The 57,671-nt window shown below is 32.5% G+C and carries 58 protein-coding genes and 1 tRNA gene (2 of these 59 cut by a window edge); 41 read left to right on the top strand and 18 right to left on the bottom strand.

Going from position 1 to position 57,671, the window contains the following annotated elements; translation table 11 throughout:
• Positions 1-187, top strand: partial view of an RNA methyltransferase gene (locus tag HSX10_RS14720; protein ID WP_173589001.1) — the final stretch only. It extends 272 nt beyond the left edge of the window; only the last 187 of its 459 coding nucleotides appear in the window; the start codon falls outside the window, past its left edge; its stop codon occupies positions 185-187.
• A gap of 87 nt (positions 188-274) precedes the next feature.
• Here the strand turns inward: HSX10_RS14720 and rho are convergent, their stop codons facing one another.
• The gene (gene rho / locus HSX10_RS14715) at positions 275-1,996 is read right to left on the bottom strand and encodes a transcription termination factor Rho (RefSeq protein WP_173589000.1); all 1,722 of its coding nucleotides are present in this window, start codon (positions 1,994-1,996) and stop codon (positions 275-277) included.
• A 217-nt stretch (positions 1,997-2,213) separates the two neighbouring features.
• On the opposite strand from rho, the gene HSX10_RS14710 reads away from it, so the two are divergent.
• Positions 2,214-2,624: a DUF4293 domain-containing protein gene (locus HSX10_RS14710; RefSeq protein ID WP_173588999.1), complete on the top strand. Its 411-nt coding sequence runs from the start codon at positions 2,214-2,216 to the stop codon at positions 2,622-2,624.
• A 201-nt stretch (positions 2,625-2,825) separates the two neighbouring features.
• Positions 2,826-2,981 carry a hypothetical protein gene (locus HSX10_RS14705; protein WP_173588998.1) on the top strand — a complete coding sequence of 52 codons (156 nt, stop codon included), beginning with the start codon at positions 2,826-2,828 and terminating at the stop codon, positions 2,979-2,981.
• 43 nt (positions 2,982-3,024) lie between these two features.
• Here the strand turns inward: HSX10_RS14705 and HSX10_RS14700 are convergent, their stop codons facing one another.
• A complete protein-coding gene (locus HSX10_RS14700; RefSeq protein WP_173588997.1) occupies positions 3,025-3,516 on the bottom strand; it encodes a metallophosphoesterase family protein in 492 nt (163 codons plus the stop codon).
• Between the two features lie 174 nt (positions 3,517-3,690).
• Between HSX10_RS14700 and truA the strand changes: the two genes are divergently transcribed.
• Together truA and HSX10_RS14690 are read left to right on the top strand one after the other, a co-directional pair.
• Entirely contained in the window at positions 3,691-4,440 is a 750-nt protein-coding gene (gene truA / locus HSX10_RS14695; RefSeq protein ID WP_173588996.1) for a tRNA pseudouridine(38-40) synthase TruA, read from the top strand.
• A gap of 56 nt (positions 4,441-4,496) precedes the next feature.
• The gene (locus HSX10_RS14690) at positions 4,497-6,266 is read left to right on the top strand and encodes an ABC transporter ATP-binding protein (RefSeq protein ID WP_173588995.1); all 1,770 of its coding nucleotides are present in this window, start codon (positions 4,497-4,499) and stop codon (positions 6,264-6,266) included.
• Here HSX10_RS14690 and HSX10_RS14685 read toward each other — a convergent pair.
• The 5 genes from HSX10_RS14685 to folP form a co-directional block, all read right to left on the bottom strand.
• Entirely contained in the window at positions 6,263-7,090 is an 828-nt protein-coding gene (locus HSX10_RS14685; RefSeq protein ID WP_173588994.1) for a DUF3667 domain-containing protein, read from the bottom strand. The two genes, HSX10_RS14690 and HSX10_RS14685, sit on opposite strands and share 4 nt — an antisense overlap.
• The gene (locus HSX10_RS14680; protein WP_173588993.1) at positions 7,087-7,869 is read right to left on the bottom strand and encodes a DUF3667 domain-containing protein; all 783 of its coding nucleotides are present in this window, start codon (positions 7,867-7,869) and stop codon (positions 7,087-7,089) included. The genes HSX10_RS14685 and HSX10_RS14680 overlap by 4 nt, the downstream gene beginning before the upstream one ends.
• Positions 7,870-7,872: 3 nt before the next feature.
• The gene (cdaA, locus tag HSX10_RS14675) at positions 7,873-8,655 is read right to left on the bottom strand and encodes a diadenylate cyclase CdaA (protein ID WP_173588992.1); all 783 of its coding nucleotides are present in this window, start codon (positions 8,653-8,655) and stop codon (positions 7,873-7,875) included.
• 105 nt (positions 8,656-8,760) lie between these two features.
• Positions 8,761-9,450, bottom strand: coding sequence for a hypothetical protein (locus HSX10_RS14670; RefSeq protein WP_173588991.1), 690 nt, complete (start codon positions 9,448-9,450; stop codon positions 8,761-8,763).
• 3 nt (positions 9,451-9,453) lie between these two features.
• Complete coding sequence (folP, locus tag HSX10_RS14665) at positions 9,454-10,281, bottom strand: dihydropteroate synthase (protein ID WP_173588990.1); 828 nt, start codon at positions 10,279-10,281, stop codon at positions 9,454-9,456.
• A gap of 95 nt (positions 10,282-10,376) precedes the next feature.
• On the opposite strand from folP, the gene HSX10_RS14660 reads away from it, so the two are divergent.
• The 4 genes from HSX10_RS14660 to tpiA all read left to right on the top strand — a co-directional run bounded on the left by HSX10_RS14660 (position 10,377) and on the right by tpiA (position 14,309).
• Positions 10,377-10,919: a DUF1599 domain-containing protein gene (locus HSX10_RS14660; protein WP_173588989.1), complete on the top strand. Its 543-nt coding sequence runs from the start codon at positions 10,377-10,379 to the stop codon at positions 10,917-10,919.
• Between the two features lie 54 nt (positions 10,920-10,973).
• A complete protein-coding gene (locus HSX10_RS14655; protein ID WP_173588988.1) occupies positions 10,974-12,068 on the top strand; it encodes a BT_3928 family protein in 1,095 nt (364 codons plus the stop codon).
• Between the two features lie 331 nt (positions 12,069-12,399).
• Entirely contained in the window at positions 12,400-13,476 is a 1,077-nt protein-coding gene (locus tag HSX10_RS14650) for an ABC transporter permease (protein WP_173588987.1), read from the top strand.
• Positions 13,477-13,559: 83 nt separating this feature from the next.
• Complete coding sequence (gene tpiA, locus HSX10_RS14645; RefSeq protein ID WP_173588986.1) at positions 13,560-14,309, top strand: triose-phosphate isomerase; 750 nt, start codon at positions 13,560-13,562, stop codon at positions 14,307-14,309.
• A gap of 122 nt (positions 14,310-14,431) precedes the next feature.
• On the opposite strand, the gene HSX10_RS14640 is transcribed toward tpiA, so the two are convergent.
• On the bottom strand, positions 14,432-15,634 hold the full coding sequence (locus tag HSX10_RS14640; protein ID WP_173588985.1) for a porin: 1,203 nt from the start codon (positions 15,632-15,634) through the stop codon (positions 14,432-14,434).
• Positions 15,635-15,705: 71 nt separating this feature from the next.
• On the opposite strand from HSX10_RS14640, the gene prmA reads away from it, so the two are divergent.
• Positions 15,706-16,539: a 50S ribosomal protein L11 methyltransferase gene (gene prmA / locus HSX10_RS14635; protein ID WP_173588984.1), complete on the top strand. Its 834-nt coding sequence runs from the start codon at positions 15,706-15,708 to the stop codon at positions 16,537-16,539.
• A gap of 76 nt (positions 16,540-16,615) precedes the next feature.
• Positions 16,616-16,888 carry an ATP-dependent Clp protease adaptor ClpS gene (locus HSX10_RS14630; protein ID WP_173588983.1) on the top strand — a complete coding sequence of 91 codons (273 nt, stop codon included), beginning with the start codon at positions 16,616-16,618 and terminating at the stop codon, positions 16,886-16,888.
• Positions 16,889-16,940: 52 nt separating this feature from the next.
• On the opposite strand, the gene HSX10_RS14625 is transcribed toward HSX10_RS14630, so the two are convergent.
• The 6 genes from HSX10_RS14625 to HSX10_RS14600 all read right to left on the bottom strand — a co-directional run bounded on the left by HSX10_RS14625 (position 16,941) and on the right by HSX10_RS14600 (position 21,210).
• A complete protein-coding gene (locus HSX10_RS14625; RefSeq protein WP_367651278.1) occupies positions 16,941-17,192 on the bottom strand; it encodes a heavy-metal-associated domain-containing protein in 252 nt (83 codons plus the stop codon).
• 64 nt (positions 17,193-17,256) lie between these two features.
• The gene (locus tag HSX10_RS14620) at positions 17,257-18,663 is read right to left on the bottom strand and encodes an MBL fold metallo-hydrolase (protein ID WP_173588982.1); all 1,407 of its coding nucleotides are present in this window, start codon (positions 18,661-18,663) and stop codon (positions 17,257-17,259) included.
• A 71-nt stretch (positions 18,664-18,734) separates the two neighbouring features.
• Positions 18,735-19,538, bottom strand: a complete 804-nt coding sequence (locus tag HSX10_RS14615) for a sulfite exporter TauE/SafE family protein (RefSeq protein WP_173588981.1) — start codon at positions 19,536-19,538, stop codon at positions 18,735-18,737.
• A complete protein-coding gene (locus HSX10_RS14610) occupies positions 19,539-19,955 on the bottom strand; it encodes a DUF6691 family protein (RefSeq protein ID WP_173588980.1) in 417 nt (138 codons plus the stop codon).
• Positions 19,956-19,957: 2 nt separating this feature from the next.
• Positions 19,958-20,515 (bottom strand): YeeE/YedE family protein, encoded by a 558-nt coding sequence (locus HSX10_RS14605; RefSeq protein ID WP_173588979.1) that lies wholly within the window; start codon positions 20,513-20,515, stop codon positions 19,958-19,960.
• A gap of 59 nt (positions 20,516-20,574) precedes the next feature.
• A complete protein-coding gene (locus tag HSX10_RS14600; protein WP_173588978.1) occupies positions 20,575-21,210 on the bottom strand; it encodes a Crp/Fnr family transcriptional regulator in 636 nt (211 codons plus the stop codon).
• 69 nt (positions 21,211-21,279) lie between these two features.
• On the opposite strand from HSX10_RS14600, the gene HSX10_RS14595 reads away from it, so the two are divergent.
• The 6 genes from HSX10_RS14595 to HSX10_RS14570 all read left to right on the top strand — a co-directional run bounded on the left by HSX10_RS14595 (position 21,280) and on the right by HSX10_RS14570 (position 25,867).
• Positions 21,280-21,353: transfer RNA gene (locus HSX10_RS14595), tRNA-Arg, on the top strand.
• Positions 21,354-21,537: 184 nt separating this feature from the next.
• The gene (locus HSX10_RS14590; RefSeq protein ID WP_367651277.1) at positions 21,538-22,839 is read left to right on the top strand and encodes a site-specific integrase; all 1,302 of its coding nucleotides are present in this window, start codon (positions 21,538-21,540) and stop codon (positions 22,837-22,839) included.
• A gap of 103 nt (positions 22,840-22,942) precedes the next feature.
• Complete coding sequence (locus HSX10_RS14585; protein WP_173588977.1) at positions 22,943-23,797, top strand: RteC domain-containing protein; 855 nt, start codon at positions 22,943-22,945, stop codon at positions 23,795-23,797.
• 299 nt (positions 23,798-24,096) lie between these two features.
• Positions 24,097-24,369 (top strand): helix-turn-helix domain-containing protein, encoded by a 273-nt coding sequence (locus HSX10_RS14580; RefSeq protein WP_173588976.1) that lies wholly within the window; start codon positions 24,097-24,099, stop codon positions 24,367-24,369.
• Between the two features lie 8 nt (positions 24,370-24,377).
• The gene (locus tag HSX10_RS14575; RefSeq protein WP_173588975.1) at positions 24,378-25,145 is read left to right on the top strand and encodes a hypothetical protein; all 768 of its coding nucleotides are present in this window, start codon (positions 24,378-24,380) and stop codon (positions 25,143-25,145) included.
• Positions 25,146-25,183: 38 nt separating this feature from the next.
• Positions 25,184-25,867 carry a P-loop NTPase family protein gene (locus HSX10_RS14570; RefSeq protein ID WP_173588974.1) on the top strand — a complete coding sequence of 228 codons (684 nt, stop codon included), beginning with the start codon at positions 25,184-25,186 and terminating at the stop codon, positions 25,865-25,867.
• A 139-nt stretch (positions 25,868-26,006) separates the two neighbouring features.
• On the opposite strand, the gene HSX10_RS14565 is transcribed toward HSX10_RS14570, so the two are convergent.
• A complete protein-coding gene (locus HSX10_RS14565; protein ID WP_173588973.1) occupies positions 26,007-26,702 on the bottom strand; it encodes a hypothetical protein in 696 nt (231 codons plus the stop codon).
• 992 nt (positions 26,703-27,694) lie between these two features.
• On the opposite strand from HSX10_RS14565, the gene HSX10_RS14560 reads away from it, so the two are divergent.
• The 19 genes from HSX10_RS14560 (at position 27,695) to HSX10_RS14470 (ending at position 53,111) form a co-directional block, all read left to right on the top strand.
• Positions 27,695-28,087 carry a hypothetical protein gene (locus HSX10_RS14560; RefSeq protein ID WP_173588972.1) on the top strand — a complete coding sequence of 131 codons (393 nt, stop codon included), beginning with the start codon at positions 27,695-27,697 and terminating at the stop codon, positions 28,085-28,087.
• Positions 28,088-28,091: 4 nt separating this feature from the next.
• The gene (locus tag HSX10_RS14555) at positions 28,092-29,354 is read left to right on the top strand and encodes a 6TM ABC transporter family protein (RefSeq protein WP_173588971.1); all 1,263 of its coding nucleotides are present in this window, start codon (positions 28,092-28,094) and stop codon (positions 29,352-29,354) included.
• Positions 29,355-29,375: 21 nt separating this feature from the next.
• Positions 29,376-30,290 (top strand): hypothetical protein, encoded by a 915-nt coding sequence (locus HSX10_RS14550; protein WP_173588970.1) that lies wholly within the window; start codon positions 29,376-29,378, stop codon positions 30,288-30,290.
• Between the two features lie 40 nt (positions 30,291-30,330).
• Positions 30,331-30,834 carry a thermonuclease family protein gene (locus HSX10_RS14545; protein WP_254453251.1) on the top strand — a complete coding sequence of 168 codons (504 nt, stop codon included), beginning with the start codon at positions 30,331-30,333 and terminating at the stop codon, positions 30,832-30,834.
• Entirely contained in the window at positions 30,834-31,196 is a 363-nt protein-coding gene (locus HSX10_RS14540) for a hypothetical protein (protein ID WP_173588969.1), read from the top strand. The genes HSX10_RS14545 and HSX10_RS14540 overlap by 1 nt, the downstream gene beginning before the upstream one ends.
• A 104-nt stretch (positions 31,197-31,300) precedes the next feature.
• Positions 31,301-31,678, top strand: coding sequence for a PH domain-containing protein (locus tag HSX10_RS14535; protein ID WP_173588968.1), 378 nt, complete (start codon positions 31,301-31,303; stop codon positions 31,676-31,678).
• 38 nt (positions 31,679-31,716) lie between these two features.
• Positions 31,717-32,010 (top strand): DUF6804 family protein, encoded by a 294-nt coding sequence (locus tag HSX10_RS14530; RefSeq protein ID WP_173588967.1) that lies wholly within the window; start codon positions 31,717-31,719, stop codon positions 32,008-32,010.
• A 269-nt stretch (positions 32,011-32,279) separates the two neighbouring features.
• Positions 32,280-35,552 carry a type I restriction-modification system endonuclease gene (gene hsdR / locus HSX10_RS14525; protein WP_173588966.1) on the top strand — a complete coding sequence of 1,091 codons (3,273 nt, stop codon included), beginning with the start codon at positions 32,280-32,282 and terminating at the stop codon, positions 35,550-35,552.
• The gene (locus HSX10_RS14520) at positions 35,552-36,982 is read left to right on the top strand and encodes a DUF262 domain-containing protein (RefSeq protein WP_173588965.1); all 1,431 of its coding nucleotides are present in this window, start codon (positions 35,552-35,554) and stop codon (positions 36,980-36,982) included. Before hsdR ends, HSX10_RS14520 begins: the two co-directional genes overlap by 1 nt.
• A complete protein-coding gene (locus HSX10_RS14515) occupies positions 36,960-39,014 on the top strand; it encodes a DUF262 domain-containing protein (protein WP_173588964.1) in 2,055 nt (684 codons plus the stop codon). Before HSX10_RS14520 ends, HSX10_RS14515 begins: the two co-directional genes overlap by 23 nt.
• 11 nt (positions 39,015-39,025) lie before the next feature.
• Positions 39,026-40,429, top strand: a complete 1,404-nt coding sequence (locus HSX10_RS14510; RefSeq protein ID WP_173588963.1) for a class I SAM-dependent DNA methyltransferase — start codon at positions 39,026-39,028, stop codon at positions 40,427-40,429.
• The gene (locus HSX10_RS14505) at positions 40,430-41,833 is read left to right on the top strand and encodes a restriction endonuclease subunit S (protein ID WP_173588962.1); all 1,404 of its coding nucleotides are present in this window, start codon (positions 40,430-40,432) and stop codon (positions 41,831-41,833) included.
• A gap of 3 nt (positions 41,834-41,836) precedes the next feature.
• Complete coding sequence (locus HSX10_RS14500; RefSeq protein WP_173588961.1) at positions 41,837-42,772, top strand: hypothetical protein; 936 nt, start codon at positions 41,837-41,839, stop codon at positions 42,770-42,772.
• A complete protein-coding gene (locus tag HSX10_RS14495) occupies positions 42,769-44,469 on the top strand; it encodes an RNA-directed DNA polymerase (protein ID WP_173588960.1) in 1,701 nt (566 codons plus the stop codon). Before HSX10_RS14500 ends, HSX10_RS14495 begins: the two co-directional genes overlap by 4 nt.
• Before the next feature lie 150 nt (positions 44,470-44,619).
• Positions 44,620-45,438 (top strand): hypothetical protein, encoded by an 819-nt coding sequence (locus HSX10_RS14490; protein WP_173588959.1) that lies wholly within the window; start codon positions 44,620-44,622, stop codon positions 45,436-45,438.
• 228 nt (positions 45,439-45,666) lie between these two features.
• Positions 45,667-48,117, top strand: coding sequence for an McrB family protein (locus HSX10_RS18670; protein ID WP_217363284.1), 2,451 nt, complete (start codon positions 45,667-45,669; stop codon positions 48,115-48,117).
• A complete protein-coding gene (locus HSX10_RS14480) occupies positions 48,118-49,368 on the top strand; it encodes an McrC family protein (RefSeq protein ID WP_173588958.1) in 1,251 nt (416 codons plus the stop codon).
• Between the two features lie 954 nt (positions 49,369-50,322).
• Entirely contained in the window at positions 50,323-51,285 is a 963-nt protein-coding gene (locus HSX10_RS14475; protein ID WP_173588957.1) for an endonuclease/exonuclease/phosphatase family protein, read from the top strand.
• A 281-nt stretch (positions 51,286-51,566) separates the two neighbouring features.
• Positions 51,567-53,111, top strand: coding sequence for a Fic family protein (locus HSX10_RS14470; RefSeq protein ID WP_173588956.1), 1,545 nt, complete (start codon positions 51,567-51,569; stop codon positions 53,109-53,111).
• A 558-nt stretch (positions 53,112-53,669) separates the two neighbouring features.
• On the opposite strand, the gene HSX10_RS14465 is transcribed toward HSX10_RS14470, so the two are convergent.
• The 3 genes from HSX10_RS14465 to HSX10_RS14455 are packed head-to-tail and all read right to left on the bottom strand — an operon-like array spanning position 53,670 to position 55,127.
• Positions 53,670-53,972 (bottom strand): hypothetical protein, encoded by a 303-nt coding sequence (locus tag HSX10_RS14465; protein WP_254453250.1) that lies wholly within the window; start codon positions 53,970-53,972, stop codon positions 53,670-53,672.
• Positions 53,973-53,975: 3 nt separating this feature from the next.
• Entirely contained in the window at positions 53,976-54,371 is a 396-nt protein-coding gene (locus HSX10_RS14460) for a DUF5675 family protein (RefSeq protein WP_173588955.1), read from the bottom strand.
• Positions 54,372-55,127, bottom strand: coding sequence for a hypothetical protein (locus HSX10_RS14455; RefSeq protein ID WP_173588954.1), 756 nt, complete (start codon positions 55,125-55,127; stop codon positions 54,372-54,374).
• 158 nt (positions 55,128-55,285) lie between these two features.
• On the opposite strand from HSX10_RS14455, the gene HSX10_RS14450 reads away from it, so the two are divergent.
• The 5 genes from HSX10_RS14450 to HSX10_RS14430 form a co-directional block, all read left to right on the top strand.
• Entirely contained in the window at positions 55,286-55,489 is a 204-nt protein-coding gene (locus tag HSX10_RS14450) for a hypothetical protein (protein WP_173588953.1), read from the top strand.
• Positions 55,490-55,592: 103 nt separating this feature from the next.
• Positions 55,593-55,835: a helix-turn-helix transcriptional regulator gene (locus HSX10_RS14445; protein WP_173588952.1), complete on the top strand. Its 243-nt coding sequence runs from the start codon at positions 55,593-55,595 to the stop codon at positions 55,833-55,835.
• Positions 55,807-56,121 carry a HipA N-terminal domain-containing protein gene (locus HSX10_RS14440; protein WP_173588951.1) on the top strand — a complete coding sequence of 105 codons (315 nt, stop codon included), beginning with the start codon at positions 55,807-55,809 and terminating at the stop codon, positions 56,119-56,121. The genes HSX10_RS14445 and HSX10_RS14440 overlap by 29 nt, the downstream gene beginning before the upstream one ends.
• On the top strand, positions 56,118-57,065 hold the full coding sequence (locus tag HSX10_RS14435; protein ID WP_173588950.1) for a HipA domain-containing protein: 948 nt from the start codon (positions 56,118-56,120) through the stop codon (positions 57,063-57,065). Before HSX10_RS14440 ends, HSX10_RS14435 begins: the two co-directional genes overlap by 4 nt.
• Positions 57,066-57,573: 508 nt before the next feature.
• On the top strand, positions 57,574-57,671 hold the 5' portion of the coding sequence (locus HSX10_RS14430; RefSeq protein WP_173588949.1) for an exonuclease SbcCD subunit D C-terminal domain-containing protein. 1,105 nt of this gene lie beyond the right edge of the window; only the first 98 of its 1,203 coding nucleotides appear in the window; its start codon is at positions 57,574-57,576; the stop codon falls past the right edge of the window.

The raw sequence follows: 57,671 nt of genomic DNA, 5'->3' as shown, positions 1-57,671 counted from the left end.
TTTAGAAACCTTTAATCATCCACGCAGATGTGTTTATTTGCTTGGAGCAGAAGATCACGGATTATCTAATCGAGCGATTGAAAAAAGTCATTTTCTAATAAAATTTAAATCACAATTAAGCCTTAATGTTTCTGTAGCAGGAAGTATTGTTATGTATGATAGAGGTATTAGTAAGCCAAGAGTATAAATTGATTAAAGAGATTGAAAAACATAAAAAAAGCCTTGAATTTATAAATTCAAGGCTTTTTACATTATACATACTGTGTTACGAACTTTAACCGTTCATAGAAATTAAAAACTCTTCATTATTTTTAGTTCTTTTGAAACGCTCATTGATGAATTCCATAGCTTCCACAGGATTCATATCGGCTAGATATTTACGCATTACCCACATTCTCTGAATTGTAAGATCATCTAATAAAATATCATCACGTCTTGTGCTTGATGAAGTTAAATCAATAGCAGGGAAAATACGACGGTTAGAAATCTTACGATCTAACTGAAGTTCCATGTTACCAGTTCCTTTGAATTCTTCAAAGATAACTTCATCCATTTTAGAACCTGTTTCTGTTAATGCCGTAGCAATAATTGTTAACGAACCACCATTTTCAATATTACGTGCAGCACCAAAGAAACGTTTTGGTTTATGTAAAGCATTAGCATCAACACCACCAGAAAGAATCTTTCCAGATGCTGGTTGAACCGTGTTATAAGCTCTTGCCAAACGTGTAATAGAATCTAAAAGAATAACCACATCATGGCCACATTCTACCAAACGTTTTGCTTTTTCTAATACAATATTAGCAATTTTAACGTGTTCGTGAGCTTCTTTATCAAAAGTAGAAGCAATCACTTCTCCACGTACATTACGTTGCATATCTGTAACTTCTTCAGGACGTTCATCAATTAATAAAATCATTTGATAAACTTCAGGATGGTTAGCTGCAATAGCATTAGCAACATCCTTAAGAAGCATTGTTTTTCCTGTTTTTGGTTGTGATACAATCATACCACGTTGTCCTTTTCCGATAGGAGAGAACAAGTCCATAATACGAGTAGAAATCGTTGCTTGCTTATCTGCAAGGTTAAATTTCTCTTCTGGGAATAATGGTGTTAAATGTTCAAAAGCAACTCTGTCTCTTACAACATTTGGATTTTGACCATTAATTTTACTCACTTTAATTAATGGGAAATATTTTTCACCTTCTTTTGGAGGTCTTACATGTCCAAGAACAGTATCACCAGTTTTTAATCCAAATAATCTAATTTGAGATTGTGATACATAAATATCATCAGGAGAAGATAAGTAATTATAATCTGAAGATCTTAAAAAACCATATCCATCTTGCATGATGTCTAAAACACCTTCACTTTCAATAATAGCATCAAATTCAAAATCTGGCTCACGGTAGCGATTTCTGCTATCCTTGTTACCATTGTTTTTTGAGCTATTACCATGAGTGTTACCATCTTTAGCACGTGGTTGCCTGTTGTCGTTGCTTTGTGGACGTCTTTTGTCGTCTTTGCGCGGATTAGGTTTCTTTTGTTCTTGTGGTCTTGGTGTAGGTTTATTTTTTGTAGAATTGTCTGTGGTAGACTTATCCTCTTGTGCCTTATTGTTAGCTTGAGGTTTACGCTCTATAGTCTTGCGAGCTCTTGGCTTACGTTCTTGAGGTGTTGATTTTACCTCGTCTGTTTTTTCCTTTAAATCTAAAGATTTTTGATCTGTATCATCTTTAGTCTCTTGTGCTAATTTTGGTTTTTGCGTAACTCTAGCACGTTTCTGAGGAGGTTTGCTTTGTGGCTCTTCTTGTTTTGCAGGCTCTTCAGTTGCTACCTTAGCTTTTACAGCATCAGGATTTGCTGCTTGGTAATCTAAAATTTGATAAACCAGGTCTAATTTTTTTTGTGTACGGTATTTAGGTACATTTAGTTTTTTCGCTATCTCCTGTAATTCAGGAAGTTTTTTAGCTTTTAACTGTGAAATTTCGAACATTCGTATGTTGTATAATGTATTATAATTTAGATATTATTAATTCAATATTTTCTAGATGAAATAAAAAGAAAAAAAGTGAGATTAATTTGGAAGATTAGAAAGATGCAATTCAGTATGTTACTTCTTCCTATTGCAATAATACAATTTTATTTTAAAATAATTTCTATCTTTTTAAAAAATAAACTCCTAATTTTGCATAAGATTTAGAGTAAAAGATATGATTCAACGCATTCAAACCTTATATTTATTTTTAGCAGCCATCATTTCATCAGGCCTAATATTTGTTTTTTACCTGTGGACAAACAATGAAGGCGCTAAAGTTTATGCTTTAGATAATTATTGGTGTCTAGGTTTGTTTTTGGGTTCAGCTTTATTATCTTTGATTTCGATTTTTAGATTTAAAGACAGAAAGTCTCAATTTGTATTGGGACGACTTAATATAATATTAAACTTTATTTTACTAGGAATCTTAGTTTACGAATCTTCAAAGGTACCTGGAGAAATTAGTTTTTCTGAGAAGGGTATTGGGATTCTTCTTCCTGTTTTTTCTATTGTGTGTTTAGTCTTGGCTAACAAGGCTATTAAAAAGGATGAAGATCTTGTAAAATCAGTAGATCGTTTACGATAGACCTATAATCTTAGTAGTATTAGTGTGAAAAACCCAGACTCTGCCGTCTGGGTTTTTTTTGTTATCATTTTTTAATCTAAATGACTAGAAATAAAAAGAGTTAATGATTGATAATTTATTAAAAAAATAAGTTTAGAATCTTTTTTATCTAGAAACACCTATATTGAATATAGTTTTTATATTTAAAAATATAATGATAGTATGAAAAAACAAGTTTTAATGCATGGGATAGCTGCTGTGTTATTAAGTTTATTACTTTATAAATTTGCTTCTTTTACAATAGGAAATTCTGTATTTATTGGTTTTGGTACAGCTTTTTTAGGTATATTATATGTAATGAATAAATCAAAAAAGTAATTGTATTATTTCAATTTATAATCAATATTTATTTTAATGATGGCTAAGACTCAAATTCAATAACTTCTAAATCTTTTATAATCTTACCATCAATTTTAAATCTTAGCATTGTTCTTACTTTATGAAAACCATGTTTGCCTGCAGCACCTGGATTCATATGTAGTAGGTTTAATTTTTTATCAGGCATTACTTTTAAGATATGAGAATGTCCTACAATAAAAATATCAGGCGGGTTTTTAGTTAATTCTTCTCTAACGGTTAAATTGTATTTGGGCGGATAACCTCCAATATGGGTAATCCATATATCCATGCCTTCACACATAAACCGATTGTGAAGCGGAAATTCAGTTCTAGCTTTAGCATCATCAATATTTCCATACACAGCTTTCAATGGTTTTAAAGCTTTAATTTGATCCGTAACTTTTAAGTCACCAATATCACCTGCGTGCCAAACTTCATCTGATTGTTTTACATGTTTTAGAATAACATCGTCTATATAACTATGTGTATCGGATAGGAGGAGTATTTTTTTCAAGAAAACTTTTTATTTTTCTTCCCGAGAAATCAGGAATATTGTTATTGTATATATGTATTATAATTTTTTACGAAATTAACTATAGTGCTTTTTAACTCTAAATATTCCGTTAACGAGATTCTTGCGTTCGCAGGAATAAAGTATCTTTGTACTTTAACAAAAGTAAGATTTCTATTGCGATTTTTCATTGAACTTTCATATAATGGTAGCGCTTATCATGGTTGGCAAAATCAACCGAATGCAATTTCTGTACAAGAAGTATTAGAAAAGGCATTATCTATAATTTTGAAAACTAAAATAGCAATAATGGGTGCCGGTAGAACTGATGCAGGTGTGCACGCGTCGCAAATGTTTGCTCACTTTGATTTTGATGGAAATTTTGAATCTAAAGATTTAGTCTATAAACTAAATTCTTTCTTGCCTAAAGACATAGCAGTTAGTTCTATTTTTGAAGTAAAGCCAGAGATGCACGCTAGGTTTTATGCAACAAGCAGAACATATCATTATAAAGTTTCGACATCTAAAAATGTATTTGATTACGATTTTAGTTACCAAGTTCATTTGCCTTTAGATTTAGAACTGATGAATGAAGCTTGTAAAATCTTATTCGAGTATAAAGATTTTCAATGTTTTTCTAAAAGTAAAACAGATGTAAAGACGTATAATTGTGATATAAAAGAAGCTTTTTGGACTAAAAATAACGACCAATTAGTTTTTACAATAACAGCCGATCGTTTTTTAAGAAATATGGTTAGAGCTATTGTTGGTACAATGGTTAATATAGGTTTAGGAAAATTGAAATTAGACGATTTACATACAATTATAAAATCGAAAAACAGGAGTGAGGCTGGGTTTTCAGTTCCTGCACATGGCTTATACTTAGTTAAAATAGTTTACCCAGAAACAATAAAAATTGATAGTTAATTAGAATATGTTTCCGTTTTATCGGAAAATAAGTACTGAAATTAGTTCAGCATAAAATGGCAGAAAAAGGAAAAAAAATATTTGATATATCATTATTCACAAGGTTATTAAAGTACATAAAACCATATCGTACAGTATTCATTATATCTTTATTTTGTGTTGTAGGTTTGGCTTTATTTGGAGCTTTTAGACCTTATGTTTTAAAAGAAGCTATTGATGTAAAAATTGCCAATAAAGAATACGATGGATTTGTTTTCTACATGGTAATTATGCTTGTTTTATTGGTTTTAGAAGTTTTATCTCAATTACTTTTTATCTATTATGCAAGTTGGTTAGGGCAATCTGTTGTTAAAGATATCCGTGTAAAGTTATTTAAGCACATGCTTAAATTTAAAATGACCTATTTCGATAAATCCTCTGTTGGTGTATTAATCACAAGAGCAGTAACAGATATGGAGCGTATTGCTGATATTTTTGGTGAAGGTCTTTTTATGATTTTTAGTGATATCTTAAAGATGATTGTGGTTGCTGGTTTTATGGCGTTTATAAACTTAAAGTTGAGTTTAATTGTTTTTATAACAATGCCAATTGTACTTTTTGCTACTAAGATTTTTCAGAAGTATATGAAAATTGCTTTTGAGGATGTACGAACCGAAGTTTCTAACCTAAATTCATTTGTACAAGAGCGTGTAACGGGTATGAAAATATTACAGTTATTCACACGCGAAGATACCGAGTATAAAAGATTTAAAGCTATAAATAATCGTCATAAAAATGGATGGTTAAAAACGGTTTGGTATAATTCTGTTTTCTTTCCTATTGCAGAATTTTTAGCCTCTTTAACAATGGCGATGGTAATATTAGTTGGTGGATTTGATGCTATTTCTGATAATCCGGAGACGACTTTAGGACACTTAATTTCGTTTACCATGTTTATTCCTATGTTGTTTAGACCTTTAAATCAAATTGCGAATAAATTTAATACTCTTCAAATGGGGATGGTTGCAGCAGATCGTGTATTTAAAGTTTTAGATACAACGTCTAATATTGATGACTCTGGCACTATTGAAGCTACAGGTTTTAAAGGGAATATTTCGTTTAAAGATGTTCGATTTTCATATATAAAAGATGAAGAAGTGCTTAAAGGGATTTCTTTTAATGTTAACGCAGGTGAAACAGTTGCTATTGTTGGAGCAACAGGTGCGGGGAAGTCTACTATTATTAATTTACTGAATCGTTTTTATGATATCAATTCAGGGACCATAAAAGTTGATGAGACAGATATTAAAGACATGACTTTAACATCGCTTAGAAGCCAGATTGCTGTTGTGTTACAAGATGTGTTTTTGTTTGCAGATACAATTCTAAATAACATCACTTTAAATAATGAAAACATTACAGAAGAAGATGTTGTAAATGCCGCAAAAGCAATTGGTATTCACGATTTTATTGCAAGTCTTCCCAATGGATATCATTACAATGTAAAGGAAAGAGGTGTAATGTTATCTTCTGGTCAGCGTCAATTAATTTCCTTTTTAAGAGCTTATGTAACTAATCCAAGTATATTAATTTTAGATGAAGCGACCTCTTCTGTAGATTCTTATTCAGAACAATTAATACAAGATGCTACCGATAAAATAACTAAAGGAAGAACTTCTATTGTTATTGCTCATAGATTAGCTACAATACAGCAAGCGGATAAAATTATTGTTATGGATGCTGGTGAAATTGTAGAAATTGGTACACACCAATCACTTCTTGCAAAAGAACAAGGTTATTATAAAAACCTTTATGAAGTTCAGTTTTTAAAAGCAGAGATAGCTTAGTTTGCTGATTTTGCTTTTGCTGCCTCTTCTCCTATTTTTTTACCAGCTTCAAAGGCTGGTCCAAAAACTTCATTCAAATCACCTGTTAGATACATTATAACTAAACACAGTATTGTAATAATTATAAAAGTTACACCTAGTACAACAAAAAACAACAATGTTCTGACAACAATATCAGAAGCACTAAGTTTTAGTAATCGTTTAAGAACATAAGCGGAGTAGATGATCATTAAAGGGATCATGAGCATTCCAACAATGCTTGAGCTTATACCCAATAATCCTAAAGTAATGACCACTATTGCACTCGCAATTGATATTTGTGCCTGTATGTACATAAAAATGACAAGCAACTCTGTATAATTGTATTTTTTAATATTAAAAAATGTAACACGAGCCATTAAAGCATATAAAGGCACATAAAGCATCATAATTATCGATTGATACTCTTCAATAAATGCCATATTATTTTTCTGAAATTTTTCTTGTCCAGCAAGAGTTATTTGAGAAAAATCAAGGGTTTCTGGAAAGAATTTTTTAACTATTATAAGGTAAAATCCAGAGATGGTTATTGCTAATGCAAAATAGCTGATGACGTTTACATGTTTTTTTCTCGTGCCATTGATGTAACTATCAATAACATCTTCGGGATGTTTAAAAAGTTGAATAAAAGTTTGTAATAACTTGTTGTCATAATTGAAAAACGTTTCACTAATGTGCTCAAAAAGATTTCTGAAAGTCAAACGATTTCTAATCACTTTACCACCACAACTTTTGCAATAATCGTCTTGTTCTTGTAATACAGCTTGGCAATTTTTACAATTCATTTATATAATGTTACTACTGTTATTATTAGAGCAATTAATCCGATAATTAAAAACGATCCAATATATATAGCCATAACTAATGAAAATCGTCCTAATGTATTCCAGAAATTTGTTTTAAAAACACATTTTAGAACATAAAATAAATAAACAAAAGTAAGTATATATACAATTGAGGATATAACTAAGTAATCTAATCCAAAGACTAAAAATAGTATGGTTAGTAAAGCTGTAATAATTATGACTTGAGCAGAGTAGTATAGATTAATTACTAAATGTTCCGTAAAATTATAAGATCTCTCTCCGATAATATAATATGCAAACCAAGTTCCAAGTGCAGAAAAAGGTACCGTTAAAATGTAAAATAACCCCTGGTAATTATTTATGGCATTAAAATCATAACCTTCAAGTGGATTATTTGTTGTAGTTGGAGCATCATTAAAACCGTTTATAAATTGTGAACCCATATCAGTAGATTCTTTAAAAAAGGTACTCATTAAAAAGACTTGAATTCCTGTTAAAGTTAGTGATAAGGCAAAATACTGAAGAACATCTATATATTTTTTTCGTGTGCCATTAACATAACCTACAATAACGACCTCTGGTTTTTTAAAAAGGTCTAAAAAGGTAATTAATAATTTATTATCAATAGAAAAGTAATGTTCATTGACTTGTTGAGCAAGAACTTTTGGCTTTAATCGATTTTGAATAATTTTAGCCCCACATTCGTCGCAAAATTTTTGCGTAAGTCTAAGAGTATTATTACAATTTTTGCAATTCATTAATTACGCTAAATCATGTTTAATCTTTTCCCTTAGCTCATCCGTATTTTTAAACATTTCAAAACCTCCATTTTTTATATAAGAAATTTGTCCTGTTTCTTCACTTACACAAAGCGCTAAAGCATCTGTTTTCTCTGTGATACCAATGGCAGCTCTGTGTCTTAATCCAAAACGTTCTGGAATATTTTTCTCGTTATTTACAGGAAGAATTACACGTGTTGCTTTTACTACATTTTTATCGATAACAATAGCCCCATCATGCAGTGGACTATTTTTAAAAAAGATACTTTCAATAATAGGTTGAGATACTAAAATATTCATTTCATCTCCTGTATTTGTCAAGAAATCTAAATTGTTATTTCGTTCTAAAACAATTAAAGCACCTGTGTATGAAGCCCCCATTTTTGTACAGGCATTAATAATAGCATCAATATCAGTTGTTGTTTTATCATCGTTTTTAAGGAATTTAAAGTGTTTAAATAGATTTCTTTTTCCTCCTAAGTTTGTTGATCCAACCATTAGTAAGAATTTTCTAATTTCAGGTTGAAACACTACAATCAAAGCAATAATACCTACTTTCATAAAACCATCAAATATGCTGTAAAGCATGTGCATATTAAGGTAGTCGGTTAATCGCCAAGCAAAGTAAATAATAAGGATACCAATAAAAATATTGATAGCAACGGTTCCTTTTACCAGTTTGTAAATGTAGTAAAGGAGTATAGCAACAAGGAAGACATCTATGAAGTCAATAAATCTAAAATCCCAAAGTTGTAAGTTTTCCAAAAGTTTAGTCTTTTTGCTAATTTAACAATTTCTGTTAAGTAGAAGCGTGAATTGTTTATCAATAATTAAAGTAATTATACTTTTTTAGTTTTAAATAGTTGAATTTTAGAAAATAAATTCTTTTTTAGAGATGCTTGTTTTTTCAGCTTTTAGATTTAATAATGTTGATTTTATAGATATATAATCTTGAAAAGTTAAACCCTTACTTAAATTAAGAATCAATGTAGCATCTGTAATTTCTTTAGATTCACATAGCATATAAATAGCATTTACTAATTGATTAAGATTCGTTTTCTTAATATCAGAAGTTGTTGAGTCAATTGAAAGATTGATATCGTTTAAAGAATTAACTTCTGCTATTATTTTGTTACCAAATTCATTTAAAGGTTGTTCTACTTTATAGGTGTTATAAGATTCGTTAATAAAATAAACATCCGTAAATTCAATAAAACCTAAGTTACTAATATCCGTAGTATTACAGGTGAAATAATTTTTAGCAGCTTCATTCTTGTGCATTTTAGCATTTCGCTTTTTATTTTGCATCAATGTGATTTTCGGAATCGCTTGTTCTAAAGTCAATCGTTTATCAACGTTTACCAACCAATTTGTGGTGCTAATTAAATTTTTACGATTTAGTAAGGTTGAATCTGGTTGAGTTTCATCATAAAAAAGATAAGCTGGTGAAACATCTAAAACTTCAGTGATTTCTGTGTTTTCAATTTCAGGAAGAAATAAAGTACGTTCATTGTTACAGCTAAAACAGCATAAAACAATAAGTAAATAAATATAGCGCATAGGTTAATTAGATTTCAATTGATTATAAAGTGTAACACATTCCATAGCTTCTTTAACATCATGAACGCGTAATATTTTAGATCCTTTTTGTAAAGCAATCATGTGTAATGCTGTTGTGCCATTTAAAGCATTTTCAGAAGTTGTATTTAATGTTTTGTATATCATTGATTTTCGAGATATACCTGATAAAATTGGTGATTTAATAAGTTGAAGTACTTCGAGTTTATTGAGTAATTCAAAATTTTGTTCAATGGTTTTTGCAAACCCAAAACCAGGATCAATTATAATATCATTTATTTTTTCTTCATATGCAGCAGAAATACGTTCTGAAAAATAAGAAATAACTTCTTTTACTAAATCCTTATAATTTGTGTGCTGTTGCATGGTTTTGGGATTCCCTTTCATGTGCATCATAATATAAGGAACACCAAGTTTACCAACTGTAGATAGCATATTATTATCAAGCAGTCCTGCAGAAATATCATTAACAAGTGCGGCACCAGCGTCAATACTTTGGTGAGCAACACCACTTCTAAAAGTATCAATAGAAATCAATGTTTTTGGGAAATACTTTAAGATTAACTGAATTACAGGTATCACACGTTTCAATTCTTCGGCTTCAGTAATATCTTCAGCATTTGGTCTAGAACTGTAACCACCAAGGTCTATAAAAGTAGCACCATGTTTTAGTATGGTTTCAACTTGAATTAAAATTTTAGATTCATCGTTATATTTTCCACCATCAAAAAAAGAATCAGGAGTTATATTAAGGATTCCCATCACTTTTGGTGTAGATATATCTATTAATTTTCCTTTGCAGTTTATATTCATGTTTTATCTAAAAAAAGTGTTAAGAAAACTTTAAACCTCAAACCTTGAACTTCTAGTTTATTTGTCCGAAATTTACGGAAATTATTATGTAATAAATGCAAGATACTTCAAAACAATACGATGCCGTTATCGCTAAATGTAGAGCACTTTTTGTAAATAAAATGAGTGATTATGGTAGTGCGTGGCGCATTTTACGATTACCATCTTTAACCGATCAGATTTTTATAAAAGCACAACGCATTAGAGGTTTACAACAAAATGATGTTAGAAAAGTAGATGAGGGAGAGGTTAGTGAGTTTATTGGCATTATAAATTATTGTTTAATGGCCTTAATTCAGTTAGAAAAAGGCGTTGTAGAACAGCCCGATTTAAATACTAAAGAAGCCTCAGAACTTTACGATGAAAAGATTGCAATTACTAAGCAATTAATGTTAGATAAGAATCACGATTATGGTGAAGCTTGGAGAGATATGCGCGTGAGTTCTTTAACCGATTTAATTTTACAGAAATTATTACGCGTTAAGCAAATAGAAGATAATGCAGGTAAAACAATTGTTAGCGAAGGTATCGATGCTAATTATCAAGACATGATTAATTATTCAATTTTTGCCTTGATTCATTTAAACGAAGCCAATTAATTTATCATTTTAGCGGAAATAAGAATCCATAAAAAAAAATAATTCAATAAGAATATGAAATATATAGTTCACCTTAGTAGAATATTTACAGGAATATTATTTATCATCTCTGGATTTATAAAACTTAATGATCCGCTTGGGTTTTCTTATAAATTAGAAGAGTATTTTGGATCAGATGTATTAAATATGGAATTTTTAATTCCTTATGCACTTGGTATTTCTGTTTTAGTTGTTGTATTCGAAGTTGTTTTAGGAGTCTTTTTACTGATAGGTTATAAACCAAAACTTACAGTTTCGAGTTTGTTGTTAATGATTGTCTTTTTTACATTTCTAACCTTCTATTCTGCATATTTCGATAAAGTAAAAGATTGCGGTTGCTTCGGTGATGCTTTAAAATTGACGCCATGGGAAAGCTTTTCTAAAGATCTTATTTTACTGGTCTTAATTTTAATTTTGTTTGCAGGTGTTAAATACATCAAACCTGTTTTTTCAAATTTGCCTACAACTGTAATTGCACTATTAAGTTTTATTGTTTCACTTTGGTTTGGTTACCATGTATTAATGCATTTACCATCTATAGACTTTAGAGCTTATGCTATTGGTAAAAACTTACCCGATGAAATGTCAACTCCAGAAGGAGCACAAAAACCTATTTTAGAATATACATGGGTATTTAATGTGAATGGTGAGGAGCAAGAATTTGTAACAAATGGAAGTTACCCGAGTGTAGAAGGTGAGTTTTTAAGGGTAGATACAGAAACAATAGATGAAGGTTATGTTCCTGCAATTCAAGATTTTTCTATAGAATCTGAAGATGAAAATTTAACCGATTATTTCTTAGAAAAGGAAAAACTAATTATGGTTACCATGTATAATGTTAACAAGAGTGAAGCTGAAGGAATGACGAAGTTGAAATCTTTTACAGATAAAGCAATTAAAAAAGGATATACTGTAATCGGTTTGTCATCTTCTGGAGCAGCTGATAAAGCACAAGTGAAATCAGATTATGGATTGAATTTTGAAATTTATCTATGTGACGAAAAAGTAGCTAAAACTATTGTACGTGCAAATCCAGGAATTATAATATTAAATAAAGGAACTGTAACAAATAAGGCACATTGGAATGATTTTGATGATGTGGAATTATAATATTTAGTTCTAATTTTTAAAATTGAAAAAATGGAAAATAAAAGGATATTATTAATAACAATACTGATTTACTTAATATTCATTTTCCTTTTTTGGATGCTAACTAGTGGTTATGCGAAAAAAAAATATGGCATAAAAATGTGGAAACATTGGCCAACGCGATTATCATATTGGCAAGCTTTAGTATTATATAGTACAGGCTTTACAGCTATAGCAATGTTTATTTTAAAATGGCTGAATATTTTGAGTTTTTAGTTGGTGACAAATCAACTTTAAAATGAATATGTACTTTTAATAATTTGATTTTCAACTTTAAAATAAAACCTGTTTTTTGATAAAATATTTAGTCCATAAAATCGGTTACGCTTTCATTACTTTGGTGGGCGTTATAACTGTGATTTTCTTTTTATTTACAATTCTTCCAGGTGATCCTGCGAAGATGATGTTGGGGCAAAACCAAAATGAAGAACAGGTACAAGCTGTAAAACAGAAATATGGATTTGATAAACCCTTAGGAACTCAGTTTTTATACTACCTTAATGATTTATCTCCGATATCTTTTCATTCTAATACATCAAAAGATTACACTTATTTAGCACCAAATAAATATAGTGCAGTAAAATTGTTTCAAATAGAAAATACTACAACTGTTTTAAAAGCCCCATATTTACGAGAATCTTTTACCAAACAAGGTAAAAAAGTGACTCAGATTATTGGAGAAACTATTCCTAATACTTTTGTTTTGGCAACGTCTGCCATTGTTATAGCGATTTGTTTAGGCATAATATTCGGAATTATTTCTGCATTGTATAAAGATACCTGGATAGATAAAACTATACAAATCCTTAGTACATTTGGTATGAGTGTACCATCCTTTTTTAGTGCCATTCTATTTGCTTGGTTATTTGGTTTTGTATTACACAAATACACCCATTTAGAAATGACAGGCAGTTTGTACGAGCTTGATGATTTTGGCGAAAAAATGACCATTAAATGGAAAAATTTAATTCTTCCAGCCATAGTTTTAGGTATAAGACCTTTAGCAGTTGTTATTCAATTAATGCGTAATTCTTTATTAGAAGTTTTAAATCAAGATTATATAAGAACAGCCAGAGCAAAAGGTTTAAATGAATTTCAGGTCATTAAAAATCATGCCGTAAAGAATGCTTTAAACCCTGTAGTTACAGCAATATCGGGTTGGTTTGCATCAATGTTAGCCGGAGCTGTTTTTGTAGAATATATTTTTGGGTGGAATGGATTAGGAAAAGAAATTGTAAATGCCCTTAATACGTTAGATTTACCTGTAATAATGGGAGCTGTTTTAGTTATTGCTATTATATTTATTACGATAAATATTTTTGTCGATATTATTTATGCTTGGTTAGATCCAAGAGTGAAATTATCTTGAGGATAACTGACAAATGTCAATTTATCTTCATTTTTAAAGTATTATTTTTGTTAGAGAATTTATAAAATCAATATACATATATTATGAGAAAGCATATCGTAGCAGGAAACTGGAAAATGAATAACGATTTACCACAGTCGGAAGTTTTAATAACGGACCTATTAAAGCAAACAAAAACGTCAGATGCTGAGGTTATGATTGCGCCAACTTTTACAAATTTAAAGCAAGCTTTTGATACTTTAAGTGAAGATTCAATTGAAGTTGTTGCTCAAAACATGCATTTTGCAGAAAATGGAGCTTATACAGGTGAAATTAGCGCAAGTATGCTAAAAAGTATTGGTATCAAAACTGTTATTTTAGGACATAGTGAGCGTCGTGCTTATTTTAATGAAACTGACGAATCTTTAGCTAAAAAAGTAGATGCTGCTTTAGCTAATGGTATGCGTTCAATTTTCTGTTTTGGTGAAGAATTACAAGATCGAAAATCTGAAAATCATGAAGCTGTTGTTGAAGGTCAGATTAAAAATGCATTATTTCATTTAGAAGCTGATGCTTTTAAAAGTATCGTTTTAGCTTACGAACCAGTATGGGCTATCGGAACAGGTGAAACTGCAAGTCCAGAGCAAGCACAAGATATGCATGCTTTTATTAGAAAAACTTTAGCTGATAAATACGGAAATGATGTTGCCGATTCTGTTTCTATTTTATACGGAGGAAGTGTAAAACCAGCAAATGCAAAGGAGATATTTGGAAAACCAGATGTTGATGGTGGATTAATTGGAGGAGCAGCACTTAACGCAGAAGATTTCTATGCTATTGTAAATGCATTCTAAGAATATTATTTCTTACTAAGAATTAAAAAAGTCCTTAAATAATTGATCTTAATCAATTGTTTAGGGACTTTTTTTTGTGTAAAATATAGATGATTTCTAGAAGTCTATGTGCGTTAAAAGAATTAAATTCCTATTTCAACTTGAAATCTTAAATACCAGTTATTAGTTTGGCTATTATCTAAATAGTTTAATTCTGTATTAGTAACTTCAGCTTGTAATTTTAAGGCATGCTCCCAAATATATTTAGTAACACCAAGACTGTATTGATTAGTTTGCGGAGTTAATGCTTCAATATCTTCATGTGGTTCTTGGTGAGAAAAACGTCCTATTAACTCATAGTTGTTTTTAAAAATATAACTCAATTGGGTGTCAAAACCATTTCCTGTAAAAACATATTCAGAATCTAATAAATCATCAGGATTAAATGTTATAGGATCATCAGCTCTACGTTCCATGTAAGCTGTTTGAAACGCCCAACCATTATATTTTACAATAGCGTCTAAAAATAAAGATTGCATATCGCGCTGTTCAAATAAATCATCACCAATAGTTCCACGGGTTCTTCGTGCATTGTTATTGTAATGATAAACACCCGATAACATTAATTTAGGGCTTTCTTCACGCTTTAAGTCTCCTTCAAATAATGTGCCGTTACTTTTAAAAGCTCCAAAAGGAAAGAGCTCTAAACGGCCTGTATAGGCTAAACCATTATCAGGTTCTTTGGTCCAGTTTCTGCCTTCACCTGTGCTAATTGCTGTTTTTATATTATAAGAAAACTTGTCTTGTAATTCATTTAAATAATACACTTGTAATCCAAAATCCCTGTCAATATTAAATCGAGAATTGTTAATTGAACGATCTGTAAGTTGTAAAGCTCCAGAAGAATTGATACGCTGTCTGTTTCCTGGAAGTTTAGTTTGACCAAAACCAATATTCCAATGATTATCTGGTCTATAAAATACAATTGCATCTCTAATAATATTTAGATTGTCACCATCTTCAATCGCACCAACATCATTTGGAGAGAACGATAATTGAATCACATAAATAATACTAGGATCACCAACATAACCATCAAAACGCAAACGTAAACGTCTAATCATTGCTTCGTAACCATCTTCTGCGTCTTCATTATATAAAGAGGTAAATCGGTTTTGCATTCTAAAACGAATATTTAGTTTAAAAATACTATCAGGGGAGGTAATTCCTAAACCTTTACCATAACTGTAATAAGGTAAAGCAGATAATTTAATATCATTATTGTCTTGAGCAATAGTGATTTGAGATAGCGCTAAGAATAGAAAGGCAACAATATATTTATTCATATTATTTTAATTTGATGTAAAAATACTAGTAACTAAATTAATGATTAGTAAATTTGCAAAAAAAAAGATTAATGTCTGAAATATACATAGGTTACACGTTTAAGGTAAGTCCGCTACAACCGGGAGTAGAAATTTTAATAGCTGAATTAGGTTATGCCGGATTTGAAAGTTTTGTAGAAAATGAAGAAGGTGTAATTGCTTATATTCAGAAGGAAGAGTGGAATGAAAATATTTTAGATGATGTTTACATTTTAACTTCAGATGAATTTGAGATTACTTTTGAATTTGAAGAAATAGCCCAAGTAAATTGGAATGAAGAATGGGAGAAAAACTTTACACCTATTATTGTAGATGATTTAGTTTCTGTACGTGCACCATTTCATGAAAAGCCAGATACTAAATTCGATTTAATTATTGAACCCAAAATGAGTTTTGGTACAGGTCATCACGAAACTACACATATGATGATTCAACATATTCTTAAAAACGATTTTAAAGGTAAAACGGTTTTAGATATGGGTTGCGGAACTGGTGTTTTAGCCATATTAGCCGAAAATGTTGGTGCAAATAAACTCGATGCTATTGATATAGATAATTGGTGTTACCTAAATAGTTTAGAAAATGTAGAACGTAATAATTGTAAAAATATTTCGGTTTATGAAGGTGACGCAACATTGTTAGAAGGTAAAAAGTACGATAGTATTATTGCTAACATTAATAGAAATATATTATTAGCAGATATCTCTCAATATGCAAAGTGTCTAAACCCAAATGGAACCTTATTTTTAAGTGGTTTTTACAAAGAAGACATTCCGATGATTGAAGAAGAATGTAATAAATACATGTTAAAGTTAGACGAAACTATACAAAAAGGGCAATGGGTTTCGTTAAAATTTATAAATTAGTAGAAAGTTAATAATTAAGTTTATTGTGTTGACAGTTTGATTGTTACCGTAATTTACTCTAAAATCCATTAACAGAATGACAAAAGAAAAATATGCAGAAGATCTGCTTTTAGAAGAAGTAGAATTAAAACAAAATGAAATTGTATTATTTAATGATGAGGTTAATACCTTCGATCATGTTATTGATACTTTAATTTATGCTTGTGATCATATGCCAGAACAAGCAGAACAATGTGCTTTATTAGTGCATTATAAAGGAAAGTGTACTGTTAAGACAGGCACTTATGAAGATTTAGAGCCACGATGTTCTAAGCTTTTACAAGCTGGACTAAGTGCAGAAATAGTTTAATAAAAAAATCCCACCATGAGTGGGATTTTTTTATTATAGTTACTTCTTCTTTTTATTTTGTCATTCTACCAACAGCACAACTCACAAATGATTTTGCCTTTTTAGGTAAAGAATTAGCACCACCAGCAATAGGATAACCTAAGTCCGATAATTTATTTGTAACGGTTTCAATTGTAGTTTCAGAATCAGTATTAAAACTTACTTCGTCTGTATCGTTGTTAACTGTAACGTCAGTAATACCATCTAGTTTAGATAATTGTGTTACAATAGTGTTAGCACAACCACCACATTTTAAATTTTGAATATTAAGTGTGTTTTTTATTTTATGTGGTTTTTATAGACCTATGAGATCTGATTATTACTAATTTTTATAATGTAGAAGGACAAACAAAATCTGTTGTCTTTAAATCGGTGTTTTTAATAGCAGCAAAGCCACCTGCAACATCAATTAATTTATTAAATCCTCTAGCTTTTAAAATCGATTCTGCAATTACAGAACGGTAACCACCTGCGCAATGCACATAGTAAGTTTCATCTTTATTAATTGTATCCATATTCTCATTAATTAAATCTAATGAAAAATGAATAGCCTCTTCTAGATGTGTTGACTGATACTCGCCATCTTTACGAACATCTAAAATATGAATAGTATCTGCTTTTGCTCTCTTTGCAAATTCTTCAGCAGATATAGAATCTAGAGTAGAAATATCTTTTCCTGATTTCGCCCAAGCTTCAATTCCTCCTTTAAGATATCCTAAAGTGTTATCATAACCTACTCGAGATAATCTAGTAACTGCTTCTGTAGATTTTCCTTCAGGAACAACTAAAATGATAGGTTGTTTTAAATCCTTAATTAAAGCACCAACCCAAGGGGCAAATTGTCCATTAAGTCCAATAAATATTGAATTAGGGATATGACCCGCTATAAAATCGGCTTGAGACCTTACGTCTAATACTAATGCTGATTCTTGGTTTGCTACAGCTTCAAAATCTTCAGGACTAAGTGCTACATCACCAGTTTTTAAAACCGTTTCAAAAGCATCGTACCCCATTTTATTCATCATGGCATTTTTTGCGAAATATTGTGGAGGAGGAGCAATACCATCAAGAACTTCTTTAACAAATTCAGCTTTAGTCATATCTGCACGTAAGGCATAATTTGTTTTTTTCTGTTCACCTAAAACCCCAACAGTTTCTTTACTTAAATTTTTTCCACAAGCAGAACCAGCGCCATGAGCAGGATATACAATAACATCATCAGCTAAAGGCATAATTTTGGTTCTTAAAGAATCGAAAAGCATTTCGGCTAAATCTTCTTTTGTTAAGTCAGATTTGATTGCTAAATCTGGACGACCAACATCACCTAAAAATAGCGTGTCACCAGAAAATATTGCATGATTTTTTCCGTTTTCGTCAATTAATAAATAAGTAGCAGATTCTAAAGTATGACCAGGTGTATGTAAAACCTTTATCGTAATATTTCCTAATTTTAATTCTTGACCATCTTTGGCAGAAAGAATATCGTACTCCGTTGTAGCTCCAGGTCCAAAAACGATTTTAGCACCTGTTTGGTTTGCTAAATCTACATGACCAGAAACAAAATCAGCATGAAAATGTGTCTCTAAAATATATTTAATTTTGGCATTATTAGCCTTAGCTTTATCAATGTATTGCTGAGTTTCTCTCAATGGATCAATTATAGCAACCTCTCCTTCAGATTCAATATAATAAGCACCTTGTGCTAAACAGCCTGTATATAATTGTTCTATTTTCATGTGTAAAATGTATTATGTTATGCAAATTTAATAAACTTCAATTTTTGAAGTGTGATAATTGTCACAAAGTGTTAAAAGAGTTCCTTGTAAACGATATAAGTGGCCATAAAAACGGTGAAATATCCAAACCCTTTTTTTAAGCCTTTTGCACTAATTTTTTTTGAAAGTGTTAAGCCTATAAAAATACCAATAATAGAAATAAAAGTAAACGTCAGTAGAAACTTCCAATCTATAATTAAGGTGTTTAGATCCCCTAAGAAACCAATAAGTGACTGTATAGAAATAATAAATAGCGACGTACTAATTGCTTTTTTTATAGGAAGTTTTACGAGTAAAACTAAAGCAGGTACAATTAAAAATCCGCCACCAGCACCAACTAAACCAACTAAAGTTCCAATACCAATGGCTTGCGTTCCGATAGCAAAATAGTGTGTATTGTCAAACTCCTTAATTACGCTTTCTGTACTTATATCTTTAGATTTAATCATAGACCAACCCGCTAAAAGCATGATTAGTGCAAATAATAACATTATAAAAAGCGAATTGGTGAGTTTGAAACTTCCAATTGAAAATAGCACTTCAGGTAAGTTGGGTATGACCAAACTTCTTACCATAAATACGGTTATTATTGATGGTACAGCAAAAACAAGTGCTGTTTTAAAATCTATACTGTTCTTTTTTAAGTTTCTTAAAGTACCGACCAATGAAGTGCTTCCTACTACAAAAAGTGAATAACCTGTTGCAACAATAGGACTAAAGCCTAAAAAATAGACTAAAATAGGAACCGTTAAAATTGACCCACCTCCGCCAATTAAGCCTAAGACGAGTCCTACAATTAAAGCACCTGAATATCCTAAAATTTCAACGAGTTCCATTTAGTGTGGTAGTTTTTTCATGATTAATCCGTAGAAATAGGTCCCTATTAATGCACCAATAATTACAATTAAAATAGAAAATGCACCAGTACCAATTAAAATATACATTGGTCCAGGACATGCACCACTTAGTGCCCAGCCTAAACCAAAAATTGTTCCTCCTAAAATATAACGTGTAAAACTACGAGCTTTAAGTGGAACGTTTACAGTTGTTCCTTCAATATTTTTGATTTTTTTAGCTTTCGAAATTAATAAGATAACAATACCTGTTGCAACAGCAGTACCGATGATACCAAACATGTGAAAGGATTGAAATTTAAACATTTCGTAAATTCGATACCATGAAACGGCTTCGGATTTAACTAAAACGATTCCGAAAAAAATACCGACCAAAAAGAATTTTATATACTTACCCATAATTAAAATAGTATTGGAAAAATGATATGAATCATAATTAAACCGCCTAAAAAGAAACCTATAACAGCTATAAGAGACGGAAGTTGTAGGCTACTTAAACCTGTTATTGCATGCCCGGAAGTACATCCGCCAGCGTAACGTGTTCCGAAACCAACAAGGATTCCTCCAATAAGTAGAATAGATAAACCTTTGAAAGAAAGAACAGCATCCCAACTAAATAATTCTGGTGGTAAAAGATTTTCTCCTGCATTTTCAAAACCAAGAGCTTTTAAATCTGTAATTGTATTTTGACTTAAATCTATTGGATTAGGGTTAGATAAAACATATTGTGCAATAAAGCCACCAACAATAGCTCCGAGTACCACGACTAAATTCCAACGTTGACTTTTCCAATCGAATTTAAAAAAATCAACACGCTTTCCTGCACCTCCAATAGCGCACATAGTCCTTAGGTTAGATGACATTCCGAAAGTTCTTCCGAAATAAAGAAGTAAAAACATGACAATTGTAATGCATGGACCAGAGATATACCATGGCCAAGGTTGTGAAATATATTCCATAAAATTTAAATATTATACAAAAATAGAGTTCTGTAGTCTAGGTAGTGTGATAAATGTTACTAAAAATCTAATACAAGAATTTTGTTACGACCGAGTTCAATTTTGTTCTCTCTTTCTAGTTGTTTTAATAGACGAGAAACGACCACTCTAGAAGTATTGAGATCTTCTGCTATTTCTTGATGAGTGATTGCTAAGCTCTTTGAGGCTGTTAACTTTACTTGATCTGTAAGATATTTAAACAAACGCTTATCCATTTTCATAAACGCCAATGTGTCTATGGTTTCTAACATTTCGTCAAAACGGACTTGATAGCTTTGCAAGATGAAGGTCCTCCAGCTTTCATTAGAATTAAACCAAAGTTTCATATTAGCTATAGGAATCATTATGACAGTTACATCTTCATCTGCAATAGCACGAATTTTGCTTACAGATTTTACCATGCAACACGTTAAAGACATGGCACAAGTGTCACCAGACTCTAAAACATATAATAAAAGCTCGTCACCATTTTTATCTTCTCTCAAAACTTTTATGTTCCCTTTTATAAGTAAAGGGATGAAATTTAATTCTTGACCAATATCAATAATGATATCTGATTTTTGAAAAGTTTTAAGTAAAGCAACGTCAGCAATACTGTCGATTATTTCGGAATCGAATAGGTAATTAAAAGGCTCGAGTAGTTCTTTAGAAATCATATTTCAAAAATAAGAATAAAAATTTGGTTGTATTTAAATAAAAGTGTTATATTTGCACCCACAAAAAAAGGCCTCGTGGCGCAACTGAATAGCGCACTTGATTACGGCTCAAGAGGTTACTGGTTTGAATCCAGTCGAGGTCACTAAAAGGAATCACATTCCTTATCAAAAGCTTGTAAAATCTATGATTTTACAAGCTTTAGTCGTTTTTAGGAGGCAATAGTATTTGATATCATTTCATATCTGTTGACGACTTCGCGGTCAACAAAAAATATCCGTGGTCAACATGTTGACCGATTGCCCTTAAAACGCTGAAACATAGTTTATTTGACTTTCGTCCTAAAGTTTAATCTTAAAAGACGTATAACTATGAAATCTTCAAACACATTTTCAATCCTATTCTGGATAAACGCTTCACGTGCAAAAAATAATGAAGCAGAAATCTATGCTAGAGTAACTGTTAACCGCAAGCGCGTCAACATAAGCCTTAAGCGTAAGGTCAACGTTGACCACTGGAGCGTAACTAAAAAACGTGTTAATGGTACAAATGCAACCGCTAGACAAATTAATAGTTATCTAGATGAAACCTACACCCAACTCTTTCAAATCTACCAAGACTTAAAATTTAAAGGAGAACTTATTACGGCGCAATTAATAAAAGCAAAGTATACTGGACAAGATGACCAGGAAGGAAAAACGCTAAATAACATTATAGAGTATCACAATCAAAAAATTGCGAACACGCTTGCTGCTGGTTCAATCCGAAATTTTGGAATAACAGAAAACTATGTCAAGAAATTTCTGTTGAAGAAAAAAAATACCTCAGACATCTATCTCAAACAGCTTAATTTTGAGTTTTTATCTGATTTTCAAATCTACCTTTCCAACCTTTGGCCTGTTGGTCATCCAAAAGCATTGAGTCATAATACGGTAATGAAACATATACAGCGTCTACGAAAAATCGTGACACTAGCCTTTCATATGGAATGGATTAATAAAGATCCGTTTGTAAGATGGAAAATGACTTACGAAAAAACAAACAGAGAATTCCTTTCAGAGCAAGAACTAAAAAATCTAGAAGACAAAGTGTTCATATCAGAACGACTTGATCGTGTGCGCGACTTATTCGTCTTTAGCTGTTATACAGGAATCAGTTATGTAGACCTAATGAACCTCACATCGAGTCATTTAGTATTAGGTATGGATGGGGGAAACTGGATCATGACCAAAAGACAAAAAACCAATACAATAGTAAAAGTACCATTGTTAGGGAAAGCATTAGAAATCATAACCAAGTACAAAGACCATCCAGTAACAAGAGTAACAGAATCACTTCTTCCTATAATGACAAACGAGAAGCTAAATGTATACTTAAAAGAGGTTGCCAACTTCGTGGGCATCGAAAAAAATCTCACGTTTCATATGGCCCGACATACCTTTGCAACAACAATAACCCTGTCAAACGGAGTACCTATAGAAACCGTTTCTAAACTGTTAGGCCATACTAAAATTTCAACCACTCAAATTTACGCACGTGTTTTAGAACACAAAGTGAGTGGGGATATGAAGGCCTTAAAAGAAATCTTAGATCTTAAAAATAAAAAAACAAAAATGAAAAAAGTAGATTGAATGAGGTAGCTAAATTTCTGTCATTTAGACGTTTAATTTGGTTTTTATTTTGAGTTCCATAAAATCTTATATAATTTATGGGGTTTATTTAAAACCCAATCTTATGCTACACATCACCCCAATCGTTGAGGAGTATAAAAACAAACTAGAACAAAACAAAAATCAAAACCTACAAGACATCAATGTTTTAATCCAAAAATTAGAACTTTCAATAAATACCTTAAATCAATTAAGGGTACTATTAAGAACAAAAGAATGTCTGTTTACTCAAGAAGCAGAAATTTACTTCTTTAAAAGAATAAAACCATTTGTCAATGGTCGTATTAAATACTTCTTAAAAATAAGAAAGTTTATTTTTGAGAGGCCTAGTGCAAGCATCAAAAAACAAGTTAAATATGTTTGTTTATTAATAGATGAATTAGAAAAACAGAAGATCCGGAATCTGGAATTCTATCATTATATCAGACATAATAGCGCGTCTCTAGATCATATTTATTTCGTTAGAGGCAATTGTAAATTAAATTTCCCTGTAGATACATCGCATTATTTTTCGGATCCAGAATTCTCAACCAGTCACGATAATCTGGCGGCTCAAGTCGTTTGTTATGATTTATTATCCGTGTATTATCAAAAAGAACTTCATGCACTAACAAATCAAAATACAAAAGTGAAAAGAGTAGAGGACAATCCATTGCTGTCTTGCGATCTCTCATGGACAGCTTCAAAAACAGATTTAGTAGAATTAATTTATGCATTACATAGTGCCGGATCCATCAAAAACGGGCAAGTGGAAATCAGTAAAATGGCAGAAATATGCTCTGAGTTATTCGACCTCAACCTAAATAACGTCTACAAAACCTATGCAGAAATCAAAAATAGAGGCAAAGACACCACAAAATTTTTAGATCAATTAAAAAGGAGTCTTGAAAAGCGTATAGATAATGATAATGCGAAATGAAAGAAGATGAAAATCTAAAATAATTCATTTTAAAAATGTTAAAATAAGTCGGTACTACCGAAGCCATACCGAAGAAAATAAATCAAATAATAGCAGCTTTGTAGAACGAAAGTCAAATCGATAGATTCATGAACACCTGTTTGTTAAAATAGAAAAGTTCGTGAACTAAATTAACCTAAGTGCTATCATAGAGAGTGAAACCTCAATATGGTAGTACTTTAAGTTACCCCGCACTAAATGCGGAACCTCCTAAAGGGGGATCTTTAACCATTTTAATAACCATTAAAACAAATTCTACAATGGCAACAACAATTTTAACCACAGAAGACCTTTACGATTTCAAAATGCAACTATTTGGCGAACTCAAAAAGCTACTTGCAGAAACCCCAAAAACCACAACCAAAAAATACATCAAATCAGCTGAGGTTATGGAAATGTTACAAGTAAGTCCTGGAACACTTCAAAATCTACGAATTAATGGGACGCTGCCCTACAGTAAAATTGGCGGAATCATTCTCTACGAGTATGAAGAAATTCTAAAAGTACTCAAAGATAATCGTGTCGCTTCATAAGAGATGCTGTGGCAGAAGTTAATTACATCAAGCACCTCAACGCAGTATTTAGTCAGTTTTCAAAAGACACCAGACTTAATCCAACACACATTAGTTTGTACCTCGCATTTTTTCAGGTGTGGAACTACAATCGTTTTAGAAACAGTTTTCACGTCAATCGAGACGATATAATGAAACTGTCCAAAATTGGTTCTAAATCCACCTACCACAGATGCACCAAAGAGTTACATCATTACAAATACCTTGTTTATGAACCATCACATAATCCATTCAAAGGATCGGTAATTAAGATGCTCATCTTTAGCTCTCGCGAAAGCGAAAATCTCAAGAAACAAGGTCAAAGTCACTTGGAATCAACAATCCCAAATGGAAGACAAGTAGTGGAACAAGCATTAGACTTAGCTGTCCCAAATCAAGGACAAGCACTGGTACCTTCTAATAAACATATACAAACAATAGAAAACAGTTATAAACTACCGCAGCCTAAAAATGAAAATGAAGTTTTAGAATTTTTTAAAAAAGAAAAATGGCCAGAAATAGAAGCCCAAAAATTCTATAACCATTATTGCGCTATAGGCTGGAAAATTGGAGGAAAGATTAAAATGGAAGATTGGCACGCTTCTGCTAAAAATTGGATGCTTAAATCAGAGGAGTTGTCAGTTCGAGCAGGTCATATCGAGCGCAGTCGAGATACGAGGACAAATGATAAACGACAGTCTCAAATCAAAGACAACCTACACACTATAAGAAACAAAGACTATAATCAACCACTCTAGTTCCTGCGAAGGCGGGAATCTCTTAAATGAACTCCAAAATGACAAAAACAGCTAGCACATATAATGTAAAGAACCCAAGTATCATTTACGAAGGCACCACGCAATTTCAGTTAGGCAGTTTTGATGGTAAATACATTTCTTACGATTTTCCTAAAATACGTACCTACCTAGATGCAAAAGGAAAAATGCGCTTTGGTAAAAACTTCAAAATCTACAAAGACGACCATCAACTCTTATTAAAATTAGCAAGTTATTTTATCCAAGATCACGACTACTGCAAGAAACTAAATATCGATACAGAAAAAGGAATCCTACTATCGGGTCCCGTAGGCTGTGGCAAAACAACATTAATGCAATTACTACCATACCTGGTACCACATAGAAAAAGCTATAATGTCATACCAGCACGGAATATTGTTTTTGGTTTTAATAGAATCGGCTTTAAAATGATTGAAGACTATAGCGACAACAAAGTATACTGTTTTGACGATTTAGGAGTAGAGCATATAGGAAGACATTACGGAAAAGATTGTAATGTAATGGGCGAAATTCTAATATCACGTTACGATCTATTCAAAGAAAAAAGGATTAAAACACACCTTACTACAAACCTCAACGCTGAAGAAATAGAAGATAAATACGGCGAACGTGTCAGATCCAGAATGCGAGCCATGTTTAATTTAATAAGCTTTCCTGCCGGGAGCTCAGATAAACGGATATAGCTAAATATGTCGAAAATGAGATGTTTTTATTAGGTTTCTATCGTAATCAACAATGTCATGTACAACAGACGTAGCAACACTTAATCTAAAAGTAAATGTGGAGAGGTCTAGCGTACAATAGTTTTTCGGTTAAGTAGAATCAATGGGTACAGATGTGTTTATGAATCATGTAGGATGTTATGGGTTTAAGTGTTTTTCCCGTTTCAGGGTGTAAACCTAAGCTAGTAAAATAGTCTAAATCTTTTTCTTTATTCTTCCCATACCATAATCTAACGTTGCCAAGTTTATCAAAAAATAAATAGTCACAACCAGGCGTAACTTTCTTAAACAGCTTAATGCGTTCTTCTTTATAAATTTTCAATTGATTAAGGGAGTGCTTCTCAACATCAAAGTTCACTTCTACATAATGATCTTCTTCCCAAATCATCCAACGTTGTCTGGTCGTATAACGATAGACAAGGGTTCCAATAACTAATAATAATAGAAAGAGTACAAGCAGCTTAGGACTATAAGTTGGCTTTGCCTTAATAGGTGCTGATGTGAGATGTAGAGGGGCTGCTAGTGTTGGTGGCTTATGCTTTTCTATAAAATCAAGATAATCGGTATAGCCTAAATAATGACTCAGTGCATCTTCTGCATGTTTTTTTAAGCGAATCTCTTCTTCAGAATTATGAATTATTTTATTGTAATTATCACGTAGTATACGCTCACCATACGGCGCTTTGCTATCTTCTAAAATAAAATCAGATAGCAATTGTGCCCTTGGTGTTACGCTTTCTGTTTTAATGTCTTCTCCTGCTTTTTTAAAAGCTTTGTCGAGTAGTTTTTTATGCATTTTATTGATTTAAAAGAGTTTAAAGTTACTAATTCATAATGGAAATAATGTGGAATTTCTTTTCCATATCCTTTCCAAAGTATTTCCATGGTTTCCTAAATAAAACCCATTCATTTGCTTCAGAATTGATAACCGTCTCACTCGTAATGAGACTTACGAATCTCAATTCTATAATGAAATCGTAATGTAATTAGTCGCAATATTTTGGGAAGGTAATGTGCTTTTTACGTCTCGATTTCATACTTCCCTTAATAGAGGTTTCTACCTCAAAATAGTCTGTGTAGCAGTCCAATAATCTATCTGAGAATTTCTCGGACAGCCACACTATTGTTCAATTTTAATACAAAGCAAAATGAAAAAAATATATGTTATAATACTTACGGTTTTCCTCAATTCGATTTTTTTATCATGTAATCCAGAAAATATGGTAGATGAAGTAGCCCCACAAGCGTGTTGTGGTGAAAATGGTGAAATACCACCACCGCCACCCGAGACAGTAATAGGTGGATAATACAAAGTTGATTATCAATTTAGAGGAATGAAATCAAGTCATATTTCATTCCTCTTAATTTATTTTTATTCAATTGAGGATATCCGTAAGGAGTTGATTTGTAATAGTTTTAGGTTTGTGTAGTTACTAATTTAAATTTATAAACGATGTCAAAGTATTATGTAAATGAAACAGCTCAAAACAATGGTGATCATGAGGTTCATAAAGAAGGATGTTATTGGTTGGGTAAAATTTCAAGAAAGAAATATTTAGGAACATACTTAGCCTGTTATTTGGCAGTTGTGGAAGCAAAGAAATATTATAGCAGAAGCAATGGATGCAAAACGTGTTCAAATGAATGTCATACCTCTTAATTGGATCATCACGAAAAAAAATAGTGATAACTATAATTATTTTTAATAAAAAAGAGGACTTACGGTTTACCGTAAGGTTCTCTTTTTTTTTAGTTATAAGTTTGATATTCAACCATAAAATAACACGAATGATATCTACCGAATTAAAAAGTCATTTCTTAAGACTTTATCAAATGGCATTTTCCGATGATAATTTTGATGTTCTCGAAATGCAGATGCTTTATAAGTTTGCAGAAGAAAGAGATATAACTAAAGAGCAATTGAATGAAATTTTGCTCAATCCATCTCATGATTCTTCAATACCAGAATCTTTAGAGCTAAGGGTTGAATATTTATATGACTTAGCTATTATGATTTGGGCAGATGAAAAAGTGACAGATGATGAATATATCACACTCAAAAAGTATTGCAAAAAATTTGAGTTTTTAGATGAAAACATCACAGAGTTAGCAGACTATTTACTTGATAGTGCAAAAAAAGGTGTAACCAAAGAAGAGATTATTAAAGAAATAAATTCATAAAATTATGGGAGCTATTAAGAAACTTTTTAAGCTTAAGAGTAATGATATATCTAAACCTTTAACAGAAAACACAGAGCAGGCGAGAGAACAAATTAGAATTACTTACTATCAAAGTGGGTATGGTGCTTCAACTAAGGCGTCAGGTAATGCAGTTACTTTTGGTGTAGGTCTGCAAAATTTATACAATACGTTTGAAAACCTTTGTAGAAAACAATTAAACGAACAAGAAATACTTAAGCAACCATACAAAGAAGCTCAAGAAAAGGAACGAACAGAACTTAAAAAAAGAGAAACGGCTTTAACCATTTATGAGGAACAAAAAAACAGCCTCATAACGGATATCGATAAGTCAAAGTCAGAGATGATAGATGTTAGGCAAAATCCAGAGCGATATGGTATAGATGTAGATAAAAGGCCTAATGCCCAATTCTACATTGGTTTGTTATTACTTATTCCTATTACAATCTATTTGTTTGTTTTTTACATCTCAGCATCTTATTCTGCTTTTTTTAAAGACTTTGAGACAGGGAGTTTAACCTCTGCTATTTTCGATGCCAATGCATTAAATAAAGCAGTATCTGATGGATGGCTAGAGGCTGTCTTTATTGGTACAATTCCGTTTGTTTTTATGGGGCTAGGGTATTTAATACACATGTTTCAAAAAACAAAAAAAATGATTACACATGTTAAATTAGTTGCACTATTTGTATTAACCTTCATGTTTGATGTCATTCTGGCTTATTTAATCGAGAAAAAAATATTTGATTTCGAAAGAGTCTTGGGAGAAAGCTTCTCGCCAACTATCGCTTTTGAAAGCGTAAATTTTTGGGGAATTATTTTTGCAGGTTTTGTAGTGTATTTAATTTGGGGGTTAGTTTTTGATTTTGTGATGAAAGAATATGAAAATGTAGATAAGATTAAAAGTTTTATAAGAAATAAGAAAGCAGAGATTAAAAACACAGAAGAGAAAAAAAGTAGTTTACTGATAAAAATAGATGAGATAAAGCATGAGGTAACATCTATAAAAGGAAAGATTTCAGAACTTCAATCTAAAATTGATGGATTCGTATTTCCTGTAAAAGAATATCTACACTACCATTATCAATATAAAGAAGGTTGGTATCAGGCAATTAATGAAGTTATTGCACTGCCTTCAAATACTAAGGATGATCTAAGAAACAGTTGTGAAGATATCTCTTTAGCTCATCTACGCGAATTAAAATTAGAGAATATGGATCACCAACACGTAGTCTTTACTACAAACTAACTAAACTAATAAACTAATAAAATGAAAAATATAATATATAAAATAGTGTTAGCAGTGCTACTTTTCGCTTTCATATCTTGTAAGGAGGATTCCGCTAATGTAAAGGATATAAAAATGGATGATCTAACTGAGGTGAATCTTAAAAGTTCAAACAAGAACTTAAATATAAGTCTCCTGTTAGATTTATCAGATAGAATTGACCCAGTCAAGTATAAAAATGAAACAATGCAATACTATTTAAGAGATGTAGCATATATTAAATCTGTTTCAGAGGCATTTTACTCACATTTGTCACATAAGAAAGTAAGGGAGATGGATGATAAAATTCAATTGTTTTTTGATCCAGAGCCATCCAACCAAAATATAAATGCAATTTCAAATAATTTAAAATATCATATTGATAAAAATAACGCTTCTTTAGAGAAATTAGAAGAATTGAAAACCGTGTATAAAGATAATCCCAAAGCAATATATGAATTAGCAATTGAGGACAAAAAATACGTTGGTTCAGATATCTGGAAGTTTATTAAAACAAAGGTTGAAGATTATTGTATAGATGAAAATTCAAGAAATATATTAATCATTTTTACGGATGGATATATTTATCATGAAGATGGTGCTATTTCAGATGAAAATCAAACAACTTTTATTACACCTCAATTTTTAAGAAAAAATAAACTGAATACTAAAAATTGGGAAACTATAATGGCTGAAAAAGATTATGGCTTTATATCTACAAATCAAGACTTATCTAACTTAGAAATATTAGTTTTAGGCATTAATCCAGATAAAAATAATTTATTCGGAGAATATGTTGTGAAAAAATACTGGTCAGATTGGTTTGATAAAATGAAAGTAAAGCATTATGCTATTAAAACAGCTGAATTACCATCTAACCTGGATAATCTTATTAAAGACTTTATTTTAAAAAAATAAGCATTACAATTGTAATATATTTAACCTTATAATCAACACAATGCAAAAGACTTGGTTGGCTTTAGTCACATTTATAATATTGCTATTAACATTCAGTAGTTTTAATACTGTAAAAGAAACAATAATTTCAGGAAAAGTAACCGCAATCACAGACGGTGATACGTTTAAACTTTTACAGAAAGATTCTACTTTAATCAGAGTCCGTTTAGCAAATATAGATTGCCCAGAACGAAAACAACCGTTCTCTAACCGTGCAAAACAATTTGCTTCAGATGCTATTTTTGGCAAAAATATAGAGATTGTAGTGTTAAGTAAAGATCGTTATGGCAGGTATATAGCCAATGTCATTTATGATAAAGATAAAAATCTAAGTAAAGAGTTATTAAAAGCAGGGTATGCCTGGCACTATGTAAAGTATTCTAACGATGCTACATTACAAGATATAGAAGATACAGCGCGTAAAGACAAAACAGGCCTTTGGAATGATCCTAAACCTATAGCACCATGGCTTTGGAGAAGTAATAAAAAAAAGAAGGTTAAATAATGAAACAAGTAAGGCTTTTATTATTTTTTTTAACTTTTACTTTTAGTTCTATTGCAGTAGCTCAATCGGTATACACAACGCAAACAGGAGAGAAGTATCATAAAACGAATTGCCGATATCTTAAGTATTCTAAAAAAGAGATCGATTTAAAAAAAGCAATCGCTTTAGGTTATGCAGCTTGTAAAGTATGTAAGCCAACAGCAAGTAATACAAAGCCATCAGCTCTAAAATCGAGTAACACAACACCAACAAATACGGCTTCTAAAAATACCACAGCAACCCAATGTACAGGGAAAACAAAAGCCGGTAACCGTTGCAAACGAAAAACCAAAAATAGCAGTGGCAGGTGCTACCAACATTAAGTGATCTTATAGATTGTATTCATGCCCGCAAAAAAATAATGGATAAGGATAAAAAAGGATAAGGATTTTTAAATTTAGAGCATATTAAATAAACAAAACAAACAATGGGACTACTAAACAAAATATTAGGTAACGCAAGCCAAGCATCAACAGAGCAACTTAACGAAAAATACGGACGCTTATTAACCGATAATGAGCAAATAGAACTCGGTTTTAAACTCTTTAGAGACGTGTTCATGTTCACTAACAAACGCTTAATACTCATAGACGTACAAGGCATTACCGGCAGTAAAGTAGAATACAAGTCTATGCCTTATAAAAGCATTTCAAGATTCTCTTTAGAAACCTCTGGGACGTTCGACTTAGATGCCGAGCTTAAAATCTGGATATCAAGTGAAAACTTACCATCCGTAAGCAAAAAATTCAATAAAAGTATCGATGTGTACGAGGTGCAAAAATACTTAGCAGCCAAAGTAATGTAAACACAAAAGTTAATACGGTTACAGCTTTAAACAAAACAATGCATAAAGAAGTCCTTATAAAAATAACATTGGTAATCCTGTTAGGGTTATGCTTGCTAGACATGCCCTACGGCTTCTATCAATTAGTGCGGTTTGCGGCATTAATAGGCTTTGGTTTTTTGGCTTATAATGCTAATGAAAAAGATAACAAAACCGAAATGATAATTTACGGAGCACTAGCCTTGCTTTTTCAACCCTTTTTCAAAATAGCCTTAGGAAGAGAACTATGGAATGGGGTAGATGTCATTGTGGCGTTAGGTCTCATGTGGACCTTATTCAAAAAGAAAAACTAAGTTTTTAAAATATTGATGTTGTGTAAAGAAGAGGAAGGTTTAAGAAATACTGAAAGAAGTTACAAACTAAAAACCAAAAAGGAGTAATACCTATAGAGGTATGAAGTAGTGTGCTTGTAGTGACTCTAAATTTCCTATCAAAAAGGATGTGATGTTTCACTTTGAAAAATGGAAGCTTTTCTTATCTTTAGTGTTCCCTTATAGACTACCCCTTAGTTTGACTTTTATACATTCCCTTATAGCCGGAATATGATAACTAATGCCTAACTATGACAAAACATATATTGCAAGCAAGTGCTAAATCTAATTTTGGCTTCTTAGCAGATAATTATATTGATGTATTTAAACTAGCTATCCTAGCAGAACGTAATTGTTTTACGGATCCTAGTACAACGTTATCTAAGCTTAGAATTCTCGCAGAGAAGCTTTCAGGATTTTTAATAGATTTTGAGGAGCTCGAAGAGCCTTACGATAAAAGACAGGTGAGTAGGTTAGGGATCTTAGCTAACAATTCAGCAATACCTGCCGAAATCATTTCTATTTTTCATACCATAAGAAAATCTGGTAACAAAGCATCGCATTCAGGTGAAGGGACACAAGCCGAAGCACGTTACATGCTAAGGCAAACCTTTTATTTAACCAAATGGTTTATAGAGGTGTATGAAAATGAGGATGTTATGCAAGATTATATAACGCCAGAGGCATCTTGGTTCATTCAAAATGATTCTAGGACTAAAGCGTTAGAAGAAGAATTAGAAGAATATAAAAAGAAACTTGTTGGTTACGAACAGAAGATTAAAGAGCAAACTCAAATTTCTGAAGAAGCGAAGCAAGAACGAAAGGAACGTGCTTATGCAAAGGCTAGGAAAACCGAAGAATCTGAAATAGAAACAAGAGACCGTATTGATAAGCAGTTAAGAGATGCGGGTTGGGAGTGTGACACACCAACTTTAAATTATAAATCGAAGAAAACGCTTCCTCAAAAAGGAAGGCAAATGGCTATTGCCGAATGGAGATGTGGAACGAAATGGGCAGATTATGCTTTGTTTAATGGTTTAGAACTTATTGGTATAGTCGAAGCCAAAAAGCACATTAAAAATGTAATGAGCGATTTAGGGCAAGCCAAAACCTATAGCGAATTAATTACTGATGATCACAATATTACGTTTCCTAATCATCCCAATAGTACAACTTATAAGGTGCCATTTATGTTTTCTACTAATGGAAGACCCTATTTAGAGCAGTTTAAAACTGCTTCTGGCATTTGGTTTTGGGATGGAAGAGACCAGAAAAATTTAGCCAGACCGTTACCTGATTGGTTTTCGCCAAGAGATTTGGTCGAAAAGTTAAACTACGATGAAAACGAAGGGGTAGAAAAACTTAAAAAAACAGATTACGATTTATTATCAGACCCAAGTGGTTTAGGTTTAAGAGCGTATCAAGTTGACGCGATCAAAGCGGTAGAACAAAAAATACTTAATAATGTAGAAGATAGGCGTGCTTTACTAGCTATGGCAACAGGAACAGGTAAAACCCGAACCATGATTGGTATGTGTTATCGATTAATTAAGTCTGGTCGCTTTAGACGTATTTTATTCTTGGTGGATAGACGTATGTTGGGAAAACAAGCGTCAGATGCTTTTAAGGAAGTGCATATTGAAGGTTTACAAACCTTTGCGCAAATTTATGATTTACAAGATTTAGAAGATAAAGCCTCAGAGCTCGATACAAAAATACACTTTGCAACCGTACAAGGTATGGTACAACGTATAGCGTATTCTGATGATTCGCCTAGTGTTGGAGATTATGATTGTATAGTTGTAGACGAAGCGCATAGAGGTTATACTTTAGATAAGGAAATGGACGAAGAAGAGTTTATTCTTCGAGACCAGCTCGACTTTCAGAGTAAATACCGTATGGTATTAGATTACTTTGATGCCTACCGCATTGGTTTAACAGCAACACCAGCATTACATACAAAAGATATTTTTGGAGATCCTGTATTTATGTATTCGTATCGTCAAGCCGTTATAGAAGGGTATCTAATAGATTTTGAACCACCATATGTGTTTCAAACTACATTGTCTAAAGGAGGTATTGTTTGGGAGAAAGGTGATGAAGTCAAAGTTTACGATCCTGAGGAGAATGAAATTAAAGACTTAGGTGTTACAGACGATGAAATTAAAGTAGAAATCACAGGCTTTAATCGCAAAGTAATCACCGAAAATTTCAATCGTGTGATTTTAAACGAGTTGATTTCTACTTATGGTATTTTACCAGAGAACAAAGGAAAGACTCTAATCTTTGCAGCAACCAATGCGCATGCAGATACTATTGTAAGATTGCTTTATGAAGAATTCGCGGAGCTTGGAGAAGATGCAGATGCTGGAGCCATAGTTAAAATTACAGGAGAGGTGTATGATCGCGAAGATTTACTACGCAAATTTAAAAACGATCAATATCCAAGTATTGTGGTTACTGTAGATTTATTAACCACAGGAATAGACGTGCCAAGTATTTCTAATTTGGTGTTTTTACGTCGGGTAAACTCACGTATTTTATACGATCAAATGATTGGTCGCGCCACAAGACGTTGTGATGAGATTGGTAAGGATGTCTTTAAAATATATGATTGCGTAGGTGTTACTGAAATTATGTCTAAAGAACAGGTGATGAAACCTGTGGCACCTTTAGTTACAAAAAGCTTCGCCAACTTAGTAGAAGAATTGGCTATTATTGAAGATGACTATGCAAAGGAAGTGAAGCTAGACCGCATCATTGCAAAAATTCAGCGTAAAGTTTCTAGTTTTAGTGAGCAACAGAAAGCGCAATTCGAAATTCTTTCAGGAGAACCAACCGTTAGAGATTTTGCTAAAAAGTTAAAGGCTATAGATATTGACCATGTTAACCAATCTATTGAAGATTATAGTCATTTATGGGAATTTCTAGATCGCGAAAAAGGGAGAACTTTAGGTTATGGCACTTTGTATAGTGACCATGAAGATCAAGTGGAAGAGGTGTCACGTGCTTACGAGAAAAACCTAAAGCCTAAGGATTATCTAGAATCTTTCGCCGAATTTATAAATAATAACAGAAACGAAATTGCGGCTTTAAACATTGTATGCACAAAACCGAGTAGTTTAACACGTACCGAATTAAAAGAATTACGATTAATACTAGATACTCAGGGTTTTAATAAAAACAACCTGAATACAGCGTATAAAGAAGTGACTAATACCGAAATAGTAGCAGATATTATTGCACATATCCGCACGTCTGCTTTAGGTGAGAATTTAGTAAGTCATCAAGAGCGTATAGCCAATGCAGTTACTAAGCTTAAAACTTCACATCAATGGAACCAGATTCAATTAAAGTGGTTAGATAAAATAGAAGCACAACTGCAAAAAGAATCCATTATTACTTTAGAAGATTTAAATAAACCGCCTTTTAGTGTTGATGGAGGTTTAAAGCGTTTAGATAAAGTGTTTAAAAATGAAACGGGGAGAATTATTAAGGAATTAAATAGCTATTTGTACGCATAATGGGGAACGTATTAAATAAAGATGTTAAGCAAGGCAATACATTAGTTGGAACAGTAAGTATTGATTCTTTTTTTAAAAGAAAAAGTAATATTACAATACCAGATTATCAAAGGCCTTATGTGTGGGATAAAGAAAAAATAGACCAATTATTTAGCGATTTAAAAAGTCATTTTTTTACAGATAATATTTTTCAAGGTAATACAGATAGTTATTATTTAGGTACTGTTTTATTGTACAAAAAAAATGATGAATATCAAATAATAGATGGACAACAAAGAATAACTACTTTAGTTTTAATGCTAAAAGCATTTGGTGTTCGTGGTTATTCAGAAGACATTTTTAATTTAAATTATAAGTCTAATATTTCACACAAAAATATTAAGAAAAACTACGACTATTTAGTTTCTTATAATGGTTTCATAAAGAATTTTTTTGAGGATCTTGTAAAGAAATTAGTTTTTACAATTATTATAACACCTTCAGAAGATGAAGCATTTACTTTTTTTGATAGCCAAAATAATCGTGGTGTGCCTTTAAGTGCTATTGATTTTTTAAAATCGTACCATTTAAGAGAATTGAAATATAGTGAAGATCTTCAAGCAGTTTTTGCAAGGAAATGGGATTCAAATAACAAAGGGAAGTTTCTAGAGTATTTGTTTGATAATTATTTATGGAGAAATAGAAATTGGAAAGGAAAATGGCTAGAATATGAGTCAAAAACAGCTATTTTAAATACGTTTCAGAAAAACAGTAAAAACAGTTATGTAAAAGAGGTTAAATTGTACCCAAATGCTTTTAATACACTCGCTTCAAACCTAGTGTTTGATGAGAAAAAAGGTGTGAATTTACAAACTAATTCTTTATGGTTAAATACAAAAGAGAAGGATTATCCATTTACATTAAGACAACCCATACAAAAAGGGATTGGCTTTTTCTTATATGCAGAAAAATATACCGCATTGTATAACCATTTGTTTGTAGAAAAGGCAAATAATGAATTTATTTATTTTTACGAAACAATTTACTCCAATATCAATAATTATCTTAAAGGGTTTTTTAAACTCTGTTCTATTTCTTTTTATGACCAATTTAAAGGAGAAAAACTATATGACTTTGCTTTGTATTTAGATTATTTTTTAGGAAGTATCCGTTTAGGACAAAAAGCCATTGTTGCTCAAACCATAATAAAAATATTAAGAGATCAATCACAAAATTTATTAGATGTAATTGATATGAGTTATGAGCCACAAGAAGTGTTTGGTTTTTTAATTAGTATTACCGATAATAATTTATATCGGAATAATGCTAATGAAAATTTCTCAGGTGTAAGAGGTAATTATTACAATTCAGTAAAGTGGTATTACAAAAAAGAAACAGAAACCATGTTAAATAAAAGAGACTGGATAAATGATAGACTTATTAGAAAGTAACGAGCATCTTATTGATATTAAGTCTGAAGAAATAACTTTAAGCAAAGTAGTTTCTAATAATTTAAGGTTTAATATTCCTTTGTATCAAAGGCTTTATGTTTGGGGAGAGGAACAAATAAATACGTTATTAGGAGATATTAAAAATGCATTTTTAACAGATACCACTAAACCTTTTTTCTTAGGTGGTATTGTTGTTATAAAAAACAACAAAAAGCAATTTGATTTAATAGACGGGCAACAAAGGTTTACTACATTGTGGTTAATAAGTAAGTTTTTAAATAGAGGTGGTTTAGAACAATTTACTTATACCAATGGAGATAGCACTGCAAACGATAAATCTAACAATTTTGATTGCCGTTTACATTTTTCTGTAAGAGATTTTGCAAATAAGTATTTTTCTAAACACAATTTTATACTGACTAATTCTGAAAATGAGGAATTAAAAGCTATTTCTTCAGCTGAAAAAACAATCGAAACCTATTTTAACAACGATAGTAAAGAAGTAGAGGATATAAATTTAGATAAATTATCAGAATATATTTTTAAAAACATTCGCTTGATTGCTACAGAAATGCCTGTAAATACTGATGAAAACAAAGTGTTTGAGGCAATGAATAATAGAGGTGTACAATTACAGCAACACGAAATTTTAAAGTCTAGATTACTTCATCGATTACAGCACGACCCTGATAGAGAGAAATATGCAATGATTTGGGATGCATGCTCTGTTATGGATGAATATGTAGAAAAAAGTTTAAAAGACACTGCTAATTTTACATGGGGAGAATTGTTTCCGGATAAAGTTACAGAGAATGAAGATAAGTATGAAGAAGTACCAATTGATATTTTACCTAAATTAAAAGCATTTGAAGAAAAGGAAGGTTCTATAAATCTTTTAAAGATTATTAGTGATGCTAAATTTCTAGAAGCCAATGATAATTCTAAGGAAGATAAAACCCAATATAGCTCAGAACAGGTAAGAAGCATAATTACTTTTCCGATGCTTTTGCTGCATACCTTGCGTATTTTTCAATTTAAAAAGTTTAAAAATTTAAAGCCTGAAGAAAGCGCAGAAGTAAAAGAAAAAAATCTGATAAAAATATTTGAAGATGCTTTTAAAAACGAAACTCTAAACGATGAAAATATAGTTACTGATTTTTTTAAACTTTTATGGCAGGTTAGAGTGCGTTTTGATAAGTATGTTATTAAATGGGTTACCAATCCAGATAGCAATCACGAAGAAACGCATTTGATTAAAAAATTATATAAATCAAAATATAAAGAAACAATTTCTGTAAGGCGAGTAAGTCCAGATACTAATGAGAAATTTGCGTTATTACAAAGCATGCTTTACCACTCGCAAGAATTAATTACACAGTATTGGTTAACGCCATTTTTAAATAAAATGTTAGAAGATGATGTAGATGAAACGATACTTTTTAAGTATTTAAAGCAGCTTGATAACGCCATGTTTTGTAATGAAAGAACTGCAAAACTAAAAGAATTAAGTTTTAGTATGTTAACCAAAGATGAAACAGAGATGAGTGGTAACGTAGATTTTGTTACAGCTGTTTTAAATTTAAAAGATGGGACAAAGTTTGCTAGTTATTGGTTTTACAAACTTGATTTTATTTTATGGATGAACCGAAAAGAGCTTATTGCATATAAAACAGAAGATGTAAAGAAACTCTGGGAAAACTATAGAATGACTGCCAAAAATTCGGTAGAGCATATTTGCCCTCAAACACAAAACCCACATGATTCCGATTTGATTTATAACGTTTCCGATTCGGAAGAAGTGAAAAAACAAAAGCTTGATGATTTTGGAAATTTAGTATTGCTAACCTCTAGCATGAACTCAGAGTATAGTAACAAGATGTACGCAGTAAAAAGAACAGAATTTATAAAGAAAAAAAGATTAGATTCGCTTAAATCAGATATAATCTTTGAAAAAAATAATTGGAATTATCAAAATATGGACGCTCATAGAGTAATGATGATTGAACAATTTTCAAACTACCTTAACAATTAGAAAACATATAAATGGCATTAACAACCCAAGAAATAGTAAACAAACTTTGGAACCTCTGTAACGTATTACGAGACGATGGTATCACCTACCACCAATACCTAAACGAGCTCACCTTTATTCTGTTCCTTAAAATGGCAGAAGAAACCGACTATAACGATAAGTTGCCAGAAGGCTACCGTTGGGAAGACCTAAAACAAAAAGAAGGCGTAGAACTCGCCACCTTTTACCGTCAGTTACTATTAAAATTAGGAACGGAAAGCACAGGCAACATCCAGAAAATATACAATAACGCACAAACCAGCATACAAGAACCTGCCAACTTACGTAAAATTATAAAACATATTGATGAGCTAGATTGGTTTGAAGCCAAAGACGAAGGTTTAGGCGAAATGTACGAAGGTTTGCTAGAAAAAAATGCAAGCGAGAAAAAATCGGGAGCAGGACAATACTTTACACCACGACCATTAATTAATGTGATGGTGCGCTTAATGGATCCTAAAGTAGGCGAACGCCTTAACGATCCTGCTTGTGGAACCTATGGTTTTATGATTGCTGCACATCATTACATTTTAAAGCATAACGATATTTATAACCTTACCGAGGAACAAAACAACCACTTACAAACCGAGCAATACAGTGGTTGCGAGTTGGTAGGCGATACCCATCGTTTAGCCATGATGAATGCTTTTTTACATGGTATGGGCGGAAACATTGCTCTAGGCGATTCTTTAAGTAGTTATGGTGAAAGCATTAAAAACATGGACTTAGTCCTGGCAAACCCACCATTTGGAACTAAAAAAGGTGGCGACCGACCAACCAGAACCGACTTAGTCTATCCAACCTCAAACAAGCAACTCAACTTTTTACAAGGTATTTACCGCAGTTTACACACACGTGGTGGCGCACGTGCAGCAGTAGTTTTACCAGATAATGTATTGTTTGAAGATGGCGACGGACAAAACGTACGTAAAGACCTCATGGAAAAATGCAATCTACACACCATTTTGCGTTTACCAACAGGTATTTTTTACGCAGCAGGTGTAAAAACCAACGTGCTATTCTTTGAGCGTGGTAAAACAGATAAAGCCAATACCAAAAACGTGTGGTTTTACGATATGCGTACCAATATGCCCAACTTCGGTAAACGCACACCATTTACCGAAAGCTATTTTGCAGATTTTGAGAAAGCCTACACCGCCAAAGACCGCAACAAAATTAAAGACGAACGTTTTAGCTGCATAACTAGAGAAACTATTGCCAAAAAGAACGACTCTTTAGATTTAGGCTTAATTGCAGACGATAGCATTACCAAAGCTGAAGACATTGGAGAACCTATAGACATAGCCAAAGTAGCCCTAACCGAATTAACTAGCATAACCAAAGAGTTGAATGCCATAATTAAAGCGTTAAACTAGATGGAGAATAAATTGCCAAAGAATTGGGTTGAAACTGAATTTAAAGAGCTTACAGCTTTTGTTATTGGTGGAGATTGGGGAAAAGATTTAGAATTTGAATTTGATGTTGATTCTGAAATTGTTTCTTGCATTAGAGGAAGCGAAATAAAAAATTGGGAACGAGATAAGGGAAGTACAGCTTCGATAAGAAAAATTAAATCAGCAAGTTTAGAAAAAAGAGCTTTAGTTGAAGGGGATATTTTATTAGAAATCTCAGGAGGAGGACCAGATCAGCCAGTTGGACGAACAATTTATATAGATGAAGAAGCTTTAGATGTAAATATTGATTGTAAAAAAGTCTGTACTAACTTTTTAAGAATGGTTCGACTTTATGATAATTTAGATAAGAAATTTATCAAGCATTATTTGGATTCTTTTTATTTGTCTGGAGAAATTCTGAAATATCAAGGAGGAAGTAACAATCTAAGAAATTTAAAATACAAGGAATTTGAAACTATTAAAATCCCACTTCCACCACTAGCAGAACAACAACGCATTGTTACCAAGTTAGACGAGTTATTTGGGCATCTAGATACCCTTAAAACCCGTTTAAACCACATACCACAAATCCTTAAAAATTTTAGACAAGCGGTGTTAACCCAAGCAGTAACAGGTAAACTTACTGAGGAATGGCGTGTTGGGAAGGATTTGGAGGAATGGGAGGAAACTACTTTAGAACATCTAGTTTTATTTGCAGGGAATGGACTTTCTAAAAGAAGTGGAGAAGGAGAAGATTTAACCGTTTTAAGATTAGCCGATTTTAAAAATGGGATACGAGTTTTTGGTAATGAAAGAAAGATTCAGCTAACAGAAAAAGAACGAATTAAATATACACTAAACAATAATGACTTATTAATTATAAGGGTAAATGGTAGTGTAGATTTAGCAGGTCTTTTTATTCTATATAATAATGAGGGAATTAAGGAAGCTTTCTGTGATCATTTCATAAGGTTAACTGTTGATTCAGAAAGGATAATTCCGTTATATCTTACTTATATTTCAAATAATGGAGATGGAAGATTGTATCTTAAGAACTCTTTATCAACAAGTGCTGGACAAAATACTATAAATCAAAAATCGGTTAAAGGATTGTCTATAAATTTACCATCGTTAGAAGAACAAACCGAAATAGTAAAACGTGTAGAGCATTTATTTGCCAAAGCAGAAGCTATAGAAGCGCAATACCAAAGCCTAAAAACAAAAATAGACAGTTTACCACAAGCTATTTTAGCCAAAGCCTTTAAAGGAGAGTTGGTAGCGCAGTTAGATACGGATGGTAGTGCTGCCATGTTGTTGGAGGAGATACAAAAAATGAAAGCGTCATTGCGAGGCACGAAGCAATCTGTTAAAAGGAAAAAGAAATAAGTTATGGCAAGAATTATTTGTCCTGATATGATTCCAAAGTCATTATGGGATAGTTCAGAGAAAACAATGACATTACCGCACGCAATAATTGATTGTTGGAAAAAACTACTTGGTGAAAAAGATTTGTTAATTGAAGCTACTGAAAACAATTTCCGAGGTGAAATTGGTGGTATAGATGAAGAAGCAACTCATAAACATTATTCTTTTAATTATAATGGGTCTTGTGCTCGATTTCAATTAGCCTTTTTAGATCCTAAAGAAGATTTAAAAGAAGTTTCAGACGCATTCGTAAAATCCCTTGGTGGATATGATGTATTTATAACAGATATTCCATCAGGTACAGGTGCAGCTTCTCTTTCTTTACTTTGTAATATTGCCCAATTACGAGAGGAAAAAGTGTTTCCGCCTATTCCTATGAGTATAGAAATTTTGGCTGGTGAAATTTCACAAACAGCAATTGATATTTTTAAAGAGTCTTTTGATGAATTAAATGAGTATCTTGAAGAGAATGAAATTTATGTTCAATTACATACTGAAATTTGGGATGTTACAGATGACGATTCAACTTTACAATTAATAAATAAAATAACTTCGTTAAGCCAAAAGAATAATGATAAAATTTTATTACTGGCAAATTTTACAGGATTTCTTGAGAGAGAAGGTAAATGGAACGATGTAAAGCATCAATTTGAAAAACTTTTTAATCACTTTTCAGGAAAGTCAACTATCGCAATTTGGTTAGAACCCAAATATAAAATTAGTTTTATTAGCTTTTTTCCAAAGGCAATAAAATGGTTTAAGAATAAGTTTAAAAAACTTATTGGTTCCACAGAGGACATTAAAATAGAAACTTCACAGGCCTTTTTTAATCATGGATTAATAGATGTTACATCAAGAACTAGTGTTGCTGTCGTAAGATTTAATACAGAAAGATTATGAAATCAGAAACAATAGCCATAAAAGCAATCAATAATTATCGGAAGAGAGATATTATTGCTTACTTGTCTTTAAGGTATTATCTGGATACAACTGCAAGTAAAACAGATGTTTGGGCTAAGGAGGTCGCTGTGAATCTTTCAATAAAAAATAAAAAACCTAATTTTTTAAAGACGAAACATTTTAAAACATTTACAAATAATGAAATTAAACAAAGAACGATTTATGTACCAGGACCAAATGACATAATAGCGGAGTCTGTGTTAATAAATGAATGTTCAAATTTTATTGAGTTTCATTCTAGTAAATCTGTCTATAGTTATCTTTTAGTCTCAGATGAAGAAGATTTAATTTATAAACATTACATGCATGGTTGGAAAGATAGACATGATTCTATTAAGCAAACTTGTGAGAATAATATAGATCAAGAAGTTATTTATTTCGATATTAAATCTTTTTATCCTTCAATTAGCTTAGAATTAGCTAAAGATAAATGGATTGATACATGTGATAAAACTAAAATAAATGATATAATAAAGAGGTTGGGTCTAAATTTTTTGAGTAAATATGAAAAGGTTCAAAGTGATTCAGATAAAAAGGGATTACTTGTTGGTCCTATGTTTAGTCATTTGATTGCAAATTTAGTGCTAAATAAAGTTGATGAAACAATGGAATCGATAACCAATAATCGATATTGGCGTTATGTGGATGATATTATTATCATTGGATCTTCAGAAGAAGTAAAGGTTTATGCGCAAAAGTTAGCGGAACTACTTGAAGCGTTAAATTTAGATTTACACAAAGAAGATAAAATATTTCAAATATCAGCTAAAGATTGGTTATTAAATTCTATTGCAATTGATCAAGAGTTATCAAACAAGTGGATGAAGCATATTGTTATTCTTAAGCAATTTGTAATAGACAGTCCTGATCAAATTAATGATCTGAATGACACATTTATTAAAAATGGTATTAGAGTTGATATTCCTATGATTTCAGAAGATATTAGATCAAAGTCTCGCAGAAATCGTAGACTAGAAGATTGGTTTGGTAATTTAATAGGAAATAGAAAACTGAGCGTATCAGAAATAGTTAATGATTTTAAAATTTTAAATAAATATTATATTGACTTGTTTAAGTCTAAGGTTGAATTAAAAATTGATAACAAACTTGGGCTAAAATCACATCATACACTTTTACGCTATTTAGTAGGTAGACTAATATATTTATCATCGGAAGAGGATTTAAATATGGTAAGTTCAAAAATTGCGGACATACCAGAATTAAAACTTCAATATGAAATAATTAATGCCTTAATTTCATTGGATATATCTATGGTTTTAAAATTAGGTTCTAATGCTGCACAAGCAGCTGCTCAGGTAATTAAAGTAAAGTCAAAAGTTGTTAAATACAGTATATCTGCACCTAATGAATATGAAATACAAGGATTATCTATTTTTAAATTTCATGGAATTTCAATAGAGTTTAAAGAGGAAACAAATATAGATGAACCATTATTTAAATTTGCTTCAGGTAATATAAAGGCTAGTAAAATCCAAGAGAATCAATTTCTTAATGAATTTGGAGCACTTCATGGTAATACAGAATCAAAACATGAAGAAACACTTGATTCTTTTTTTAATGAGAATGAGTCATGGTCTTTTGATGCAATGGATTCAGGTTATGGTTATAGTGGTTAATTATATGAAATGTAGAAAGAGAGTTTAAGAAGTAGTAATTAAATAGAGCTCGTGAAATATAGAAAATAAGAACTAACTCTAACTCATGTAAAAGTTTTGAAAGCTAGTTTGTTAAATTAGATTTCATGGGAGAGGTTATAAAAAGAAAACATGATAGACAATATAAAATATGCAACTATTAGCGACATTTATGTAAGGGACTTGATGTTTTACGAAGAGAAAGATGTAACTAATTCAATAAAGTTTTGCAAGAATAATAATATCACATATTTACCAGGGAAAGATCGGAAATCATGCTATAAGTTAATAGGTGATAAATTTCAAACTACAAAGTTGTCTGATGATCTAATTTGTAATCCTACAGATTTACTTTTCGATTCAAAAACATTAAATAAATTTAAAAGTGGTAATCATGATGACGTCTTATTTGTTATGGAGAAAAAGGTTATAAAAGGCGTTGTCCACGTTACTGACTACAATAATTCTTTTATAAATTTTGAAACGTATAAATTAGTTTATCAATTTGAAAATTTAATACGTATCTATTTGATTAAAAAGAATGAAACAAATGATTCTTTGATTTCATGGATGAAAGAAGAATCTAAAAACAATTCGCATTTTGAAAAGAGGTATAAGAAATGTATGCCTAATGATGATTCAAAAAAAGAAATAGAGAAGAATCGTAGATTGAATTTTAATCCTTTTCAGACATTTTTTTTAAATGATTTGCTCTATTTCATGATTAGCAAAAATTATCTATCATCTAAATTTAACACACGTTCTGTAGAAGCAATAAAAAAGGTAAGGAATTGGGTTGCCCACAATAAGGATTTGGCTCACTTAAAGTTTGGTGACCAATTTCCTATTTACCAAATAAAAGAATTGGAACTATTTGTAAAGCATATTAATATATTCTTTGATGCCTACGAAGAACTTGAGTTTAGCTTGCAGGAAATAAACATCAAATAAAATTGTCATCGAATCAATATTGCAATCATTAGCTACAATAACATGCTTTAGTAAACAAAAAGCGGAACAACGTATACCTTATGCAGTAATACGGTTATCCGTAAAGATAAAATTGGGTGAAAAAGTAAATTAGCCTTTGGGGAATGTAATTCAATAAAATGTTCAGAAGACGCTATTAAAGAGTTGGTAATGATTAATTATGTGTGGAAAGAAACAATGTAATAGACTATGAGTTTAGACAAATACGAGCAATGGTTGATTGCTTTTGATAATAAAAAAGAGAATACGGCTTATAATTATAAAAAGGCAATATCCAAGATAGAAGATCATTACGTTAATCTTAAGGGGGAGCCTGTTGATTTTTTTAAAATTAAAGTACCGCAACTAAAGGAGGTATTGGAATTATATGGACTAAAGGGGAAAGAGTTTGATTTTGGAGATCGATCTAAGGGGACTAATAGAAATGCTTTAAATGCCTTGTACAAATACAGAAAGGGAAATTTTAAATCTGCAATATCACAGATAACTTCAGATCAGGTTAATGCTTGGTTTTCTATGACTATAGAAAAGGAGGTGCCGCAACAAGCATTAGAAGATAATTGGAGATATAATCTAGCGCATGATGAAACGGACAAGAAATTTCCGTTTCAATGGGCTATAAAATCGATTGCCGAAAAGAATGGATTGGCTTTAACGGAGTTCAAGTCAAGTTTGCCTAATAGAAGTTTGGTATGTGAGCTGTTTGACGTATATATCAATGAAGAACTAATCTACGATCAAACAGATGCAAATACCTTTATAGCTTACTATCATAAACAAGTGAGTCACAAAGAGCTTTTTCAAAGCTGTATGGATTACGCTAGTGCGTTTAGTGAACAATTGGTGCGAGATCCTTATGATGCTCGCATAGCCATTTCTAGCGATAATCGCGTAATGTATTTTATAGGGATGCGAAATGTATATGGTTATAGTGAAAAGAATGGAGAGGCATACATCAACTTTATTATAGATGCTGAACTTGAAGAAAAGATTAAACAGCAAGGTTTTAAATATGAAATCTATGAATATAAAGGGGGAGATCATAAGATTAACCTTTATCTAAATCTGACAGATTGGAATGAGATTCCTAAATTTATTTTAGAAAATCATAGGGCTTGTTTAGAACAAGAATATCATGAAGAGATAAAGTCATCCATTAGACGCTGGAAAGAAGATGCAAATTCTACGAATTATGCGCTTAAGACCATAATTTTTGATGATCTGGATGTGGAAGATTGGATAAAGGATCAAAAAATTTCAGAACATGAAGAATTTTATTTATCGGAAAAAGTAAATAATGGTAAAAGTGCTGCAATGAATAAGAAAAACATAGATAGGTCTGTTAACCAAATCCTATATGGTCCACCAGGAACTGGTAAAACCTTTTATTTAAAAGATAAGCTATTTGATAAATATACTATTGAAGAGACCTCAATATCTCATGATAAGTTTTTTGAAGAAACAGTATCCGATTTAACATGGTGGCATGTTGTTGCTTTAGCCTTATTAGAAATGGGTACCGCTAGAGTCAACGCTATTTTAGATAATAGATGGGTAGCAAAGAAAGCGAGTCTTTCGGAATCTAAAAATGTAAGAGCAACACTTTGGGGTACATTGCAAATGCACACCATTATAGAGTCTAAAAACGTCGCTTATACCCAAAGGCAAGCCCCATTTATTTTTGATAAGAATGAAGATAAATCTTGGTCTTTATTAGAAGCAGACTTAAAAGAGCAGGTCCCTGAATTATATGATTTGCTAGACAAGGTTAATAATTTTAAGGCCAACCCTGATAAGGTGATTAAAAATTACAGTTTTGTAACCTTTCATCAGTCCTTTGCTTACGAAGATTTTATAGAGGGTATAAAACCTGTATTGCCAGAAAATGAAGCTGAAGAGGCTAAAGACTTGGGCTATACCATTGAAGATGGTGTCTTTAAATTGCTATGTACAAAAGCTAAAAATGACCCTGGTAATAGGTACGCTATTTTCATTGATGAAATTAATCGTGGCAATGTGTCCGCCATCTTTGGAGAACTCATCACGCTTATTGAAGTCGATAAACGAACAGGGGCTAAAAATGAATTGCGTATTAAACTGCCGTACTCTAAAAAGGAATTCAGCGTGCCTTCTAATCTAGATATTTATGGCACCATGAATACCGCAGACCGTTCCGTAGAGGCTTTAGATACCGCTTTACGCCGTCGTTTTGAGTTCAAAGAAATGATGCCCGATTATGCCATTATAGCAAATGGGGAGGTAGAGGGCATAAGGCTTTCAAACGTTTTAAAAACCATTAATGAACGTATAGAATTATTGATTGATAGAGAGCATGCAATTGGACATTCTTATTTTGTTGGAGTAGAAACAGCAAAGCAACTAGCCAAGGCATTTACAAATAAAATAGTACCCTTATTACAAGAATACTTTTATGGTGATTATGGTAAAATAGGTTTGGTGCTAGGGAAAGGTTTCGTTGAGAAAATAAAAAATGATAAGATTGAATTTGCTAGTTTCGATTATGAAAATGCTAATGATTTTAAAACGGCAACCTATGTTTTAAAACCTGTGGATAGTACATCAATCATTGAAGCCATCGAGCTCTTATTAGGTGAAGCTGAAGTAAAAAGAACTAAATAATTGACGACTCGTAAGACTATATCTGTTTTTGAACACCAACGTCTTTATGTTGGTGAGCATGGTTTTAAGCAAATGCATTTAGATGCGCTTTTAAAACTCAATGACTACCATGATGGGAATTATTTTGAGCCTATTGCTAAAGGGGTTAAATTCAACCAGTACGTAGGTGTTATTCAGGTGGATGGCTTAACGATAGAGATTCACCCGAAAGCGGATAAGGATGATGACGATAATAGATGGAAAGGGGTGTTGCTTCAAATGCTTAAGGCGTGTGGCAAACTAAAGGCAGAGTCTTCTGGTGCAGCTCATGTAAAGCGACAACATCTTAACTTGTTAGAAGTTTATTTTGAGTTGTACTTGCACGAGGTCGAAGCGCTTATTCGAAAAGGAGTTATTAAGCAGTATAGAAAGCAAACCCAAAATACTAAAGCATTAAAAGGAAAGTTAGAATTTGCAGGTCATATAAGGCATAATGCGGTTCATAAAGAACGTTTTTATACGACGCATCAAGTTTATGATACTAACCACGTGTTGCATCAGGTATTGTATAAAGCCTTAACCATCGTTGATCAATTTACTAAAGGTACACGGCTTTGTGATTTAAGCAGTAGAGTGCTATTGAATTTTCCTGCAGTAGATAAGAAAACAATCACCGCACAGCAACTCAAGACTATTAAATTAAATCGGAAGTCCAACAGCTATACTGAGGCTTTAGAGTTAGCACGACTGATTATTTTAAACTATTCCCCAGACATTTCAAGTGGTAAAGAAAAGATGTTGTCCCTATTATTTGATATGAATGATTTGTGGGAGACTTATATCTTAAAGCAAGTTAAGAAAGCTTGTGAAGGCTCTGGTATTGAAGTTTCGGGGCAAGAGTCAAAATCATTTTGGGGCAATAATAGTTTGCGACCAGATATTGTATTGCGGCAAGGAGAAAAGACTTTTATCATAGACACGAAATGGAAACGTCCACTAAGAAGTTCTGCTTCGGTAAGTGATCTACGCCAGATGTATAGCTATTGTCGTTTTTGGGATGCGGAAAAAGCTATGCTTTTATATCCTGGAGATGATGCAGAGAATAAGTTTAAATCCTATTTAACGGATGATTATTCAAGCCATATAAAGGAGGGGCCTAAAGAAATGGAGCACCAATGTAAGATGGGATTCGTTTCTGTTCTTAATGATAATGGAGACTTAGATAAAAGGATGGGGGCAAAAATTATAAGATTATTAGAATTAATAGGTTGAAGCCACTTAAAAGGTTAAATGAAGTAGAGACGTTGATCTTTGATTAAAGACAATCTGGGGACAAATTAAAGGAAATAAAACATAAGTAGGACTCATAGAAGTACGCGGTCCTATGAAACACAACCACTAACATCAAAATCAAGGTAGGCAGGTAATAAGGTGTTCGTCAGGCGTTCCATTTTGTTATATAGTACATTTGGGCAAGGCACAGTACCCACGAAAGTGGGTATCTTATTCATAATTCGCAAACCACATAAGTAACCGCTCAAACCAACCCCTTGCCCAAACCATAAATAGCACTACTGCGGCGACACGTCCTCGCAGCACTATGTATTTGTACTATGCCACACACTACACTATTCCTCACCCATAGCTACTCTTGTACCTTAAAATCCAAAGCGGTTTTGCGCAAAGCGCAAGCGCTAAAAATTAAGGGACAACCGCTATTTAATATTTCGCGAGCCTGCGGGTCGCTGCGGGCAAAACCCACAGTAAAGAGGTGCTCAATAGTAGCTTTTTACGGATAATTAAAGGGCCATAAAACGTTAAGATTTAAAAGAGTTAAAGCTGTGGGTCTACGGGTGTCACATTTTTTGAAACCGAAACAATAAACCTAAAGGATCTCAATAACGGACGCAGCAGAACCATAAAAAAAATGGTACAGCTGCTGTCCTGGCAAGTAAGAGTAGTACCAATCCTCGCTTTTTCCTACCGTCAAAAACTTCAAATCAGCACAACACTTACCTAAGCGAATAAACAGTAAGCCACCATACAACAAATCAAAAAACTGCGCCACCCTTGCGGTAAACCGTTGCTGTGCTGCGCCCTTTTGCAAAAAAATGCAACGGGCTATTCATCACACCACCCTTGCTCATCTCGCAGTCGGCTCGCGCCTTTTAGATTACCTGCTTATCAAACAATTGGAAATAAGAACCAATAGTAGTATATTGAGAGATGAATGCAATACAAAAACAACCACCTCAGGAAGTTATAGAGAATCTAGAATTTCTAAAAGCCGACTTAGACATTAAAATACCTTCCAAACAATTAGATAAAAACCTTCTAATTGCAACCTGGAACATTAGAGCATTTGGAAACCTCACACGTAAATGGGATTCTGATGATGACGATTCACCTAAAAGAGATTTACATTCAATTCTATGCATTGCAGAAATTATAAAACGTTTTGATGTTATAGCAGTACAAGAAGTAAAAGATAACATCCGTGCTTTAAGGGATACATTAAAAGTATTGGGTTCAGATTGGTCATTAATTTTAACCGATGTAAACAAAGGAAAAGTGGGGAACGGTGAACGCATGGCTTATGTCTTTGATACACGTCGTGTACAACTTTCCGGATTAGCAGGCGAACTTGTAGTGCCAGAAGAATGGGAAGATGCAATTAAAGATAACGCACTTTCAAATCAATTTGTAAGAGCACCGTATGCCGTAAGTTTCAAATCAGGAAAACGTACATTTATTCTAGTAACACTACATATTTTATATGGTAAAAATAAGAATAGCCGTATTCCCGAATTGCGTGGTATAGCCAAATGGCTCAGGGAATGGGCGGAGAATGTGAATGCATACCATCAAGACTTTATTGTCTTAGGCGATTTCAATATAGATGCTCGTGGCGATTTGCTAAATCAAACATTTTTATCTGAAGGGCTTTATGTTCCACCGCAATTACAAGACGAAAAAGTAACCAGGTCCATTTTCAATAAAACAAAGTACTACGATCAAATTGCTTGGTTCAATAGTGATGATGGTGGTCCTAAATTAGCAATGGATTTTATAAATGGAGGTAATTATGATTTTGTAAATGTGGCTTTAAAAAATCGAGTGTTAACCAATAATAATTTGTCCTGGCTCATCTCAGATCACTATCCATTATGGGCAGAATTTAAAGTATAAAAAAGAACACAAATAGAGTGGGCTTCCATCGGCCACCACTAAAATGCTATAAAGCGCAAGCCAAAGGTTTTGAAAAAAATAATACGCCGTAAAAAGCGTATTTTTTTTGCGCTTACTTTTTTCTATTAAATGAGTTTTGCGCTTATTTTTTTGTAATTGCGCTCGTTTTTAAATTTTAATTTGCGCTCGTTTTTATTTTCGATTTCAATTTTGCGCTCATTTTTTATGAATAGCGCGCGTGTTTTTGGTTATCTTTGAGTAGTATTAAAAGAAATTAAAACATGGAAATAGTAACATCATTAGTAGTAACATCTATATTTCAAGGAAAAACCATACCTGAAAAAGGGAAAATAGTGGGGTACGGTGCTATCATAGAAGGTTTAAAGTTACCAATACCATTTCCAAACACATTAGCATTAATAGCTGACAAAAGCAAAAAATATAGTAACGGCAAATGGAAAGTGTTTCCTGCGTCCTACCAACCAGAAGAAACATTATACAAACAGTTGGTGTTTGCTATTAAATATGAAGGCATAAATTTATTAGTGTTTAAATCATTATTTAATGCAATAACTAAAGATAAAGTACAAGGTATATTACATATAGAGCCTAGTGGTCAATATAGTCGTAAAATTTGGTTTTTGTATGAGTGGCTTCAGCAAGAACAGATTCATGTAGATGTCGATTTAAAAAAACGTAAATATATTCCGTTGTTAGACGCTAAAATGCAATATGTAATAAAAGGACAAGAAGCTGTAAGACAAAAAATAATTAATAATCTTCCAGGTACCGTAGATTTTTGTCCGTTAATTTTTAAAACTGAAAAATTAGAAAAATATATCAATGCCAATTTATCCGATCAAAAAAATAGGTTCTTACAGGGTATTCATAAAGATGTATTACAACGTGCATATTCGTTTTTACTATTAAAAGATTCTAAAGCGTCTTTTACTATTGAAGGTGAAAACCCTGGAAATAACAGGGCTATGCGCTGGGGGAAAGCAATTGGGCAAGCTGGAGATAAACCTTTAAGTATTGAAGAGTTAGAACGTTTACAGCAAATAGTTATTGAAAATACTAGATTTTTAACCATGGGGTTACGTAACGAAGGGGGTTTTGTAGGGCAGCATGATAGAAGTACAGGAGAACCAATACCAGATCATATTTCTGCAAAACAAAATGACATAGAACAATTACTAAAGGGGTTAATGGCAACAAATGGAGTAGTGCAGGATAAAAGTTACGATGCTGTTTTAGCGGCTGCAACCATAGCATTTGGTTTTGTATTTATACACCCTTTTGTAGATGGTAATGGACGTTTACATCGTTATATTATACATCATATTTTAGCAAAAAAGAAATTAACACAACAAGGGGTTATTTTTCCTGTTTCTTCCTCAATTTTAGATCATATAGAGGATTATAAAGCTGTTTTAGAATCTTATTCCCACCCGTTATTAGATTATATAACATGGAGTCGAACAGAAACTAATAATATAGAAGTAACAAATAATACTATTGATTTTTATCGTTATTTTGATGCAACCAAACAAGCTGAATTTTTATATGATTGTGTAGCGGATACTTTAAAAAGGGTGATTCCAGAAGAAGTAAGTTATTTGCAAAAATATGATGAATTTAAAAGGTATTTAGATAATCATTTTGAAATGCCAGACAAATTAGTAGCATTAATGGTTCGGTTTTTAGAACAGAATAATGGTACTTTATCAAAAAGAGCTTTGGAAAAAGAATTTACAGAATTAAAAAAAGAAGAAGTTGCAGAGATAGAAGCACAATATCTCAATATTTTTTTAAAGATTGAATAGCCTAATAACTTGGCGCACAATTAGAAAATATTTGGATGAATCATGTCCTTGGTTGGTTTGTTGGTTGTGTTCAGTTATTGGTTTAAAAAAAAGAACACAAATATAGTTGGTTCCCATCGGCCACCACTAAAATGCTATAAAGCTCAAGCCAAAGGTTTTGAAAAAAATAATCCGCCGAAAAAAGCGGATCATTTTTTTAAACCTAAAACTAGGCGTATTATTTTGTCCAAAAAGCTTGACAGCATCCCCACACCACCAATGAGATAGTTATCTTTTTTTGTTTTTCGTTAAAAATAATAGGAAAGGGTTTTGTAGGATAGTTGAATGATTGCGTTAACCAAAAAGAGCCTCTAGTGAAGCTCTTTTTTATTATTCTTTCGTTTCAGAAAAAAGTGATGTATGCGTTTAATCAGTAGTGAAACAAAATAACTGACTATAGCACCAAAAGCAGCCATGACAGCAGTTTTGAGGAGATCTTCAGATGTGATTTGAAACCACACAGAGGAAACCGTGCCACCAAGAATTGAAAAACGAATAGGGGTCACATTTTGTGTCATTTTATCCGGAACTTGATGCAGAATCTTTTGGATCCTTGTGAGATGGTGTTGTTGTCGGTGACTTCGGAGGTTCAGTCACAGCATCATCATCATCAGCATCAGCATCAACAATCACAGCCTGACTCACGGCCGTGGCAACAGTCCCGGCAACAGTCATATAAGTCGCTACCGTCACCACTATTGCTGGTAATGAAATTGGTGCTGCAATAATAGCACCGCCAGCAGTGGCTAAGGCGATACCGATATTTCTTAAAGTTCTGAAGAACTTTGGCGTTGTTTTTTTATAACGATCTACAATATTCATGGTTTAAGATTTAATAGTTAATAATACATTTTCGTTTCTATCGAAGGCTTGATAGCATAGCGATACTAATTTTTGAAGGCATGCTTTTGAATGGATCCCTTTTCCAAGACCTGTTAACTGCGTAACAGGAGCAATACAACCACGAAGATCACGCTGCGCATCATTTGCAGGATGCAGTAGTATAAGACGACGACCGTTCACATCTACAATATGTAAATGAGGTCCGAACTTTGCCGAATACCGCGCGTTCAGCGTATAGATGCCTTCAGGAATACATGAAATATTCCGCTGATTAGATTTCCAGGGCAGTTCAATAGCAAACCCTAAAAATTGACCATTACAGAAGAGGGCACTATTCGTACCCGCTTCGTAATAGGTCCTTTGCAGTAAAATATCCATTTAAACAGTAGCTACTTTCGCTACAGATAGCGCGTTAAAAGCACCGTTTTTCAACGGATACATTTGTCCGTTCACCTCTTGGTAAAATTCAATACCCACAACCTGAATCACCGGAAGTACAGATGCTGCTGTCAAAGTCACAGAAAGGTTAATCGCAGCCGTATCGGTACTGTCATAGGGAAGGATAGCGGTTTCTGCACTTTCAAATACAGAGGCTTCATTGGCAAAGTCAAGTTCTGCAGCTCCCATGACTAATTTGTAATGTGTGGTACCACCTGGAGCAGTAATTCGCACCGTTGGTGCAAATGCAGCAATATCCACGTCGACCTCTCCAGTAGAACGATCATAAGTAGTGACATAAGGGGCGAAAAGCGTCGCACCTAATTTTCCATTAACATTAAACTCAAAGCCTAACAAAGTGTTCATATCACCATCTTCAATGGTTCTTAGTCCACGTTCATGAACCGCATCCGTTTTAGTGATGGCCACTAAAACCTTTGTCAATCGACTCACAACTCTGCTGTCTTTCGCATTCTGCAAAAGCACCCGAATAGCATTTCGGATCACTTTACCACCTTTGCCTGCACGTCCAAATTCAGACCCATTTTCACGGGTTCTCTGGAATGCTGGATCATTTGCAATACGATTTCCATCAACACCACCTTTGTAACGCGCAAGGTAGCCGTCTGCGCTCTTGTAAAATGAAATATCACCAATGGTGCCTTTCAATTTAATAATTCCTGTTTGTTTTGCCATAATGTTCTAAAATTTTGATTATGAGACAAAAGACAGTAGATTTATAGAAGAAATCAAATACACATAACCATCCATTCCGATGGATACGTTTTATGCCGTAACAAGTCATATAGACAAACCCAAGATGAGGTATAGACCGTGTATAGATAAAGTATAAAATGAGAATAGTAAGAGCCTGCATATATCCAAAAGACATTCAGCGTATCACAGGAAGAAGTGAACGCTACGGTCGTAAGCTCTTAAATGAAATTAAAACCTACTTCGGAAAAGAAGCACACCAATTTATCACGGCAGATGAATTCGCTGAGTATAGCGGTATCAAAAAAGAGATTGTTATAAAATATCTAGAGAGTGCTTTATAAATAGACCCTTTCGGGTATAGCTTTGCTTGTTTATATGTTAATTACACCTTAAAGGGTATAATATCGATTAAAATCACTAAATTGCACCCATAAAGGTATAATTATGAAAGAATGGGACCGCAATAATGCTATAGCAACGTTTGTACGTAACAGACGTAAAGAAGCCAACTATACACAAATTGATCTTGCAGATTTAACCGGATTAGGCCTGCGTTTTCTTCGTGAATTAGAACAAGGAAAACCAAACGTAATGCTAGATAAGGTCAATCAATTATTACAATTCTTCGGACATACATTAACTCCAACACCTATAAGAAATGAGACAAGGAACCATCTGGATCAATAACGAGCAAGCAGGTATCTTGAAAGAAACCGATGAAGGATACAGGTTTAAGTATCACACAGACTATCTTAATCATAAGAATGCTGCAGCGATTGCGCTATCATTACCATTACAAGAAAAGGAGTTTCAGTCAGAATACCTATTTCCTTTCTTCGATGGATTAATACCAGAAGGGTGGCTACTAGAGATTGCACACAAAAACTGGAAGCTTAACCCTAGAGACCGTATGGGATTATTACTAACCACTTGTCATGACTGTATCGGCAACATAAGCGTACGTGAGATATGATTTGTTTAGCCTGTCACCAACCAATTACCGAAAATAATAACCAGTATCACGAGGCTTGTCTCAAAGAATTTTGGCAAGAAAATAAGCCAGTAATACAACTAGATTATGCCATGTCTGAAATAGATCAGTTGGCTAAAGAGAATATTGCCCAACGTTTAATAGTTACAGGTGTGCAACCAAAGCTATCTCTAGGGTTTAATAAGCAAGAGGATAACGATAAACGTCTAACCATCGTTGGCGCTTTAAACGGTCGTTTCATATTGAAGCCGCCTTTTTCACTATACCCTGAAATGCCACAAATAGAAGCCTTATCCATGCACCTGGCAAAAGCTTGTGGTGTAGCTACAGTTCCTTTCTTATTAATTCCATTAAAAGATGGAGAGCTTGCATATCTCACAAGACGAATAGACCGCAAACCCGATGGTAGTAAACTAGCAATGGAAGATGCATGTCAATTCACAGAACGATTAACAGAGTACAAGTACAGAGGATCCTATGAACAAATAGCAAAAGGAATAAAAGCCTACGGCTATAACCCTTTAATAGATATCATCCGTTTCTATGAACAGGTTATTGTCTCATTTTTAATAGGTAATAATGATATGCACTTAAAAAACTTCTCATTGATAGCAGAAGTACCAGGGAACTATAATTTAGCACCAGCATATGATATGGTTGCAGCACAATTATTAGTAGATGATCCAGAAGAACTAGCACTTAATCTCAATGGAAAAAAGAATCGTTTAAGACGTTCTGATTTTGATGTGGCCATAGAAGGGAGTGGTATTCCTAAAAAGGCCATACAAAATATATGGCAGCGTATAGAAACAGGAATGGAAGAGTGGCACCAACTCATTGAAAATAGTTTTTTAAGTCCTGAGAACAAAGAAGCTTTTAATAAGCTAATCGCTGAAAGAGCTCAGCAAATCAATCTTAATTTTTAAAAGTCTTCATAGCATTTAGTACCGTTTATATAGGTTTGAATCTCTGATTTTAGTATCTTTGTAATAAGATTGAAAGACAAGGTAAACCAATCAAAATCAACCGATATTTCAACAAATCGGTCAACAGTATTTTACAAGCATCATAAAGACCTATAAATAGTACAGACTAGATATGTATTTGAATCCAGTCGAGGTCACAATAGAAATTAAAGCTTCCAAGATATTGGGAGCTTTTTTTTGTTTCCTATTTTCTCTAAAATTGCATATAATTCAGGTAAAAAAAATTATGCCTTGATTCCAAAAATGCAATTTATTTAAAAAACAATGTTCTTTATTTTTATTAATTCTATTTCTTAAATATTTTACTTTTGATGATATCAGGTTAATGATTTATGAGTATTGTGAATAACATTAATACTAATTAATTGTTTTTTGTAAATTTAGAAGTGTCATTTGTAAAAGAAAACCTTCAGTCTTAAGCTTAATAGAAAATATCAGATTTTAATATATGAAAGTACTGCATACTGCCGATTGGCATTTGGGACATCGATTGCATGAACAATCTCAGTTTGAAGAACAATCACTATTTTTAAGTTGGATTGAAAC

The sequence above is a fragment of the Winogradskyella undariae genome, from assembly GCF_013285155.1.
Classification (GTDB): domain Bacteria; phylum Bacteroidota; class Bacteroidia; order Flavobacteriales; family Flavobacteriaceae; genus Winogradskyella; species Winogradskyella undariae.
The sequence above is the reverse complement of the archived record's forward strand: the minus strand, read 5'-3'. Positions and strand labels throughout refer to the sequence as shown.

Coding starts and splice junctions, on each gene's coding strand:
- rho (WP_173589000.1), bottom strand. CDS start 1,996: ATGTTCGAAATTTCACAGTTAAAAGCTAAAAAACTTCCTGAATTACAG.
- HSX10_RS14710 (WP_173588999.1), top strand. CDS start 2,214: ATGATTCAACGCATTCAAACCTTATATTTATTTTTAGCAGCCATCATT.
- HSX10_RS14705 (WP_173588998.1), top strand. CDS start 2,826: ATGAAAAAACAAGTTTTAATGCATGGGATAGCTGCTGTGTTATTAAGT.
- HSX10_RS14690 (WP_173588995.1), top strand. CDS start 4,497: ATGGCAGAAAAAGGAAAAAAAATATTTGATATATCATTATTCACAAGG.
- HSX10_RS14685 (WP_173588994.1), bottom strand. CDS start 7,090: ATGAATTGTAAAAATTGCCAAGCTGTATTACAAGAACAAGACGATTAT.
- HSX10_RS14680 (WP_173588993.1), bottom strand. CDS start 7,869: ATGAATTGCAAAAATTGTAATAATACTCTTAGACTTACGCAAAAATTT.
- HSX10_RS14670 (WP_173588991.1), bottom strand. CDS start 9,450: ATGCGCTATATTTATTTACTTATTGTTTTATGCTGTTTTAGCTGTAAC.
- folP (WP_173588990.1), bottom strand. CDS start 10,281: ATGAATATAAACTGCAAAGGAAAATTAATAGATATATCTACACCAAAA.
- HSX10_RS14660 (WP_173588989.1), top strand. CDS start 10,377: ATGCAAGATACTTCAAAACAATACGATGCCGTTATCGCTAAATGTAGA.
- HSX10_RS14655 (WP_173588988.1), top strand. CDS start 10,974: ATGAAATATATAGTTCACCTTAGTAGAATATTTACAGGAATATTATTT.
- tpiA (WP_173588986.1), top strand. CDS start 13,560: ATGAGAAAGCATATCGTAGCAGGAAACTGGAAAATGAATAACGATTTA.
- HSX10_RS14640 (WP_173588985.1), bottom strand. CDS start 15,634: ATGAATAAATATATTGTTGCCTTTCTATTCTTAGCGCTATCTCAAATC.
- prmA (WP_173588984.1), top strand. CDS start 15,706: ATGTCTGAAATATACATAGGTTACACGTTTAAGGTAAGTCCGCTACAA.
- HSX10_RS14630 (WP_173588983.1), top strand. CDS start 16,616: ATGACAAAAGAAAAATATGCAGAAGATCTGCTTTTAGAAGAAGTAGAA.
- HSX10_RS14620 (WP_173588982.1), bottom strand. CDS start 18,663: ATGAAAATAGAACAATTATATACAGGCTGTTTAGCACAAGGTGCTTAT.
- HSX10_RS14615 (WP_173588981.1), bottom strand. CDS start 19,538: ATGGAACTCGTTGAAATTTTAGGATATTCAGGTGCTTTAATTGTAGGA.
- HSX10_RS14610 (WP_173588980.1), bottom strand. CDS start 19,955: ATGGGTAAGTATATAAAATTCTTTTTGGTCGGTATTTTTTTCGGAATC.
- HSX10_RS14605 (WP_173588979.1), bottom strand. CDS start 20,515: ATGGAATATATTTCACAACCTTGGCCATGGTATATCTCTGGTCCATGC.
- HSX10_RS14600 (WP_173588978.1), bottom strand. CDS start 21,210: ATGATTTCTAAAGAACTACTCGAGCCTTTTAATTACCTATTCGATTCC.
- HSX10_RS14585 (WP_173588977.1), top strand. CDS start 22,943: ATGCTACACATCACCCCAATCGTTGAGGAGTATAAAAACAAACTAGAA.
- HSX10_RS14580 (WP_173588976.1), top strand. CDS start 24,097: ATGGCAACAACAATTTTAACCACAGAAGACCTTTACGATTTCAAAATG.
- HSX10_RS14570 (WP_173588974.1), top strand. CDS start 25,184: ATGACAAAAACAGCTAGCACATATAATGTAAAGAACCCAAGTATCATT.
- HSX10_RS14565 (WP_173588973.1), bottom strand. CDS start 26,702: ATGCATAAAAAACTACTCGACAAAGCTTTTAAAAAAGCAGGAGAAGAC.
- HSX10_RS14560 (WP_173588972.1), top strand. CDS start 27,695: ATGATATCTACCGAATTAAAAAGTCATTTCTTAAGACTTTATCAAATG.
- HSX10_RS14555 (WP_173588971.1), top strand. CDS start 28,092: ATGGGAGCTATTAAGAAACTTTTTAAGCTTAAGAGTAATGATATATCT.
- HSX10_RS14550 (WP_173588970.1), top strand. CDS start 29,376: ATGAAAAATATAATATATAAAATAGTGTTAGCAGTGCTACTTTTCGCT.
- HSX10_RS14545 (WP_254453251.1), top strand. CDS start 30,331: ATGCAAAAGACTTGGTTGGCTTTAGTCACATTTATAATATTGCTATTA.
- HSX10_RS14540 (WP_173588969.1), top strand. CDS start 30,834: ATGAAACAAGTAAGGCTTTTATTATTTTTTTTAACTTTTACTTTTAGT.
- HSX10_RS14535 (WP_173588968.1), top strand. CDS start 31,301: ATGGGACTACTAAACAAAATATTAGGTAACGCAAGCCAAGCATCAACA.
- HSX10_RS14530 (WP_173588967.1), top strand. CDS start 31,717: ATGCATAAAGAAGTCCTTATAAAAATAACATTGGTAATCCTGTTAGGG.
- hsdR (WP_173588966.1), top strand. CDS start 32,280: ATGACAAAACATATATTGCAAGCAAGTGCTAAATCTAATTTTGGCTTC.
- HSX10_RS14520 (WP_173588965.1), top strand. CDS start 35,552: ATGGGGAACGTATTAAATAAAGATGTTAAGCAAGGCAATACATTAGTT.
- HSX10_RS14515 (WP_173588964.1), top strand. CDS start 36,960: ATGATAGACTTATTAGAAAGTAACGAGCATCTTATTGATATTAAGTCT.
- HSX10_RS14510 (WP_173588963.1), top strand. CDS start 39,026: ATGGCATTAACAACCCAAGAAATAGTAAACAAACTTTGGAACCTCTGT.
- HSX10_RS14505 (WP_173588962.1), top strand. CDS start 40,430: ATGGAGAATAAATTGCCAAAGAATTGGGTTGAAACTGAATTTAAAGAG.
- HSX10_RS14500 (WP_173588961.1), top strand. CDS start 41,837: ATGGCAAGAATTATTTGTCCTGATATGATTCCAAAGTCATTATGGGAT.
- HSX10_RS14495 (WP_173588960.1), top strand. CDS start 42,769: ATGAAATCAGAAACAATAGCCATAAAAGCAATCAATAATTATCGGAAG.
- HSX10_RS14490 (WP_173588959.1), top strand. CDS start 44,620: ATGATAGACAATATAAAATATGCAACTATTAGCGACATTTATGTAAGG.
- HSX10_RS18670 (WP_217363284.1), top strand. CDS start 45,667: ATGAGTTTAGACAAATACGAGCAATGGTTGATTGCTTTTGATAATAAA.
- HSX10_RS14475 (WP_173588957.1), top strand. CDS start 50,323: ATGAATGCAATACAAAAACAACCACCTCAGGAAGTTATAGAGAATCTA.
- HSX10_RS14470 (WP_173588956.1), top strand. CDS start 51,567: ATGGAAATAGTAACATCATTAGTAGTAACATCTATATTTCAAGGAAAA.
- HSX10_RS14465 (WP_254453250.1), bottom strand. CDS start 53,972: ATGAATATTGTAGATCGTTATAAAAAAACAACGCCAAAGTTCTTCAGA.
- HSX10_RS14460 (WP_173588955.1), bottom strand. CDS start 54,371: ATGGATATTTTACTGCAAAGGACCTATTACGAAGCGGGTACGAATAGT.
- HSX10_RS14455 (WP_173588954.1), bottom strand. CDS start 55,127: ATGGCAAAACAAACAGGAATTATTAAATTGAAAGGCACCATTGGTGAT.
- HSX10_RS14450 (WP_173588953.1), top strand. CDS start 55,286: ATGAGAATAGTAAGAGCCTGCATATATCCAAAAGACATTCAGCGTATC.
- HSX10_RS14445 (WP_173588952.1), top strand. CDS start 55,593: ATGAAAGAATGGGACCGCAATAATGCTATAGCAACGTTTGTACGTAAC.
- HSX10_RS14440 (WP_173588951.1), top strand. CDS start 55,807: ATGAGACAAGGAACCATCTGGATCAATAACGAGCAAGCAGGTATCTTG.
- HSX10_RS14435 (WP_173588950.1), top strand. CDS start 56,118: ATGATTTGTTTAGCCTGTCACCAACCAATTACCGAAAATAATAACCAG.